Below are 56,689 nucleotides of genomic sequence, written 5' to 3' on the forward strand. Positions count from 1 at the left end.
GCATCGTAGAAGCGTGACAGGCCGGCGCGCAGCTTGGCTTCCAGCGGATGCGGATCGCCCCGCCAGCGGCCGTAATCAACGACTGCGGCGAGAACCGAGGCCTGCACCATCACGTCGGGATATTCCCCGTCGGGATAGGGCATGACGTAGAGATGGCCGTAATGCCGCCGCGTCGCCTGCGGCGCGGCCTCCAGATCCTTCAGCGTCCGTCCCGACCGGTCGACCCAGTCGCGATAGTCGGTGGGCGGCAGCGGCAGGGCCTTGTAGGCGATGCCGAGCATCTGGAGGAACTGGCGCGCCATCTCCAGCTCATCGTCCGCCGCCCAGTCGCGAAAGACGAGGATCGCGTCGGACATCATCACCGCCTCGCCCGCCGGCAGCGGGTTGACCGGCGGCGTGCCGCTCTGCGGCGGGGTGGGCGGCAGATAGCCCAGCTCCGGCCATTCGCCGCCCACCGCAGCGTCGGGCACGGTATCGGTGGCGCGGAAATAGGGGTTCAGCGTGGTAAGGTTCTGGACATAGAGCGTGCTGCCGAACGCAGGCTCGTCGAGCCGGAAATAGAGCAGCCCGCTATTCACCCCGCGCTGCGCCGCCTCGACCCGGCCGACCGCGCGGGCGGGATCGTCATCGGCGTCGAGGACATAGAGGTCGCGCGGGTGGAAGGGGATGAGGAGCGGCGCCCGCGGCGTCAGCCAGACCTGAAGCTGGAGGCGGTGGAGGTCCGCCTCGCTCGTCCGGATCGCGATCACGTGCCGGCCCAGCACGCTTTCCGCCTCCAGCCGCAGCACCTCGTCCGCTCCGGGCGGCAGGATGCGGACGTCGAAGCCGCCATCGGACACCCAGGCCGCGCGCAGCGCCAGCCCACCCCTGCCCGGCCGGCGGATGAACAGCCAGATCGAGTCCGATCCCTGCGCGACCTCCACGCCCAGGTCGCCGAGACCGAAGTCCTCGATCTTCTCCAGCTTCTTCCCCAGCAGTTCCGCCCGCAGACCCAGCACGAAAGCACTAAGTCCCGGCACCTCTTCTGCCATCTTGATCTTCGTCAATGTTTGGGAGGCCACCGCATCTACCTTCCTGCTCACCTGCGTTATTGATCGTTGTTTACCGCAAGCTTGTCTGTTCGACAGTTTTGCTGGAACACATCCGACGCGGTCGGGTTCAACCCGGGCGACGACTTTCGTCGCTGCATGGATCAAACAAGCGGGAGAAGAGGATCATGGCGACCGGCCACGACGCACTGCGCGAGATATTCGTCACCGGGCTGCGCAATGCCCATGCGGTGGAAAAGCAGGCGCTCTCGATAATGACGCCGCAGATTTCGCGGATCGAACACTATCCCGAGGTCGCCGACCGGCTGCGCCTGCATGTCGACGAGACCAACAGCCAGATCGCCCGCCTCGACGAGATCCTGGCCGGCTTCGACACCAGCGCCTCCGCGCTCAAGGATACGGCGCTCAGCATGACCGGCGGCATGGCGGCGATCACCCACAGCGTGGCCGGCGACGAGATCGTCAAGAACAGCTTCGCCAACTACGCCTTCGAGCATTTCGAGATCGCCAGCTACAAGTCGCTGATCGTGCTGGCCGAGGATGGCGGCTTCGCGCAGGCCGCGCCGCTGCTCAAACAGTCGCTGGACGAGGAAGTGTCGATGGCGCGCTGGATCGACGAGTCGCTGCCGCTCGTCACCCGCCGCTACGTCCAGCTCTATGCCGAGGCGGGCAGCATGGAGGCCAAGGTCTGATGACGACCCCCGCCGCGCGCAGCTCGCGCCACCCGGCCCTGACCGCGGCGGGGACGCTGGCGGTCGCGGCGGGGGCGGCATGGCTGTTCAGCCTGATCCGCCAGCCTTCGGTCGAGACGCGGACCCTTGACCGGCTGAACCCTCGGCCCCCGCGGCACGACCCGCCCAGCGCCGCCGACATCCGGGTGATCTGACATGCGCATCCATCATCTCAACTGCGGCACCTGCTGTCCGATGGGCGGACGCCTGTTCGACGGGCGGAGCGACGGAGCGCGCGGCCATCTGGTCTGCCACTGCCTGCTGATCGAGACCAATTACGGGCTGGTGCTGGTCGATACCGGCTTCGGGACCAAGGATGTCGAGCGGCCCCGCCCGCGCCTGTCGCCCTTCTTCCTGACGCTCAACAACATCCAGCTCCGCCGCGAGGAGACGGCGGCGGCGCAGGTCCGCCGGCTGGGCTTCGCGCCCGAGGACGTGCGGCACATCATCGTCTCGCATCTCGATTTCGACCATGCCGGCGGCCTGGAGGATTTCCCCAAGGCCACCGTCCATGTGACCGCGCGCGAAAAGGAGGTTGCCGACCAGCAGCGTGGCGGCGCGTTCGTCGGCACGCGGCGCTATCGCCCGATGCAGTGGGACGCAGTGGAGGATTGGCGGCTCTACCCGTTCGGCGGAGGCGAGCGGTGGTTCGGCTTCGACGCGGTGCGCGACCTCGACGGCCTGCCGCCCGAAATCCTGCTGATCCCGCTCCAGGGCCATACATGGGGCCATGCCGGGGTGGCGGTGAAGGAGAATGACGGCAACTGGCTGCTCTACGCGTCCGACGCCTATTTCTACCGCGGCGAGATCGGCGGCGCGCGGCACGAATGCACCCCGGCGCTGCGCGGCTACCAGACGATGATGGAGGTCGACCGCGCGGCGCGGCTGGCGAACCTCGAACGTCTGCGCGCGCTGGACCGGGAGCATGGCAGCGAGGTGCGGATTTTCTGCGCGCACGATGTGGCGGAGTTCGAGTTGCTGGCGGGTCAGAGTTGAAGCGGTTGCAGCCCCTCCCCTGAAGGGGGGGGAGAAGCCCGCCCTCACTCCGCCCCCTTATGCCCCGCGATCAAGAACTCCACATTCCCCTCAGGCCCGGTGATCGGACTCGCCACCATCCCCTCGACCCGCCAGCCCGCACCCGTCAGCCATGTTTCGACCTCCGCGCACACCCGCGCATGGACCGCCGGATCGCGCACCACGCCGCCCTTGCCGACCTCTTCGCGCCCCGCCTCGAACTGCGGCTTGATCAGCGCCAGCAGTCGCGCGCCGACCCGCGCGAAGGTCAGCGGCCGTTCCAGCACCTTGGCCAGCCCGATGAAGCTCGCGTCGCACACGATCAGGTCGACCGGCTCGGGAATATGCTCCGCCGTCAGGATGCGCGCGCTGGTCTGTTCGTGGACGATGACCCGCGGGTCCTGCCGCAGCTTCCACGCCAGCTGGTTGGTGCCGCTGTCGACCGCATAGACCCGCGCCGCGCCACGGGTCAGCAGCACGTCGGTGAAGCCGCCGGTCGAGGAGCCGACATCGATCGCCACCGCGCCGGTCACGTCCCAGCCCCAGTGATCGAGGCCATGGGCCAGCTTGATCCCGCCGCGCGACACCCAGGGATGGTCGCGCCCGCGCACGTCGAGCACCGTCTCGGCGGCGAGTTGCTGCCCCGGCTTCTCCACCTTGCGATCGCCGGCGAAGACCAGCCCCGCCATGATCAGCGCCTGCGCCCGCGCGCGCGATTCCGCCAGCCCGCGGTCGACGAGCATCTGGTCGGCCCGCTGTTTCGCCATCGTCGTCCCTGCCATGATTGCGCCGCCATATCGCTGTCAGGGGGGCGGGTTCGCAAGGGATCAGGCGGGATGCGGGGCTTGCCCGCCCGACGGGAGAGGCGATAACAGCCGGCCGATATGGAAGGACGCATGACCCTTCGCCCGCTCGCGGCGCTGATCGCTGCCGGTGCCGCGCTTGCCGCCCCCGTCGCGGCGCAGGTCGCGCCGTTCGACCTCACCGGCCCGCAGCTGACGGTGACGGTCGCGCGCGGCAAGACGGTGCTGCCGGTGGCTGAGGTTCCCAATCTGGCCGCGGGCGACCGGCTGACCGTGGCGGCAGACCTGCCGGCGGACCAGTCCGCCCGCTATCTGCTCGTCGTCGCCTTCCTGCGCGGCGCGACCAATCCGCCGCCCAAGAACTGGTTCTTCGAGGCAGAGACGTGGAAGCCGAAGAAGAACCGGCTGACCATTACCGTGCCGGCCGGTGCCGGACAGGCGATCGCCTTCCTCGCGCCTGCCACCGGCGGCGATTTCGGCACGCTGCTCGATGCGGTGCGCGGCCGGCCCGGGGCGTTCGTGCGCGCGTCGCAGGATCTCAACCAGGCCTCGCTCGACCGGGCGCGGCTCGACGCCTATGTCGCCGGGATCAACCGCCGCGATACGGAGGGGGGCGTGCGGCTCGAGCAGGTGTCGCCGCTGCTCGCGCGCAGCCTGTCGATCCGGCTGAAGGACGAGTGCCTCACCCGTCCGCCCGAATCACAGGCGGGCTGCCTGACCGGCGGCAGCGAGGCGCTGATCCTCAGCGACGGGCACAGCACGACGCTGGCCGAGGCGCTGACCGGCACGCCGACCGACCTCGCCTATCAGCTCAGCGCCACGCCGCAGGGTGGGTACGGCTATTACAGCCCCTATATCGGCGTGATCCGCGACGTCGCCCGGCTGCTCGGCGCGTTCCGCACCGCCAGCTTCCAGTATATCCCCGCGCTGGCGACGCATGAGGGCGACCGGCTGAAGCTGCTGCTCAACGCCGTGCCGTCGTTCAGCCGGCCCAAGTCGGTGCTGGTCGCCGCCCTGCCCCCGGTCAGCCCGCCGGTGCCGCCGCCGCTGCGCGCGACGCACCCCGACGCGCGGCTGTGCCTGACCCGGCCAGGGCTGGTGCTGCCGGTGGAGGGCGCGCCGCTGATCCACGCCACCCGCTACGCCCGCGACCTGTCCTTGCGCCTGACCGCGAAGGACGGGCGCGAGATCGACCTGCCCCTCGCCTCCGATGCGGAGCGAGGCGGACTGACGGTGGCGGTCGACACGCTCAGGCCCGACGATTTCGAGCCGGACCTGGTCGGCCGCATCCACGGCCGCTGGGGGTTCGAGCCGTTCGAGGGGCCGCGCCTCTCCTTCCAGATCCCCCGCGCCGCGGGCTGGCGTACGCCCGAGGGGGCGGATGCGCTGGTGGTCGGGCGCGACAATGTGCTGGCGCTGGCCGGGCCCGGTGCCGCCTGTGTCGAGGGGATGACGCTGACCGCCAAGGGCAGCGCGCCGCGGCCGGTCGCCTTCGAGGCGAAGGACGGGCTGGTCGCGACCCTGCCGCTCGCCGGAATGGCGCCGGGACCGATGACGCTGTCGGTGCGGCTCGCCGGGCTGGGCGAGCCGGTGACGATCCCGCTCACCGCCTATGCGGAAGCGGGTCGGGTCGACGGCTTCACGCTCCATGCCGGCGACGCCGCAGGCGTGCTGGCCGGCGGCCGGCTGGATACCGTCGCCGCGCTGACGGTCGAGGGCATGCGCTTCCGGCCCGGCGGGCTCAGCCGCGCGGGGGGCAGCGACCGGCTGGAGATGCAGGCCGAGACCGCGCCCGCGCTGGCGCCGGGCGAGCGGGCGGGACGCGTGTCGCTGGTCGACGGCCGCACGCTGCCGGTGCGCGTCACCGTCGCCCCGCCTCGCCCGGTCGCCGCCCTGATCGCGCGCACCGTGGCATCGGTGCCGGTGGCCGGCACGCTGCCCGTCGCACTGCCGGACGGCGCGCTTGCGCCCGGCGACCGGCTGACCTTCTCGCTCCGGACGGGCGCGACGACGCGTCTGTCGCCGGGCGACCGGGTCGAGGTGGCCAGCGATGCGACGCGGGCGCTGCTGCCGCTCCAGTTGCAGGACGCGGGCGTCGGGATCGCGACGCTGGTGCCCGGTGAGGCGCTGGGGCCGGCGGCGGCGGGGCCGCTGCGCTGGCGGCTGGTGCAGGGCGACGCGGCCGGCGACTGGCAGCCGCTGGCGACGCTCGTACGGCTGCCCCGCATCCGCGAAGCCGCCTGTGCGGACGGCCGTTGCGTGATCAAGGGTCGCGACCTGTTCCTGCTCGCGGCGCTGGGGCCGGTCAGCGTGCCGGACGGCTTCACGGGCGAGGCGCTATCGCTGCCGGCGACAGCGGACGGGCGGCTTGCGCTGCAACTGCGTGACGCGCCCGGCCTGGCGGCGAGCGTCGCGGTCGGCAGCTGATGCGACGGGCACAAAAAAAGGCCGGGACAAGCCCGGCCGTGCAAGTTTTTAGGAGAGGATGCCTGAAAGGCGTGTTTCTTTTGCAGCGCAGCACAGCCTTTCGCAAGTGTTAAAGTTAGCGGTATCAATGCAAAATTTGCAATCATGTCGCTAAGCGGTGGATTTTGGGACCGTTCGGTCCTCGACGTCGCGCGCGCGCTGATCGGCTGTCGGCTGCTGGTCGACGGCGTCGGCGGGATCATCGTGGAGACCGAGGCCTATCATGCCGGCGACCCGGCCTCGCACAGTTTCGTCGGCCCCCGTCCGCGCACCGCGGCGATGTTCGGCCCGGTGGGGCATGCCTATGTCTACCGCAGCTATGGCCTGCACTGGTGCATGAACATCGTCGGCGGCGCCGAGACCGCCGCGGCGGTGCTGCTCCGCGCGCTCGAGCCGACGGACGGGCTGAAGACGATGATCGCGCGTCGCGGCCTCGACGATCCGCGCCTGCTGTGCAGCGGCCCCGGCCGGATCTGCGCGGCGCTGGGGATCACCGGCGCGATGAACGGCCTGCCACTCGACATGCCACCCTTCGCGCTGTTGCCGGCGGAGGGTGTGGCGGAGGTGCTGGTAGGACCGCGGATCGGGATCACCAAGGCGGCGGCGGAGCCCTGGCGGTTCGGAATGAGGGGGTCGCGGTTTCTGAGCCGGCCTTTTCGATAGAGTGGTCGGGAGGCGTATGAACTCTCGCACAATAACTACCGTCATCCCCGCGAAGGCGGGGATCCAGACGCGCGGGAGCCTTCCGCATCACTCGCAAACGTCAGAGGCTATGGATCCCCGCCTTCGCGGGGATGACGATGGAGAGGGGCGAAGGTCTCACCAAGGCCGGGATAACAGCGGATAGAGCCCCACGCTCCAGCCCGTCACACGCTCAACCAGCCCGCCCCATCACCGCCCGCCGGGCGGGCAGTGCCGCCTTGATCGCGAGCTTTTCCGCCAGCGGGCGGGCGCCCCAGCCGGCGATCTCGTCGATCGTGCGGGTGCAGCCGCGGCACCAGCCGGTGACCGGGTCGATCTCGCAGATGTTGACGCAGGGGCTGCGCGCGTCGGCGGGCTCCGGCGGCAGATACTCGATCACGGGCGGGCGGCGATCCCGACATTGAGGAAGTCGGGCACCGGGCCGTTCCAGCCGCCCGCATCCGCCGGCTCCGCCTCATCGCGACGCACGTCGTCGCGGCGCGGTTCGCGATACTCGGCGCGCGGCGTCTCGCGGCGGGGCGCGGCGCGCTCCTCTCGACGGGCGCGGGGTGCCCGCTCTTCCACCGGGCGGCGATCGCGGCGCGCGCGGCGAGGTCGCCCTGACTCCTCGCCATCCGCAGCCGCGGGCACCGCGGTTGGCGCCGGCGCCTCCAACCGGGCGATCTTCTGCCCGGTCAGCTTCTCGATATTGTCGACATTCTCGGCATCGTCGGGCGCGACGAAGGTATAGGCCGTACCCGTCGCCCCGGCCCGGCCGGTGCGGCCGATACGGTGGACATAGTCGTCCGGATGCCAGGGCGCGTCGAAGTTGAAGACGTGGCTGACGCCCTTGATGTCGAGCCCGCGCGCCGCGACGTCGGAGGCGACGAGGATGTTGACCTCGCCCCGGCGGAACAGGTCGAGCTCGGCGAGGCGCTGGGGCTGTTCCATGTCGCCATGGATCTCGCCCGACCGGAAGCCGTGCCGCTTCAGCGACTTGTTCAGCTCGCGCACCGTCGTCTTGCGGTTGCAGAAGATCACCGCGCTCGACACTTCGGGCTGGGCGAGCAGCTGGCGGAGGCGCTCGCGCTTGTCGACCGCGGAGGCCTTCACCGGCACCAGCCACTGGGTGATGTTGGTGTTGGTCGAGGCGGGGCGCGCCACCTCGATCTGCTTGGGATTGTCGAGGAACTTGTCCGCCAGCTTCTTGATCGGCGGCGGCATCGTCGCCGAGAAGAGCAGGGTCTGGCGCTGCTTGGGCAGCTTGGAGCAGATCTCCTCGATATCGGGGATGAACCCCATGTCGAGCATGCGGTCCGCCTCGTCGATCACCAGCATCGAGCAGCCGGTCAGCAGCACGTTGCCGCGACCGAACAGGTCCATCAGCCGCCCCGGCGTCGCGATCAGCACGTCGACGCCCTTCTCCAGCGCCTTCACCTGGTCGCCCATCGAGACGCCGCCGATCAGCAGCGCCATCGACAGCTTGTGCTGGCGGCCATATTTCTCGAAATTCTCCGCGACCTGCGCGGCGAGTTCGCGCGTCGGCTCCAGGATCAGGCTGCGCGGCATGCGCGCGCGGGTGCGGCCGTGCGCCAGGATGTCGATCATCGGCAGCACGAAGCTGGCCGTCTTGCCGGTGCCCGTCTGCGCGATGCCGATAATGTCGCGCATCATCAGCACGGGCGGGATGGCGGCCGCCTGGATCGGCGTCGGCTCGGAATAGCCCGCCTCTGCGACCGCGCGCAGGAGTTCGTCGGAAAGGCCGAGATCGGCAAAGGGCATGCAAGCGTCCGGGAAAAGGGGTGCGCGCCCCCTTCGCGCGCGATGTTGCCGCGCTTGCCGAACACGGGCGAAATGTCAAGGTAAAGCGGTCTGGGAAGGGGTGAGTCTACGCGCTCACCGCGGCTGGAGGGTACGAAAGGCCTCGATCGCGCATTTCGCGCCGGATCGGATGCGGATGACGTCGCGCTTGGCGCAGATCTGGCCGTCGCTGCCCGGACGCAGGTACAGCCCCGAATAGAAGTCCGCCGAGCGGCAATCCCCGTCGAGTCGCGCGCGCATCCAGCGGCCATCGGCGAGAAGCAGGTCGATCGCGCTGGTCGAGGTGATCGCCGCCGCCGCCAGCTGGGTCATGCCCAGGCATTTGGGGCCCTTGCGCTCCTTCCAGTCGCGGCGCGGCGCGACGATGCGCTGGATCGGCGCGGCGACCATGCGCGGCACGCGGATCGTGATGCGCTCGTGGATCGTCACCTGCGCCGACGCGTCCGGCAGATCGGCGAACGCCATCGCCGTGGAGGCGAGCGACAGGATCGACAGGGGCAGGGCGGCGTGCAGCATGGGCAGGTTCTGCGCCTTGCCCGGAATCGTTGAACAACCGCTGAACCGGCCATGACAAAATCATGGCGCCACTTCCGATCCCTGCGGCAGGCGGCGCCGCTGCGTCATGGCCGGCGGCGTGACTTTCGCGCGCGCGCGCGGTAGCGGATCGGCGCATGACTCCAGCGCAAACGGCGATGGTCGCCGATCTGTCCCGCGTGCTCGATCCGGCCGGGATCGTCACCGACCCGGCGGCGATCGCGCCCTGGACCGTCGACTGGCGGCAGCGGTGGAAGGGCGTCACCCCCGCCATCCTCGCCCCGCGCAGCACCGCGGAGGTGGCAGAGGTGGTGCGGGCGGCGGCGCGCCACCGCGTCCCCCTCGTGCCGCAGGGAGGCAACAGCTCGATGGTCGGCGGCGCCACCCCGCCGGAGGACGGCAGCGCCCTGATCCTCTCCCTGCGGCGGATGACCGCGATCCGCAGCCTGTCGCCCTCGCTCGCGGTCGCGGAGGCGGGCGTGATCCTGCAGACGCTCAACGCGGCGGCGCTGACGATCGGCTCCCGCTTTCCGCTGACCCTGGGCGCGCGCGGCAGCGCGACGGTCGGCGGGCTCGTCTCGACCAATGCCGGCGGCACGCAGGTGCTGCGCTTCGGCACGATGCGCGGGCTGGTGGCGGGGGTGGAGGCGGTGCTGGCGGACGGCACCGTGCATGACGGCACCGGCGCGCTCGCCAAGGACAATCGCGGCTACAGCCTCGACCAGCTGCTGATCGGGGCGGAGGGAACGCTGGGCGTGGTCACGGCCGCCGCGCTCCGGCTCGTGCCCGCCGTGGTCGCGCGCGCGGTCGCCTGGGCCGGGGTCGCCGATCCGGCGGCGGCGCTGGCGCTGCTGCGCCGGTTCCAGGCGGCGGGCGACGCGGTCGAGAGCTTCGAGATCCTGCCCGCCGAGACGCTCGACGCCGCGCTCGCCCATCTGCCCGATGCGCGCGCGCCGCTGCACGGCCGGCATCCCTGGCACCTGCTGATCGAGGCGACCGCCGCCTCCGCCGAGGTCGAGCCGCCCGCCGCCTTCGTCGAGCGGGTGCTGGCGCAGGCCCTGTCCGACGGGCTGGTCGCCGATGCGACGATCGCCGCCAGCGAGGCGCAGGCGGAGGCGTTCTGGCGGCTGCGCGACTCGCTGTCGGATGCGGAGCGCGCGCAGGGCCCGGCGACCCAGCACGACATCGCCGTGCCCGTGGACGCCATGCCGCGCTTCATGGTCGAGGCGGCGGCGGCGTGCGAGGCGCGCTTTCCGGGCACGCGGGCGTCGGGCTTCGGCCATCTGGGCGACGGCAACATCCATTTCCACGTGCGCGCGCCGCGGGTGGTCGACCGCGACCGCTGGTTCGGCAAGGATGCGCCCGCGATCAGCCGCTTCGTCCACGATCTGGTGACGCAGGCGGGCGGCACGATCAGCGCCGAGCACGGCATCGGCCAGATGAAGCGCGAGGAACTGGCGCGGCTCGCCCCGCCGGGGCGGCTGGCGGCGCTCGCCGCGATCAAGGGTGCGCTCGACCCGCTCGGCATCCTCAACCCCGGCAAGCTGCTTGCACCCGCTTCCCCGCCGCAATAGTGCGGCGGGTCTTGGGCGTCGGGCGGGGGGCTCGCGCTGTCGATCGATCGGAGTGAGACCATGGCCAGCGCGCCGCAACTGCCGCTTTTCTACAACGGGCTGGAGCCGCTCTCCAGCAACACCCATGCCGACTGGCGCATCCGCCCGCAGGAAACCGCCCCCTTCCTGATCGGCCAGCACGCGATTCCGCTGACGGTCGAGGAATTCCCGTTGGCGCAGCGCAACTTCCCGATCGTCTTCTCGGTCGGCGAGGATGCGATCCCGCTCGGGCTGATGGGCCTGAACGAGGGCGTCAACGTCTTCGTCGATTCGACTGGCGCGGTGACCGAGAACATCTATGTCCCGGCCTATATCCGCCGCTACCCCTTCATGCTCGCGCGGCTGCGCCCGGATACCGAGGAGCTGTCGCTGTGCTTCGACCCGGCATCGCCGGCGCTGGGCGCGTTCGAGGATGGCGACAAGCTGTTCGACGGCGACCAGCCGAGCGAGGCGACCAAGCAGATCCTGGGCTTCAACGAGACGTTCGAGCAGGCCGGCCAGCGCACCCAGGCGTTCGTGCGCGAGCTGCGCGAGCTGGAGCTGCTGATGGACGGCGAGGTCACGATCGAGCTGACCGGGGCGCCCCAGCCCTTCGTCTATCGCGGCTTCCAGATGGTCAACGAGGAGAAGCTGGCGAACCTGCGCGGCGACCAGCTGCGCAAGATGAGCCAGTCGGGCATGCTGCCGCTGATCTATGCGCACCTCTTCTCGCTGTCGCTGATGCGCGACATCTTCGCGCGTCAGGCCCAGCAGAACGGCACGCCCCAGCCGGCGCCGGTGCCCACCTTCTGAAGGGACGGGGGGGGGGGGGCTGGTGCGCAGAGCGCGCCGCCGCCCTCCCCCTCCGACGGCCCTGACGGGCCGCCACCTCCCCCTGACAGGGGAGGATCGGCCGTAAATCCCTCCGCCCCGCCAGGGGGAGGTGGCACGTGCCAGCGTGACGGAGGGGGCGGATGGCGGCACTCTCGCCATCAGCACGCCCATTGCCTTACCAACAAACAAGCCTAGGCTGGCCGCTCCTGAGGGGAGTCACCGCCGCATGAGCATCCGCACCGATCCGGTCGTACGCTACTCGACCGTCGCGATCTGGTTCCACTGGACGATCGCGGTGCTCGTGATCCTGAACCTCGTCATCGGCATCGCGCACGACGCGATCGGCGGCATGGCGCTGCACAAGCCGATCGGCCTCACCGTGCTGGCGCTGACCGCGGCGCGGGTCGCCTGGCGGCTGACCCATCGCCCGCCGCCGCTGCCCGGCCATATCCGCGCGCACGAACGTGCGCTGGCCCATGGCGTCCACTGGGCGCTCTATGCGCTGATGATCGCGATGCCGGTGACGGGCTGGATGATGGTCTCCGGCGGCCCGGTGCGCCGGCCGCTGACCTGGTTCGGCCTGTTCGACGTGCCCTATCTGCCCGTCGGCGAGGCGGGCGGCGGCTTCGGGCATGAGGCGCACGAGCTGCTCGGCTGGCTGATGCTGGCGCTGGTCGTGCTCCACATCGCCGCGGCGCTCCGCCACCGCCTGCTGCTGCGCGACCGGGTGCTGGCGCGGATGGCGCCGGCGCTGGACCGGTAGGCCGGCGCATGAGGGGTTGAGCTTGCCCGACCTCTACCGTTCGCCCTGAGCGCAGTCGAAGGGCCTGAAAGCCACCTGTGCTTCGACCTCGCTCAGCACGAACGGATTCATGTGAAGTCATCCGGCTGTAGCGACTGAACGTCCCTCGTCGCCCCAGCGAAGGCTGGGGCCTCCCGCGGCTCCTGCAATGGCAGACCCCGAAGATCCCAGCCTTCGCTGGGATGACGATAGTGGCTGGGCAGATCAGGTCGGCAGCCGAACCGCCGACCGCCCCCTCAGGCCGAACCCTCGCTGATATCCGGCAGGCGCGCCTGATCCACCCCGTCGGCCGGCCCGCCGATCAGCACGAAACGGCGGTCGCAATAGCCGCAGTCGATATAGCCTTCCTCGTCGATCTGCAGCCAGACGCGCGGGTGGCCCAGCGCGGCGCCGCCGGGAATGTCGGCCGCACCGTCACAGGCGACGCGGGTCTGGGTGGTGCGAGTCACTTCGAGCGGCGGATGCATGCGCGCCCGATAGCAAAGCGCATTGTCGTCAGGCAAGCCACGGCCTATCGCGAGCGCCATGACTCCGGCCGATACGACCGCCGCGATCGCGATAAGCGATTTGTGCAAGACCTATGCGGGCGGCAAGCGCGCGCTCGACGGCGTCTCGTTCGAGGTACCGCGCGGCACCATCTTCGGGCTGCTCGGCCCCAATGGCGCGGGCAAGTCGACCTTGATCAACATCCTGGCCGGGCTGGTCAACAAGACCAGCGGCAGCGCCTCCATCTGGGGGTTCGACATCGACGCGCATCCGCGCAACGCCAAGGCGTCGATCGGGATCGTCAACCAGGAGATCCTGTTCGATCCCTTCTTCACCCCGGTCGAGACGCTGGAGATCCAGGCCGGCCTCTACGGCGTGCCCAAGGCGCAGCGCCGCTCGCTGGAGCTGCTGCGCGCCGTGCATCTGGAGGACAAGGCCAACGCCTATGCCCGCACCCTGTCGGGGGGCATGAAGCGGCGGCTGATGGTCGCCAAGGCGATGGTCCATTCGCCCCCCGTGCTGGTGCTCGACGAGCCTACCGCGGGCGTCGACATCCAGCTGCGCCAGCAATTGTGGGACTATGTGCGCGAGCTCAACGCGGGCGGGGTGACGGTGGTGCTGACCACCCATTATCTCGAAGAGGCCGAGGAGCTGTGCGACCGCATCGCAATCATCAACCATGGCCGCGTCGTCGCCAACGAGCCGACCCGCACGCTGGTCGGCCGCGCGCAGGAGAAGGTGGTGGAGGTGACGGTCGACCGCGACCTGACGACCGCTCCCGACGCGCCCTGTTTCCAGAAGGTCGAGGTGAAGGGCGAGCGCGTGCTGGCGGTCACCTATCGCAAGGACGTCGCCAATGCCGGCGACGTGCTGGGCGCGATCACCGCGCAGGGTCTGGGCATCGTCGACGTCACGACTCGCGAGGCGGACCTGGAGGACGTGTTCCTCAGCCTGGTCGGCGAACCGACCTGAACCGTACAAAGGCCGGATTTTGCGGGAGAAAGGGCGACAACTGCGCAAAGCCGATCCCACCAGTCCTAACGACGCGACCGCGCTAAACGAACCTTGAGCATGCGTTCGTCTAATTCCCTTTCACTCGAAGGGGTTGGATGAAGCGATGTCGAGGCACTGGAAGGATCGGCTGGAGCGGCAGAACCGGCTGTTCGACGCCGCGCTGTCGAACATGCTCCATGGCCTGTGCATGTTCGACCGCGACCACCGGCTGATCCTGTGCAACGTCGCCTATGCGCGGATGTACGACCTGCCCCCGGCGCTGGCGGAGGAAGGCACGTCGCGGGCCGCGATCCTCGACCATTGCGCCGCGCGCGGCTGCGGCCCGGCGGACATCGACGCCTATCTCGACATCGAGCGGGAGGCGCGCGCGAGCCACGCCCCCGCGGTGCGCAACATCCCCCTCGCCGACGGGCGGGTCATCAAGATCAGCCACTCGCCGCTCGATGGCGACACCTATGTCGCGACGCATCTCGACGTGACCGAGAAGGTGCGGGTAACGGAGGAGCTGGCCCGCGCCAACGATACGCTGGAGGCGCGGGTGCGCGAGCGCACCGTGCTGGTCTGGCGACAGGCCGAGGCGCTCGAACGGCTGCTCGCCCATGAGCGCGAGATCAACGACAACCAGCGCCAGTTCGTCACCATGGCGAGCCACGAGTTCCGCACCCCGCTGACCATCATCGACGGCGCGGCGCAGCGGCTGCTGCGCAACCGCGACCGCGCCGACGCGATCTTCGTCGAGGAGAAGGCGGTGGAGATCCGCGCCTCGGTCGCCCGGATCATCGATCTGATGGAGAGCATCCTCGTCACCGGCCGCCACGATGCCGGCGAGGGGCAGCTGAGCTACGACCGGATCGACCTCGCCGAGCTGATCCGCCTGTGCTGCGAGCGCCGCTCGGGGATCGAGGGCACCCATCGCTTCCATCTCGACCTCGCCCGGCTGCCCGACCGGATCGATGCGGACCGCTCGGCGCTTGAGCAGGTCTTCACCAATCTTCTGTCCAACGCCGTCAAATATGCACGCGACGCGCCCGATATCCATGTGCGCGCCTGGGCCGACGAAGACACCGTCGTGGTCGCGGTGGAGGATCGCGGCATCGGCATCGATGCCGAGGATCTGCCGCGGATGTTCCAGCGCTATTTCCGGGCGCGCACCTCCACCGGGATCGCGGGCACCGGCATCGGCCTCCACCTCGTCCGCCAGATCGTCGAGATGCACCAGGGCGTGGTCGAGGTCGCCAGCCAGCGCGGCCGCGGCTCGACCTTCACCGTGCGCCTGCCCCGCATCCGTCCCATCGCCGCGTCCGTACCTGCGACCGGCCCCCTTTCCGCCTGAGAGACGCCATCATGATCACCATCCTGTGCATCGAGGACGAGACCGCAATCCGCAAGTTCATCGTCGAGGAGCTGAAGGACGCCGGCTTCGCCACGCTGGAGGCGGCGAACGGCCGCGAGGGGCTCGACCTGATCGTCAGCGCCTGGCCCGACATCGTCATCTGCGACATCACAATGCCCGAGATGGACGGTTTCCAGCTGCTTGCGGCGATCCAGATGAACCATCCCGAGCTGACCAACATCCCCTTCATCTTCCTCACCGCGCTGACCGATCGCGACCATATGCTGGCCGGCCTGCGCGCTGGGGCGGCGGACTATCTGACCAAGCCAATCGATCTCGACCTGCTGCTCGCCAAGATCGAAGGCTGCATCCGCCAGCTGGAGAATGACAAGCGCACCGGCCGGGCGTTCTGAGCACGATCCTCCCCGTGGACGGGGAGGATCTGAGGGTTCCGCCTGCCTTCCTCCTCCAAATCCGTCACCCCAGCGAAGGCTGGGGTCTTCATGAGGCGAGTAAGGCACCTGCCCCGGAGAGACCCCAGCCTTCGCTGGGGTGACGATATCGGGATGGATAGCCCCGCCCCGCTATGGCAGAGCGTCGCGGATGAGGATCGTACCGTCTCCCGCCCCGCGCATGCCACGCGCCGCCGCATGACCGACAGCGACGTCCTGATCGTCGGCTCGGGCGCGGCGGGGCTGACCGCGGCGCTGAACCTGGCCGACCGGTACCGCGTGACGGTGCTCGCCAAGGGCGCGCTGAACGAGGGGTCGACCGCCTGGGCGCAGGGCGGGATCGCCGCGGTGCTGGAGCCGGGCGACACCTTCGCCAACCATGTCGAGGACACGATGGTCGCGGGCGCCGGCCTCAACGATCGCGGCGTGGTGGAGTTCGTGGTCGAGCGCGCGCCCGCCGCGATCGAGCGGCTGCGCGCGCTCGGCGTTCCCTTCGCCGAGGAGGACGGCGCGCTCCACCTGACCCGCGAGGGCGGCCATTCGCACCGCCGCATCGTCCATGTCGCCGACGCGACCGGCTGGGCGGTGCAGGTCGCGCTGCAACGCGCGGCGGAGGCGCATCCCAACATCACGCTCGTCCCCGATCAGGTCGCGATCGATCTGGCGACCGGTCGGCACGAGGAGCGCTATTCGGGCGCGGGCCGGGTCTGGGGCGTCTATGCGCTCGACCGCGGGACCGGCACGGTGCGCGTCCACACCGCGCGCGCGACGATCCTGGCGACCGGCGGCGCGGGCCGCACCTATCTCTTCTCCACCGCGCCGCGCGGCGCCACCGGGGACGGGATCGCGATGGCCTGGCGGGCGGGCGCCCGGATCTCCAACATGGAATTCATGCAGTTCCACCCGACCTGCCTCTACAATCTGGAGGTCAAGAACTTCCTGATCACCGAAGCGGTGCGCGGCGAGGGCGGTCGGCTGATCAATCCGGTCACCGGCAAGCGCTTCATGACCTATTACGATGCCGACCGGATGGAGCTGGCCCCGCGCGACGTGGTGGCGCGCGCGATCGACGCGGAGATCAAGCGCTATGGCCTCGACTATGTCCATCTCGACATCAGTCACCAGCCGCCCGATTTCGTGCGCGGCCATTTCCCCAACATCTACGAGAAGTTGATCGGCCTGGGCATCGACATGACGACCCAGCCGATCCCGGTCGTGCCCGCGCAGCATTATACCTGTGGCGGGATCGTCGTGGACCGGGACGGCCGCACCGACCTGCCCGGCCTCTATGCTGCGGGCGAATGCACCCAGTCGGGTCTGCACGGCGCGAACCGGCTGGCGTCCAACTCGCTGCTCGAATGCTTCGTCTATGGCGAGGCGGCGGCGGCGCATATCGCCGCGCACTGGGACGAGCTGCCCCCGCCCCCGCCGATCCGCGCCTGGGACGAGAGCCGCGTCACCGACTCCGACGAGGAGGTGGTGATCAAGCAGAACTGGACCGAGATCCGCCGCTTCATGTGGAACTATGTCGGCATCGTCCGCACCACCAAAAGGCTGGAGCGCGCGCGCCATCGCATCCGCATGCTCAACGAGGAAGTGTCCGACTATTACGGCCATTTCCGCGTGACGCCCGACCTGATCGAGCTGCGCAACCTGCTCCAGACGGCCGAACTGATCGTCCGTTCGGCGCTGCACCGGCACGAGAGCCGGGGGCTGCACTATACGCTCGACTATCCGCAGATGCTGGAGAAGGCGGAGGATACGGTTCTGGTGCCGTGAGGGAACGGGTGATCGAGAGGTCGCCCCAAGCGTCCGACTCACCTCATCGCGTTGCAGCATCGTCTCGTCGCACCCGCCGAAAACCGCCATTTCCCCCGCGTCCCCGCGCGATAAGGTCTCCAATCGGTGCGGGTGAAATCAATGCTTTTTCCACGGGCTGCGGCCCTCGGCCTGGTCATCGCGACGATCATGGGATGCAGCTCGGGCTCGCGGCCGGGTGCGACCGCCGCGGCCGCGCCCGCGCGGGAGGATGCGCCCGAAGTCTCGATCGCCATCCCGCCCCCCGCGCCGCGCCCGACCGCCAACGTGCCGGTCCGCCTGCAAGCCTCGATCGAGGCGCTCGCCCGCAATTTCGAGGGCCGGATGGGCATCGCGGTGCGGGCGGTCGACGAGGGCTGGACGGTCGAGGCCGGCGGCCGCCAGCGCCTGCCCCAGCAGTCGGTCTCCAAGCTCTGGGTGGCGATCACGCTGCTCGACCTGCGCGACCAGGGCAAGGCGCGGCTGGACGAGCCGATCACCGTCCGGCGCGAGGATCTGACGCTCTTCCACCAGCCGATCGCCTATCTGGTGAAGGGCGAGGAGGGGTTCCAGACCACGGTCGGCGGGCTCCTCACCCGCGCGCTCACCCAGTCGGACAACACCGCCAACGACCGGCTGCTGACCTATGTCGGCGGGCCGGAGGCGGTGCGGCGGATGATCGCGGCCAAGCGGCTGGGCGACATCCGCTTCGGTCCCGGCGAGCGGCTGCTCCAGGCGGGTACCGCCGGGCTGGTGTGGCAGCCCTCCTATGCGGTCGGCAACGGCTTCGAGATCGCGCGCTCGCGGCTGACCCTCGAACAGCGCACCGCCGCGCTCGACCGCTATGTCGCCGACCCGCCCGACGGCGCCGCGCCGCTGGCGATCGCCGACGCCCTCGCCCGGCTGGCGCGCGGCGAGCTGCTGTCGGAAACCTCGACGCGCATCCTGCTCGACACCATGGCCGCCTCCCGCACCGGCCATGCGCGGCTGCGCGCGGCGATGCCGGCGGGCTGGACGCTGGCGCACAAGACCGGCACCGGCCAGGATCTGGGCGGGCGCAATGCCGGGTTCAACGATGTCGGCCTGATCACCGCACCGGACGGCCGCCGCTATGCGCTCGCGGTCATGATCGGCGACACCCGCCGCCCGATCCGCGAGCGCCAGCAGCTGATCCAGAACGTCGCGGCGGCGGTGGCGGATTATTCGAGCAGCGCACCGGGTGCGGCGTTTACATTGGCGAATTGAGGCGGGCGGGGGCCAGCCCCCCCCCGCCGTCATTCCCGCGAAGGCGAGACATCTGCGAAATCATCCCGTCATGCCGGACCTGTTCCGGCATCCACGGCGCCGCAAACGCAGAAGCTCTTGGTTTTGTGGAACGGTGGATCCCGGAACAGGTCCGGGATGACGAGTGGAAAGGGTTGCCGTCCCGAATTTCGCAGCTGTCTTGCGAAGGCGGGGATCCAGACGCGCGGGAGGGTTCCGCATCGTTCGCCAACGTCGGAGAATATGGATCCCCGCCTGCGTGGGGATGGAGGGGGTTGGGTTAAGGGTCCGTGCAGGCTGGGGTCTCCCGGCGACGGAACGGTTGGGAGCAGCGGCGGGCCCCAGCCTGCGCCGGGGCGACGGATTGTGAAGCGGGTCGCCGGGTCGACAGAACGACACCGCCACCCCCCGCATCCCCTGTCCTCGCCCCCGCTTGTCCGCTAAACGGCGGACACCATGGCCCATCTCTATCTCGTCGACGGCTCCGGCTATATCTTCCGCGCCTATCACCGCCTGCCGCCGCTGACGAACCGGCTCGGCGAGCCGGTGGGCGCGGTCTATGGCTATACGACGATGCTGTGGAAGCTCGCCGACGCGCTCCATGCGGCGGAGGGACCGACGCATATGGCGGTGATCCTCGACAAATCGTCCAAGACCTTCCGCAACGAGCTGTACGACCAGTACAAGGCGCACCGGCCGCCGCCGCCCGAGGATCTCGTCCCGCAATTCCCGATGATCCGCGACGCCACCCGCGCCTTCTCGCTGCCGTGCATCGAGGAAGAGGGGCTGGAGGCGGACGACATCATCGCCTGCTATGCCAAGGCGGCGCTGGCGCAGGGCTGGCAGGTGACGATCGTGTCGGGCGACAAGGACCTGATGCAGCTGATCGAGCCGGGGCTCGACATGCTCGACACGATGAACAACCGCCGGCTGGGGCCGGAATATGTCGTCGAGAAGTTCGGCGTTCCGCCCGAGAAGCTGGGCGACGTGCTGGCGCTGATGGGCGATTCGGTCGACAATGTCCCCGGCGTCCCCGGCATCGGGCCGAAGACCGCGGCGAAGCTGATCCAGGAGCATGGCGACCTCGAAAGCGTGCTGGCGGCGGCGCAGGGGCCGGACTTCAAAAAGGGCAAGCTGCGCGACAATCTGATCGAACATGCCGAGGCGGCGCGGCTCAGCCGCGTGCTGGTGACGCTTGCCTGCGACCGCCCGCTGCCGGAGCCGCTCGAGGAGCTGGAGCTGAAGGGGATTCCCGACGCGCCGCTGCGCGCCTTTCTCGAGCATCACGGCTTCCGCTCGCTGCTGACCAAGCTCGGCCAGGTCGCCGAGGCCCCCGTCCCCGCTCCCGCCGCGGTGCCGATGGAGGAAGACCCGGCCTGCGATCACGACTCGTACGAGACGGTGCAGGACGAGAGCGCGCTCGACCGCTGGATCATCGCCGCGCGGCATCAGGGCTGGGTCGCGATCGACACCGAGACGACCGGGACGGACGCGACCCAGGCCGATCTGGTCGGCGTCTCGCTGGCGCTGCACCCGAACCTCGCCTGCTACATCCCGCTCGGCCATGGCGGCAGCGACCTGCTCGCCGAGACGCCGGTGCAGATCGACCGGACGGTCGCGCTGACCAAGTTGAAGGAGTTGTTCGAAGACCCTTCGGTCCTCAAGATCGGCCACAACCTCAAATACGACATGATCGTGCTGGGCCTGTGTGGCATCGCCGTTGCGCCGCATGACGACACGATCGTGATGAGCTTCGACCTCGACGCGGGCCTGCACGGGCACGGCATGGACGAACTGGCGGCGACGCATCTGTCGCACAGCTGCATCGCGTTCAAGGACGTGGTCGGCACCGGCAAGACCCAGCGCGGCTTCCACGAGGTCGATCTGAAGGCCGCCACCCGCTACGCCGCCGAGGATGCGGACGTGACCTATCGGCTGTGGAAGCGCTTCAGGGCGCGGCTGCCGGCCGAACAGGCGACCCGCGTCTACGAGATGGTCGACCGCCCCCTGGTGCCGGTGATCGCGCGGATGGAGACGCACGGGATCAAGGTCGATCGCGACCGGCTGGCGGCGCTCTCCGCCCAGTTCGCGGAGCAGATCGCCGAACTGGAGACCGAGGTCCATGCGATGGCCGGCGGCCCCTTCACCATCGGCAGCCCCAAGCAGCTGGGCGACGTGCTGTTCGAGCGGCTGGGGCTGAAGGGCGGGCGCAAGGGCAAGTCGGGCGTCTATTCGACCGACGTCACCGAACTCGAACGGCTCGCGCGCGAAAAGGGACCGGGGCACGAGATCGTCGCCAAGGTGCTCGACTGGCGCCAGCTGACCAAGCTCAAGAACACCTATACCGATGCGCTTCAGGCGCAGATCAATCCGCGCACCGGCCGCGTCCATACCAGCTATTCGCTGACCGGCGCGCAGACCGGCCGTCTGTCCTCGACCGAGCCCAATCTCCAGAACATCCCGATCCGCACCGAGACCGGCCGCCAGATCCGCGAGGCGTTCGTGGCGGAGCCGGGCAACGTCCTGCTCGCGGCCGACTATTCGCAGATCGAGCTCCGGCTGGCGGCACATATGGCCGACGTGCCCGCGTTGCGCGACGCCTTCGCCAACGGCGACGACATCCACAGCCTGACCGCGACCGAGCTGTTCGGCGAGGTCAATCGTGACACCCGCGCCCGCGCCAAGACGATCAATTTCGCGATCCTCTACGGCATCAGCCGCTGGGGCCTGGCTGGCCGGCTCGACGTGTCGGCGGACGAGGCGCAGGCGATGATCGACCGCTATTTCGAGCGCTTCCCCGGCATCAACCGCTATATCGCCGAGACGCTGGAGAGCGTGCGCGCGAGCGGCTTCACCACCACCCTGTTCGGCCGCAAGACCTGGTTCCCACGCATCAAGTCGAAGAACCAGGGCGAGCGCCAGGGCGCCGAGCGCGCCGCGATCAACGCGCCGATCCAGGGGACCAGCGCCGACATCATCAAGCGCGCGATGGTCAGGATGGAGCCTGCGCTCGCCGCGGCTGGCCTCGGCCATGTGCGGATGCTGCTCCAGGTGCATGACGAACTGGTGTTCGAACTGCCCGAGGGCGACGTGGAAGCGGCGAGCGCGGTGATCCGCGGCGTGATGGAAGGCGCGGCGGAGCCGGCGGTGCAACTGTCGGTGCCGCTGGGGGTCGAGATCGGCACGGGGCCGAGCTGGGGAGCGGCGCATTGATCGCGCAGCGCGGCAGCCGGCCATGCCCGGATGACTCGCGCCAGCGCGGCCGGCGGGCAGCGCCCGTCCGACGGCGTGGCTTTGCCACGGCGTGCGCCCCCCTCCCCCGTCACCCCGGCGAAGGCCGGGGCCCAGTTTGGGGACCTTGCCGCATCTCGCGAGCCGCCCCCAACTGGACCCCGGCCTTCGCCGGGGTGACGGTTGGTGGTCGGGCGGGTGCACCGCAAAGCAATTACCCACCCTCACCCTTCCCACCCGGCTGCGCCGGGCGGGCCCCCTCCCTCTCCCGATGGGACAGGGTGGGAGGCGCGCCGCGCCGGAAGGGCGAGGGTGTCGCCGGACGCCGCCCCCGATGACCCAGCCGAAGGACATCGACGCCCTCGCCAAGGGTGGGCGGACCAATATCGCCGGCTTCATCCTGCGCCTTGCCGCGCGCATCCCGTTCCTGTTCATCGCCGGCCGCTATTACGGACCCGATCTGGTCGGCCGCTTCGCCATCGCCGTGGTGGTGGTGGAGCTCGCCGCGCTGCTCGCCACGCTCGGCATGAAGCGCGGCCTTGCCCAGGCGCTGTCCGGGGCGGAGCGCCCGCATGTCCATATCGTATGGGATGCGATGGCGCTGGCCCTGGTCGCCTCGCTGATCGCCAGCGCCGTCCTGTGCCTGTTCCCGCAGATCATGTATCCCAACACGCCGATCACCGGGCTGGACCGCTGGCTGCCGCTGATCGTCGTCGCGATCGCCTGGTCCGACGTCAGCCTCGCCGCGCTCGCCTATCGCCTCAACGTCAAGGCGGCCGTAACCGCGCGGGCGGTGGTGGAGCCGTGGACGATCTCCATCGCGGCCTATGTCTTCTCCTTCTTCACCATCCGCGACGGACTGGTCCTCTCCTATGTCGCGTCGATGACCGCGGCGCTGATCGCCAGCATCGTGCCCTTCCTGCGCAGCTACGGCCTGCCCTCGGGCTGGTCGCCGCAGCTCCGCGTGCTGACCCGTATGGCGCGCGCCAACGCTCCGCTCGCGGGGGCGGACGCGCTGGAATGGGGCAGCCGCAATGTCGACCGCTTCATCCTCGGCCTGCTGTTCACGCCGGGGATCGTCGGCATCTATTATATGGCGCAGCAGGTCTCCTCGCTGCCGCAGAAGCTCAAGACCAGCTTCGATCCCGTGCTGGGGCCCGTCATCACGCGCGCGCTGGCGGAGAACGACCGCGCCGCGGTGGCGCGGCAGGTGCGGCAGGTCGCCTTCTGGATCATCGCGGCGCAGGGTCTGCTCGCGCTGATGGGCTCGATCCCGGGCAAGGCGGTGATGGGCGTGGTCGGCCCGCAATTCGTCGCCGGCACCGCCGCGCTCGCCTTCCTGCTCGCGGGCGAGGTGCTCGCCTCGACCGGGGCGGTGTGCGAGTCGGCGCTGGTCTACACGGCGCGGCATCGGAACCTGCTGATCTCGATCGCGATGCTGGCGTTTCAAATCGGGCTGAGCTTCGCGCTGGTGCTGGGGATGCGCGCGCTGGGCTGGCCGGTGATGGCGCAGGCGGCGGGGGTCGCGGTGGCGCTGGCGGCGAGCCTCGGCCTCACCTCGATCATCAAGGCGCGCCTCCTGCGCCATATCCTGTCCGCGCCCGTCTCGCCGCTGCGCTGGCCGCTCCTCTGGGCGGCGCTCGCGGCACTGGCGGTGGGCGGCGGGTTCACGCTGCTGCCGCACCGGCTCGAATGGGCCGAGCTGTTGTTCGGCGAGCCGGCGATCGCGGCGACCTACCTCTATATCCTGTGGCGCTGGGCCTTCGGTCCGGCCGACCGCGCGCTGTTCGGGCAGATGCCGAAGACCGAGGAGGCGACCCTGCCCAATGTGGGGGCGCAGATTCGATAGGGCTCGCTCCTCCCCGCCATGCGGGGAGGGGGACCGCCCGGCGCAGCCGGGTGGTGGAGGGGCGTCGCCACGAGCGATCCGTACGCGGCAATGCCCCTCCACCACCGCCTTCGGCGGCGGTCCCCCTCCCCACTTCGTGGGGAGGATCTGGATCAATGCCGGAAGTGGCGCATCCCGGTGAAGACCATCGCCAGCCCGGCTTCGTCGGCCGCCGCGATCACCTCGTCGTCGCGGATCGAGCCGCCCGGCTGGATCACCGCGGTCGCGCCCGCCTCGACGGCGGCGAGCAGGCCGTCGGCGAAGGGGAAGAAGGCGTCCGAGGCGACCGCGCAGCCGATCGTTCGCGGCCGGTCCCAGCCCGCCTTCTCGGCCGCGTCCTTCGCCTTCCACGCGGCGATGCGCGCCGATTCGAGCCGGTTCATCTGCCCCGCGCCGATACCGGCGGTGCTACCGTCCCTGGCATAGACGATCGCGTTCGATTTCACATGCTTGGCGACCGTCCAGGCGAAGCGGCAATCGGCCAGCTCCTGCGGCGTCGGCGCGCGGCGGGTCACGACCTTCAGCATGTCCTCGCTCAGCCGGCCATTGTCGCGGCCCTGCACCAGCAGCCCGCCGGCGATCGACTTCACCATCAGGCCGGGCCGCGCCGGATCGGGCAGCGCGCCGGTCAGCATCAGCCGCAGGTTCTTCTTGCGCGCGAACACCGCCTTCGCCGGGTCATCGGCATCCGGCGCGACGACGACTTCGGTGAAGATCGCCGCGATCGCCTCTGCCGTTTCCTCGTCGAGCGGGCGGTTGACCGCGACGATGCCGCCGAACGCCGACACGGTGTCGCAGGCGAAGGCGGCCTTGTACGCCTCCAGCTGCGTTTTGCCGGTCGCGACGCCGCAAGGATTGGCGTGCTTGACGATGACCACGGCCGGCGGCCCGTCGCGGAATTCCGCCACCAATTCCAAAGCCGCATCGGCGTCGTTGAGGTTGTTGTAGCTCGGCGCCTTGCCCTGGATCAGCGCGGCCTGGGCGATGCCGTTCGCGTGCGGCCCACGCGGCAGGTAGAGCGACGCCGATTGGTGCGGGTTCTCGCCATAGCGCAGCGGCTCGCCGCCGCGGGCAAAGGCGAGCGGCAGCGTCGCGGGAAAGGTCTCGCCCTGATCGGCAAAGGCGAACCACTGCGCGATCGCCGAGTCATAGGCCGCCGTGGCCGCGAACGCCTTGGCGGCGAGGCGGCGGCGGGTGGCGAGTGTGGTGCCCCCCGCCGCGATCTCGTCCAGCACGATCTGGTAGTCGGCCGGGTCGGTCAGGATCGCGACATGCGCATGGTTCTTGGCGGCCGAGCGGACCATCGACGGGCCGCCGATATCGATATTCTCGATCACCTCGTCGCGGGCCGCGCCCTTCGCCACGGTCGCCTCGAACGGGTAGAGGTTGACGACGACGATATCGATCGCGCCGATGCCATGTTCCTGCATGGAGGCGACATGCGCCGGATCGTCGCGCACGGCGAGCAGCCCGCCATGGACGACCGGATGCAGCGTCTTGACCCGGCCGTCCATCATCTCCGGAAAGCCGGTGAGGTCGGACACGTCCTTCACCGCCAGCCCCGCCTCGCGCAGCGCGCGCGCGGTGCCGCCGGTGGAGACCAGCTCGACGCCGTGGCGCGACAGTGCGGTGGCGAGGTCGACGATGCCGGTCTTGTCGGACACCGACAGGAGGGCGCGGGTGGCGGGAACCACGGAGTCGGAGGATGCGGTCATGGCCGCGCCCCTTGGCCTGTCAGAGCGCGCGCTTCAAGGCCCAGCTGATGCTCGCGCCGCCCGCCGGCGCCTCGCCGGTGACGACGAGCTGGGCGGTGGCGCGCGGCCGCCCCTCTCCGTCGATCCACAGGCTTTCCTCGATCGACAGCGCGCCGCCGCGGCAGCGGAACTGCCAGAGCGCACCCTTGCCCTCCCCGCCCGGCAGACGCAGCAGTGCCGCCTGTCCGTCGGCGGTGGGCGACGCCTCGACCGAGGGCGCGAGATGGAAGCGGACCGCGAAGGGCGCCGCGCCGCGCCAGCGCGGCCGGCGGCCGGCGGGCAGCAGCGCATCCTCGCCGCGCAGCTCGCGCCCGTCGTTCGAGAGCATCAGCTGGCGGCGGTGGAGGAAGCCCCAGCGGCGCACATAGCCGTCGTGACTGCCCTCGATCCGGCTGCCCGCTTCCGATTCCTGCCGCGACAGCTCGACCGCGGAGACGCCGCGCCCCAGCATCCCGTCGGCATGGATGGCGGTGGAGTTGCTGTCGCTGATCACCAGCGTCGAATGCGCGGCGGTGGTGCGCAGCCCGTCGAGCAGCGCCATCGGCATGTTCGCCATGGCGGCCCGTGCCCCGCCGCAGCCGACGATCAACCGCTGGTCCCCGTCGGAAAATTCGAAGGCGAGGGTCGAGGCGCAGCCCCCCTCCACCAGCCGGGCGATCGGCGGCGGCGCGGCGTCGACGATCAGCACCGCGCTGCCCGCCGCCAGCCGCTGATAGCCCCATTCGCGCGACTGGCGCAGCGGCCGGGTGCGCACGCCGCTGGCGGCGATCACCGCCGCGACCTCGTCGACGGTCGACGGCCCGGCGCCCTGCCAGCTCGCCAGCGCGCCGTCGCCGTGCATCACGCCGAGCAGCGCGGAGACCATGCGGGGCAGCGCCGCCGCCGCCGCATCGGGCAGCGCCATGCGCCGCGCGGCATAGCATTCGCGCAGCATCGCCAGCAGCGTGATCGTGTCGAGCAGCATCGCCGGGCTCCGCGAGACCGAGCCGCCGTCCTCGAACACGCCGCCCGCCAGCGCGCGGGCCAGCCCCGCCTCGCCGAAGCTGCGCCGCGGGTCGCCGCCGGGGATCAGCAGCCCCGCCGCGATCACCCCGCACCAGGCCGCGATCCGCGGCGCGCCCGGTGCCGCGCGATCGGCCCCGCGATCGAGGTGCCGTGCGCCCCGCGCCAGCGTGTTGAGCACGCGCGAGCGATAGATGAGGTCGGTCGAGGAGAGGATCAGCGGCGCATGCGCGGTGCAGAACAGGAGCCGCCAGCCCCACAGATCGGGCGCCCAGGCGACGCCGTTCACCCGCTCGGCATGTACCGCCAGCCAGCGCGCCATCAGCGCCTCCGCCCGCGGCGCCGCCTGCCCGCGGGTGGCGACGGTCGACAGGTCGCGCAGCCAGGCGAAGCTGTGGAGATAGCGCGAGAAGCTGGGGCTCCAGTCCGGATTCTTCAGGTCGAGCGCATGGACCGGCCGCGCCTCGCCCCGGAAGTCGAGGGTGCCCGCGATCAGCGCGCGGCCGCGCTTCGCATCGCCGGGAATGGGATCGTCGGGCACCGCGATCAGCTTCAGCGGATAGCGGCCCTTCAGCCGCATCGCGTGGAGCGGGGTGCGCCAGGTCAGGCGATAAAGGCGTTCCGACAGGCGTTCGGCGAGCGACAGGCCCAGGTCGCCGCCCACGCGCACCAGCCGCTTGCCTTCCTCGATCCCGTCGGCTCCGGGAACGAGCGCCCCCTCGTCCCTCACCCCAGGCGGGCCGGGTCGCCGCGCAGCGCGGCGATGTTAGCGGCATAGGCTTCGGGGCCGCCGCGGAAGACCGCCGTCCCCGCGACCAGCGCATCGGCCCCCGCCTCGATACAGCGGCGGGCATGGACCGGATCGATCCCGCCATCCACCTCCAGATCGATGGCGCGTCCGGTCATGTCGATCATCTTGCGGATCGCCGCGATCTTCTTGAGCTGGCTGTCGATGAAGTGCTGCCCGCCGAAACCGGGATTGACGCTCATCACCAGCACCAGATCGACCGTATCGATCAGATAGTCGAGCATCTTGGCGGGCGTGGCGGGATTGAGCACCACGCCCGCGCGCTTGCCGAGCGACTTCACGTGCTGGACGGTGCGATGGACGTGCGGCCCCGCCTCCGGATGGACGGTGATGCAGTCCGCCCCCGCCTCCGCAAAGGCATCGAGATAGGCGTCGACGGGCGAGATCATCAGATGGACGTCGAAGGGCTTGGCGGTGTGCGGGCGCAGCGCCTTCACCACCGCCGGGCCGATCGTGATGTTGGGCACGAAATGCCCGTCCATCACGTCGATATGGATCCAGTCCGCCCCCGCCGCATCGATCGCCCGCACTTCCTCGCCCAGCTTGGCGAAGTCGGCGGACAGGATCGACGGGGCGATACGGACAGGCTGCATGATCCGTCTCTAACAGGGACAATGGAACCGGCAAGCGTCCGCGTCAGTTAGGGCAGGTCAATTTTTGCGGGCAAGGCTCGCGATAAAGAATCCGTCGTTCCCGCCTGCGATATGGCCCGGCAAAATGCGGCCGGGCGTATCGTCCTTCAGGACGAAGTTGTCCCGGTCGCGCAGCAATGCCTCGATCTGCGCCTCCCCTTCTGCCGGCTCGAGCGAACAGGTCGCATAGACCAGCGTTCCGCCCGGCTTCACCCAGTCGGCGGCTCTCAGCAGGATGCGCGCCTGCAGCTCGGCCAGCTCTGCGACCAGCGTGGGGTGGACGCGATGCAGCACGTCGGGATGGCGACGGAAAATGCCGGTGGCGCTGCACGGCGCATCGATCAGCACCGCGTCGGCCGGTGCCGCCGGCGCCCAGTCGAGCAGGTTGACCTGCACCACCTGCGCCTTCAGCCGGGTGCGATGGAGGTTCTCGCGCAACCGCTTCAGCCGGTTGTTCGACTGGTCGACCGCGGTGACCTGCCAGCCGGCGGCGGCGAGCTGCATCGTCTTGCCGCCCGGTGCGGCGCACAGGTCGAGCGCATGGCCGCGCCCTGCGCCGATCGCGCGCGCAGGCAGCGAGGCGGCGACGTCCTGCACCCACCATGCCCCCTCGGCGAAGCCGGGCAGTTCGGTGACCGGGGCATGGTCGCCAGTCAGCCGGACATGGCCCGGCATCAGGCTCGTGCCGCCCAGCGTCGCGGACCATTGCTCGGTCGCGGACGGATCGGCCAGCGTCAGGTCGAGCGGCGGCGGCGCTGCGATCGCCGCCTGCGCGGCCTCCACCATCGTCTCGCCCCACGCCGCACGCCAGCGCTCCGCGACCGCTTCCGGCAGGGCCGGCAATGTCGGCAGCGTCGCCCCGCCACGCATCAGCGTGCCGAACACGCCATGGACCAGCCGCCGCGGCCCACCCTCGACCAGCGGCAGCACCGTGGCGATCGCGGCATGCGGCGGGGTGCCGAGCACCAGCGCCTGCACCAGCGCGATGCGCAGCGCGGTGCGCGCCTTGGCATCGGGGGGCAGCGGCCGCGCCGTCGCGCCGTCGATCAGCGCGTCGAGATCGGGCAGGCGCCGCAAGGTCTCCGCCGCGATCGCATGGGCAAGGCCGCGGTCCGGACCGTGCACCATGCGGGTGGCCGCCGGCAGCGCCGCCTCGATCGACTCGCCGCGGCGGAGGACCGCATCGATCAGCCGGATCGCGGCGCGGCGCGTGGGCACGCCGAGCGGCTCGGGCGCGTGGCTGTATTCGGTCAAGCGCGCAGCGTCCCGCGGATCATGTCGGTCGTCGATCGGTTCACTTCAGTTCGGTCCTCCGCCATCCTAGATGGAGGCGAACCGCCGATCCCGCAACGATGGAGCCGAGCCATGGGCCAGCGCCCCCCGCATGTGAAGCCCCCCGCCTATCTCTCCCCCAACCCGCCCGTGCCCGCGCCGGAAGCGGTGGAACGGCACGAGGAGAAGGACCCGCTGGGCCGCGACCCTGTGCGGTACGGGGACTGGGAGCTGAAGGGGATAGCGGTGGATTTCTGAGGGGCTTTCTTCGGAGGGCGCATGCCTCCACTCCGTTCGTGCTGAGCCCGTCGAGGCACTGACCTGCTCGCCGCTCGACTGATCACTCCAAACTTAATCTGGCGTATTCCCAGCAAAAGCTGGGATCTTCCATCTAGAGCGCAGAGCAAGAGCCGCAGGAGGCCCCAGCCTGCGCTGGGGCGACGGTTCCAACAGCTCAGGGGGAACGGAAGGGGTTGGTGGTGAGCGTGCCTTCCAGCTCTACCGTCAACCCGGACCTGTTCCGGGATCCACCCCGCCACGCGCGCTCGATCTGTTGCACGACGTAAAGCGTGGATGCCGGGAGAAGCCCGGCATGACGAAAGACCGAGACCTACTCCTCCCCGCTCCCCGGCTCCGCCATCTTGCGATGCTGCGCCGCCAGCACCGAGGCCGGCAGCACGTTCGCCATCACGCCCTGCACCTTGGTGCTCAGTCCCGAGAAGATCGACGCCTCGCCCTTGTTCATCGCGTCCCAGCCGTCCTTCGCGACCTTGGCGGGATCGCTCTTCGATTCGGACTGGCCGACCGAGGTGTCGAGCATGTCGGCGCTGGCGAAGAATTCGGTGTCGACCGGCCCCGGCTTCAGCGTCGTCAGCGTCACCCCGTCCGCCTCGCGCAATTCGTCGCGCAGCGCGTCGGTGAAATAGTCGATGAACGACTTGGTCGAATTGTACACCGCCTGGAACGAGCCGGGGATGTAGCCGGCGATCGATCCGGTCACCAGCACCTTGCCCGCGTTGCGCGCGACCATCTGCGGCAGCACCTTGTGCAGCAGATAGATGGTTCCGGTGATGTTGGTGTCGACCACCCGGCGCCAATCCTCGACCGACTGGTCGAGAAAGGCATGGCCGAGCCCCTTGCCGGCATTGGCGCAGAGCACGTCGACCTGCCGGCCGTTCGTGGCGGCGAGCAGCGTGTCCACGCCCTCGAGCGTCGACAGGTCCGCCACGACCGAGCGGACCTCGGTGCCGAACTGGCGGAAATCCTCGGCCGCCGCCTCGATCAGCGGCTCGTCCGCAACGACGAGGATGTCGTATCCGTCCTTCGCCGCCAGCGTCGCCAGCTCGAAGCCGATGCCGGTCGAGGCACCGGTGATGATCGCGAATGTGTTGGCCATGATCTTGCTCCCGATCGGGTCATCCCGGCGCAGGCCGGGATCTTCTGCTTGGCGGACGGAACGCCCGCCCCGTGGAGACCCCGGCCTTCGCCGGGGTGACGATTATGCAGTCCTCACGCCGCCGCCCGGTCCATCCCCGGCTTCAGCACGATCTTGGTCACCTCGTTCTGCTTGTCCTTGAACATCCGGTATCCTTCCGGCGCCTCCGACAGCGGCATGCGATGCGAGATGAGGAATTCGGTATCGATCTTGTCCTCCATGATCGCGTTGAGCAGCCCCGGCATGTAATGCTGGACATGGGTCTGGCCGGTCTTGAGCGTCAGCCCCTTCTCCATGAACGCGCCGAGCGGGAACTTGTCGACGAAGCCGCCATAGACCGCCGGCATCGAGACGCGACCGCCCTTGCGGCAGGCGATGATCGCCTGGCGGATCGAATGCGGGCGATCGGTGCCGAGGAAGGTCGATGCCTTGATCTGGTCGATGACGTTGTCGACGAACAGGCCGTGCGCCTCCAGCCCGACCGCGTCGATCACCGCATCGGGGCCGATCCCGCCGGTCATCTCCATCAGCGCCTCGTAGGTGGCGGTCTCCTCGAAGTTGATCGTCTCCGCGCCGAACCGCTTGGCGAGTTCCAGCCGGTGCGGGAAGTGATCGATTGCGATCACCCGCTCGGCGCCCATCAGGAAGGCCGACTGGACCGCGAACAGACCGACCGGGCCGCAGCCCCAGACCGCCACCGTGTCGCCCGGCTCGATCTGCGCATATTCCGCCGCCTGCCAGCCGGTCGGCAGGATGTCGGACAGGAACAGCACCTTGTCGTCGTCCACCCCGTCCGGGATCACGATCGGGCCGACATCGCTGAACGGCACGCGGACATATTCCGCCTGTCCGCCCGCATAGCCGCCGGTCATGTGGCTGTAGCCGAACAGCCCCGACATCTCGGTGCCGTAGAGCTCGCGCGCGATATCCTGATTGTCCGCCGGCAGGCCGTTGGGGCAGGCCGAATATTGATGCTTGCCGCAATGGAAGCATTCGCCGCACGCGATGGTGAAGGGCACGACGACGCGCTGACCCTTCTTCAGCGTCGACTTCGCACCGACCTCGACCACCTCGCCCATGAATTCATGGCCCAGCACGTCGCCCGCCTTCAGCGTCGGGATATAGGCGTCGTAGAGGTGCAGGTCCGATCCGCAGATCGCGGTCGAGGTGACCTTGATGATCGCGTCGCGGGGATTGACGATCTCCGGATCGTCGACGGTGTCGATGCGCACGTCGTGCTTGCCGTGCCAGGCCAGTGCTTTCACAGCCCCATCTCCTCGAACTGTTTGGGGTTCATCGCGGGGGTGGCGATCTCGCCCGTCTCCAGCAGCTGCTTGAAGCGGCGCAGGTCGCGGCGGGCCTGGATGGCGGGTTCGCGCTGGAACATCTTGGCGACCACCCGGCCGATAAAGCCGCCGGGCGGATCGTAGAGGATCACCGCGCTCACCACCGTGCCGCGCGCGCCGGCATCGCGGAAGCTGATCCGGCCCGAATTGGGCACGTCCGCTCCCTCCTCGCTGGTCCAGGCGATCAGCCGCTCCGGCTCTTCCTCGGTGATCCGCGCATCCCATTCGACCGTGCCGCCGCCGGGCGCCTTGACCACCCAGTGCGAGCGGCTGTCGTCGAGCACGTCGATCCGCTCGACATTCTCCATGAAGCTCGGCAGCTTCGCGAAGTCGCGGAAATAGGCATAGACCTCCGCGACGGGGCGGTTGATCGTGACGGCATTGCCGACCAGCGCATCACCCTGCGCTTCGGGCAATTGTCCGGCGGCGTCCGCGCCGGCCTCCTTGCGTTTCGAGGCGATCAGCGGCGCGTCGTCCGCCTGCGGATTGGCGAGATCGGTCATGGGAACCTCCGAAGTCCGGTCGGAAGTCCCAAGCGCGAGAGCCGATGATCTGTTCCGGATTTTCGCAAGACTTGATGAAGATCAAATCTTTACTTGAAAGCTGCGCCTTTCTTCTAAGATCCTCCCCACAACGTGGGGAGGGGGACCATCGCGCAGCGATGGTGGAGGGGGCGGCCACGAGCGCTGCGCCCGCGGCCCTCCCCCTCCACCCCGCCCTTCGGGCGCGGTCCCCCTCCCCGCGGAGCGGGGAGGATCGCATCAGTCCACCCGCCTCAAGTTCCTCGCATAATCCCGCCCCCGCGCGGCATAATGCGCCGCCGACAGCCGCAATCCCGCCAGCGCCTCCTCCGGCAACGCTCGCACCGCCCGCGCGGGACTCCCCACGATCAGCGTGCCCGGCGGGAAGCTCTTCCCCTCCGTCACCAGCGCCCCGGCACCGACCAGGCAGCCCGCCCCGATCGTCGCGCCGTTCAGCACGATCGCGCCCATCCCCACCAGCACGTCGTCGCCGATCGTGCAGCCGTGCAGAATCGCGTGATGCCCCACGGTCACGCCCGCACCGATCGTCAGCGGGCTGCCCGGATCGGAATGGAGCATCGCTCCCTCCTGCACATTGGTCCGCGCGCCGACCAGGATCGGGGTATTGTCCGCGCGGATCACCGCGCCGAACCAGATGCTCGCCCCCTCGTCCAGCCGCGCGTCGCCGATCACCTCGGCCGACGGCGCGATCCAGACCCCCTCGGCCAGGGTCGGCTGCGCCTCGCCGATCGCATAGCATGGCATGTCACGCCTTCTCCCGCTGCTTCGCCCGCGCACGATAGGCGTGGAGCAGCGGCTCGGTATAGCCATTGGGCTGCGCCGTCCCCTCGAAGATCAGCGCCCGCGCCGCCTGCATCGCCAGATGGTCGGGATCGCCCGCCATCGGCCGGTAGAGCGGATCGCCCGCATTCTGCGCATCGACCGTCACCGCCATCCGCGCCAGCGCCGCCTCCACCTCGTCTGCCGTGACGACGCCGTGGAGCAGCCAGTTGGCGATATGCTGCGAGGAGATGCGCAGCGTCGCGCGATCCTCCATCAGCCCGACATCGTGGATGTCCGGCACCTTGGAACAGCCGACGCCCTGGTCGATCCAGCGCACGACATAGCCGAGCAGCCCCTGCGCATTATTGTCCAGTTCCTCGCGGATGTCGGCCGCGCTCCAGTTACGTCCGATGGCCAGCGGCGGGGTGAGCAGTGCATCCAGCTCCGGCACCGTGGCTAGCGCTTCCTCCGCCTGCCGCGCGGCGACGTCGATCCGGTGATAATGGGTCGCGTGGAGCGTCGCGGCGGTCGGGCTCGGTACCCAGGCGGTGGAGGCGCCGCTGGCGGGATGCGCGCCCTTCTGCGCCAGCATGTCCGCCATCCGGTCGGGCGCGGCCCACATGCCCTTGCCGATCTGCGCCCGCCCGCCGAGACCGCAGGCGAGGCCGATCCGCACGTTGCGCTGCTCATAGGCGGCGATCCAGCCGGCCTGTTTCATCTCCCCCTTGCGGACCATCGGCCCGGCCCGCATCGCGGTGTGGATCTCGTCCCCCGTCCGGTCGAGAAAGCCGGTGTTGATGAAGACGATCCGGTGCCGCACCGCATGGATGCAGGCGGCCAGATTGGCGGAGGTGCGCCGCTCCTCGTCCATCACGCCGACCTTGATCGTGTGCCGCGGCAGGGCGAGCAGATCCTCGACCGCATCGAACAGATCGTTCGTGAAGGCCGCCTCCTCCGGCCCGTGCATCTTCGGCTTGACGATATAGAGGCTCCCCGCCCGGCTGTTCGCGCGCGCGCCGTGGAGGTCGTGGAGCGCGATCAGGCTGGTGACGATCGCGTCGAGGATGCCCTCGGGCGCCTCCTCGCCACCGGGCAGGCGAAGAGCGGGCGTGGTCATCAGATGGCCGACATTGCGCACGAACATCAGGCTGCGCCCCGGCAGGCTGAAGGGCGTGCGGTCGGGCGCGACATACGCGCGGTCCGCGGCCAGCCGGCGGGTGATGGTGCGGCCGCCCTTCGCGAAGGTCTCGGTCAGGTCGCCCCGCATCAGCCCCAGCCAGTTGGCATAGGCGGCGACCTTGTCCGCCGCATCGACCGCCGCGACCGAGTCCTCCAGATCGGCGATCGTGGTCAGCGCCGCCTCCAGGACCACATCGGCAAGGCCCGCGGGGTCGTCGCGGCCGATCGGATGCGTGCGGTCGATCACCAGTTCGATATGCAGGCCATGGTGGCGCAGCAGCCAGGAGTCGCCCGCGCGGCCGGCGAGTTGCGAGGGGTCGGCGAGTGGCGGCTGGCCTCCGTCCCAGTCGCGCCAGCTTCCGGTCGCCAGCGGCACCACCGCGTCGAGAAAGCCGCGCGCCCAGGCGATCACCGCTCCTCCGCGCTCCGCGTCATAGCCCTCGGTTCGCGGCGCACCCGGCAGCGCATCGGTGCCGTAGAGCGCATCGTAGAGGCTCCCCCAGCGCGCATTGGCCGCATTGAGCAGGAAGCGCGCGTTGAGGATCGGCACGACCAGCTGCGGCCCCGCCAGCGTCGCGACCTCCGGGTCGACCCCATGCGTGTCGATCGCGAAGGGCGCGGGCGCGTCCACCAGATAGCCGATGCGGCGCAGGAACGCCTGATGCGCGTCGGCATCGAAGGGTCGTCCGCTCCGTACCGCGTACCAGCCGTCGATCGCCGCCTGCAACCGGTCGCGCTCGGCGAGCAGAGCGGCGTTGCGCGGGGCGAAGCGGGCGAAGATCGCGGCGGTGCCGGCCCAGAAGGCGGCGGGGTCGATCCCGGTTTCGGACAGCGCCCGCTCCTCGAGGAAGCGCGCCAACGGCGCCGCGACGAGAAGGTCGGCCCGGTCGGTCATGGCAGTCATCGCATCGCTCCTTCTTGCCTGCTCCACCCGTTAGCCAGACCTGCGTAAGACTCTCCCTATTCCGTCATCCCCGCGAAGGCGGGGATCCAGACGTACGGGGGGGTTCCGCATGACTCGCAAAGGTCAGAGAATATGGATCCCCGCCTGCGCGGGGATGACGGACAATCGTGCATCATTCTCGCTCTACAACCTGTAGCCGACCCGCGATCTCCGCACTAGAAGAACAACACGCACGACATTCGATCATCACAGGAACAGATGGACCCCGATATCCCCCTCTTCGTGGAGGTCCTCCGCGCCGGCAGCCTCAGCGCCGCCGCGCGGCATGTCGGCCTGTCGCCCGCCATGGTGTCGAAGCGGATCGCGCGGCTGGAGGCGCGGCTCGGGACGCGGCTGATCACCCGCACCACCCGCCGGCTGGAGCCGACGGCGGCGGGTGAGCAGTTCCATCGCGACGCCGCCGCGATCCTCGAAGCCCTCGCCGCCGCCGAAGCGCGGGTGGCGGGACGGCAGGCGTCGCCGGCGGGGCCGCTGCGGGTGAGCGCGCCGACCTCGTTCGGGCGGATGCACCTCGCGCCGCGGCTCAAGCCCTTTCTCGACGCGCATCCCGGCATCGCGCTCGAATTGAACCTCTCCGACGCCTTCACCGATCTGGTCGCCGAGCGCATCGATCTGGCGATCCGCATCACCGCCGCCGTCCCGCCCTCGCTGGTCGCGCACCGACTAGCCTCGAGCCGGCGCATCCTCTGCGCCGCACCCGCTTATCTGGAAGCGGTCGGCGCGCCCGCGGAGCTGGCGGACCTCAAACGCCACCGTCTGCTCGCCGCGACCGGGCAGCTGCCCTGGCGGCTGACCCGCCCCGGCGCTACGCGGCTGGTCGACGGACGCAGCCATGTCGTCACCAATTCCAGCGAGGTGGTGCGCGAACTGACCCTTGCGGGCGTCGGCGTCGCACTGCGTTCGCTGTGGGACGTCGCCGACGCGCTCGGCGACGGGCGGCTGGTCCGCCTGCTGCCCGACTGGCAGGGCTCGGCGGACGTCGGCGTCTACGCCGTTCACCCGCGCGGCGCGCCGGTGCCGGGCGTCGCCGCGCTAGTCGACTATCTGCGCGATCTCTGGGCGACGAGCCACTGGGCCTGACGCTAGCCCCGGAACGGCAGCGTCGGCAGGCCCTTCACCCCCGGCTCCACCTCGAACAGCGCGCCCGCATCCGGCTCGTCGTCGCGCCCGTCCGCGGCCGAGGTGACGAACATCCGGTCGAGCTCCGGCCCGGCAAAGGTGCAGCTGGTGATCTGAGAGGCGGGCATGGCGATGAAGCTGATCCGCTTGCCCGCCGGATCGAAGCGGCTGAGCTGCCCCGTCCCCCAATGGCCGACCCACAGACAGCCCTCCGCGTCGAAGGTCATGCCGTCGGGGCTGCCCCAGTCATCCTCGAAGCGGATGAATTCGGTGCGCGGCGACAGGCTGCCATCGTCGTGGATCGTGTAGCGATAGATGGTGCCCCGCGCCGTGTCGGTATGGAGCATGGTACGGCCGTCCGCCGCGATCGCCGGGCCGTTGGGAATGCAATAGGGGGCGTCCACCTTGGTCCAGCTGAGATCGGTGTCGAGCCGGTAGAAGGCGCCGACATCTCCCTCGCACGAATAGGGCATGGTGCCCGCCCAGATGCGGCCCGTCGGATCGGCCTTGGCATCGTTCATCCGGTTGAGCGGCAGGTCGGGCTCGGGATCGGCGATCGGGCGGATCGCGAAGGGGTCGAGGTCCAGCTCGACGAAGCCGGTGTCGAAGCCCGCGATGAAACCGGGACGATCGGCCCGCTCGACCACCCAGCCGATATTGCGCGGCATGTCCCATCCGGTAACCGCGCCATCGGCGAGCGACAGGCGGTTGAGCCGCTTGCCGAGGATGTCGACCCAGAAGACGGCGTTCTCGCGCGCCGACCAGCTCGGCCCCTCGCCCAGAACCGACCGGCCGCTGCCGGGCACCTTGATCGCGGTCATCCTCTCCATCCTCCCTCGGGGGTCACGTGCGACCCGCGTCATAGCCCGGCGGGAGGGAAAGCAAATACTCTTGTCCGACCATTGGCGGGATGAGGGGCATCGGTGGACGCTTTGGAGACGCTCGATCTTGCATCTCTTCCGTCATTCCCGCGAAGGCGGAAATCCATATTCTCCGACGTTGGCGAGTGATGCGGCAGGCTCCCGCGCGTCTGGATCCCCGCCTGCGCGGAGATGACGGCGTGTGGGAGAGGTCATCGGCCCTTGCAGACGCCCCGCAAAGGCCGGATCGGCGCACCCTGTTCGGGGCGCCCCGTCAGCGGGTCCGCCAGGCCTGCACGGCGGCAAAGACGCAGAGCACCATCAGCACCAGCAGCGCGCTCTGCAATTCCAGCCAGTCGAGATCGAGGTCGAACTTCCATTCCACGGCGCACACTCCCTGTCGTCAGAGGGAGGATGTAGCGGCGCCGTTTTGCCGCAGCGCAGCGGATTCGTGACAAAGTGTTTCCGGCAGCGGCAGCGTCACGGTGGCGACCAGGCCCCCCTCCGCCCGGTTGGACAGCGCCACCCGCCCGCCTTCCGCCGCCACCGCGCGGCGGACGATCGACAGGCCGAGACCGAAGCCGGTGGTATCGCGTCCGCGCGCGGGGTCCAGCCGGACGAAGGGATCGAAGACCGTCTCCAGCGCTTCCTCCGGGATGCCCGGACCGTCGTCGACGATGCGGATGACGATGCCCGCCGCCTCGCGCGCCAGGGTGATCTCCAGCCGGTCGCCATAGTGCAGCGCGTTTTCGACCAGATTGACCAGCGCGCGCTTGAACGCGACCGGGCGCACCCGCGCGTCGCAATGTTCGGGCCCGCGATAGGCCGCGATCCGTCCGCGATCCTCGGCATCGTCGGCCAGCGTCGCGCACAGCACCGCGAGATCGACCAGCTTGGGCGCCTCCCCCTCGCCGCCGCGCAGGAAGGCGAGAAGCGAGCCGACCATCACCTCCATTTCGGCCACCTCGGCGCGGATCTGGTCGCGCACCTCCGCCTCCTCGACCGCCTCGACGCGCAGCAAGAGCCGCGCGAGCGGAGTCCGCAGATCGTGGCCGACCGCGGCGAGCGCGCGGGTGCGCTCGTCGATCAGCCGAACGATGCGGCTCTGCATCCGGTTGAACGAGCGGGTCAGGCGCAGCACCTCGCCCGTCCCCCGCTCCGGCACCGGCTCGGGATGCGCGCGCCCGATCCGCTCGGCCGCGTCGGTCAGCTCGCGCAGGGGGCGGAGGGTGCGGCGGATCAGCAGCACGCCGATCGCGGTCAGCGCCAGCGCCGGCACCAGCGCGATCAGCATCCGCCCGATCGCGAGGTCGATCGTCCGCAGCGCCTCGCGCGTGCTGAAGCGCATCCAGCTGCCGTCGGTCAGCCGGATATGCCCCGCGATCACCGAGCGCCGCCCGGGCGAGGCGAAGCGCAGCCTGAGCCCCGATCCTTCCAGCGACGGCTCCCAGGCGACGATCTGGTCGCGCATCCCGTCCAGCGCCGGCGCGACCGGCGGCAGCAGCGGCGGTTCGGGCGACCAGCGGACGATATAGCGGTCGGTGGTCAACTCGTCGGCGATCGCCGGTCGTTCGGGCGGGCTATGCTCCTCCAGCACCCGCAACGCGACGACCAGATGCTCGGCCAGCCGCCGCGCCTCGTCGTCGCGCACGGCAAAGGCCCCGGCGCGCTCGTAGAGGAGCGTGCTGATACCGAACTCGATCGCGCTGGTGATGAGGAGGATGCCGGCGATCTGGCCGAGCAGGCTGGTCGGGAAATGCAGCCGCCGCCGCAGCCGCCCGCGCAGGTGGAGCGGCGTCACGCGCGCTCGACGGGGACGTTGAGCATATAGCCCACCCCCCGCACGGTGACGATCGGCGCGGCATGGCCGCTCCCAGACAGTTTCCGGCGCAGCCGGCTAACCAGCACGTCGACGCTGCGATCCGAGGCGTCGCCGATCCGCGCGCGCGACGCCTCGATCAGCCGCTCGCGCGCGATCACGCGCTGGGCATTGTCGAGAAAGGCGACGAGCAGGTCGAACTCCGCCCCCGTCAGCTCGACCACCGCACCGCTGGGCGAGGTCAGCTCGCGCCGCGGCAGGCTGGCGGTCCAGCCGTCGAACCGGCGCAGCCCCGCCTCGCGGCTTTCCGCCATCAGGTCGCCCGAGCTGCGGCGCAGGACGGCGCGGATGCGGGCGATCAGCTCGTGCGTGCCGAAGGGCTTGGCGAGATAATCGTCCGCGCCCAGCTCCAGCCCGACCACACGGTCGGTCTCGCTGCCGCGCGCGCTGACGAAGATGATCGGCACCTGGCTCTTCTGCCGCACCTGGCGGCACAGATCGATGCCGCTGGTGCCGGGCAGCATGATGTCGAGCAGGATCAGATCGACTCCGCCCGCCTCCAGCCCCTGCCACATTTCCGGCGCGGCGCTGGCGAGGCGCACGGCGAAACCGTTCTGCTGGAGCGTGCGCGCGGTCAGCGTGCGCAGCGCGGGATCGTCTTCGACGACAAGAATCGTGGGGGCGGTCATCCGTCTCGCGCGGCTGTGTCGGGAAGGAGACGGTAGCTAGGGAGAGTGGGCGGCGGGGTCAACGCGGGGGGTGGGGGCGGCTGTGCGTGCCTCCTTCCAAGCGTCGCGCGTCATCCCGGCGAAGGCTGCGATCTTCTGCTTGGTTGGCCGGGGGCCACCACGGGGAGATCCCAGCCTTCGCTGGGATGACGGCATCGATTACCCGACCGGAATGTTCCACGTGGAACATTCCGCGAACACCCCCCGCGCCTCAGGCCCCCTTCGGCGCGGCGACCCGACCGCTGCGTTCCAGCTTGCCCCAGCCGACCACCCAGCCGCCGATCGCCGAGGCGATCGCGCGCAGGACGACCCAGTACATGATCTGGCGATAGACCAGCCGCTGCGCGACGAGCAGATGCGCCGGGTAGCGGACGCGGTGGCCGTCGAAGCGATAGGCGAACCAGCCGCAGATCACGTCGATCGCGGTGAAGGCGAGCCAATAGACCGCCATCAGCCCGACATCGCCGCGCGTCTGCGCCCAGCCATGCTGCGCCACCCGCGTCGCGGTGCCGATGATCGACAGGACCAGCGCCAGATCGATCAGCGGCGAGATCGCGGCGAAGACGATCTGGAACAGCCAGGCCTGCGGCATGCCGACCAGCGCCAGGCCCGAGGGCTTGCGGGTGCGCAGCACGCCACGATGCTTCCACAGGCATTGCAGCGTGCCGAACGCCCAGCGATAGCGCTGCTTGGCCAGCGCCTTGAAGCTCTCGGGCGCCTCGGTCCAGGCGGTCGCGCGCGGATCATAGGTGACGCGCCAGCCGGCGCGCTGGATCGCGATCGTCAGATCCTGATCCTCGGCCAGCGTATCCTCCGGATAGCCGCCGACCTGATCGAGCGCGGCACGCCGCCATGCGCCGACCGCGCCGGGCACCACCGTCATCGCGTCGAAGCCGGCCAGCGCGCGCCGCTCCAGATTCTGGGCGGTGATATATTCGACCGCCTGCCAGCGGGTGACGAGGTTCACGCGATTGCCGACCCGCGCATCGCCCGCCACCGCGCCGATCCGGGGATCGGCGAACCAGCGGGACAGCCGCCGGATCGTCTCCGGCTCGAACTGGGTATCGGCGTCGAGCGCGATGATCACCTCGCCCGTCGCCTCCTGGAGCGCGCGGTTGAGCGCCGCCGCCTTGCCGCCGTTGATCAGGGTCAGCAGCGTCACGCGCGGATCGGCCGCGAACGCCTCGCGCACGATCGCGCTCGTGCGGTCGGCCGAACCGTCGTCGGCGACGATCACCTGCAGCGCCGGATAGTCGCTCGCCAGGACGCGGGCGACCGAGACGGCGATCACCCGCTCCTCGTTATAGGCGGGGATGATCACCGAGACGCTGGGCGTATGGACCGGCGGTTCCGGCCGGCGACGGCGGTTCTGCCACCAGGCGAGCGCCGCCATCAGCACCGCCCGCGCGATGCCGAGCGCGATCGCGACATAGAAGAGCCAGGTGACGATCATCACGAAGGTCGCCACCATGACGAAGGCGGCGACGTCGATCCGCACCGCCAGCAGGTCGCTGCCGGTCACCGGCGGCATGGCGACGTCGCGCGGCACGCCGATCAGCTGCGAGGCGGTGACGAACTGATAGCCTTCCGCCCTCAGGGCCGCGATGATCCGCGGCAGCGCCGCCACCGTCTCCGCCCGGTCGCCGCCGCCGTCATGGAGCAGGATGACGTTGCCCGAATTGTCGGGGGTGGCATTGTGCACCTGGTCGAGCGTCTGCTGCACGATCGAATCGGCACCCGGCCGCTGCCAGTCGTTCGGATCGACGTGCAGGCCGACGACCGTATAGCCCAGCCGCTGCGCGGTCAGCGCGGGCAGCAGTTCGTCGTCGGTGGTCGGCTCCGCGTCGCCGAAATAGGGCGCGCGGAACAGGGTCATGCGGCGGCCCGTATAGGCCTCCACCATGCGCTGGGTCGCGTTCAGCTCCAGCTCGGTCGCGCCGGCCGAGCTGTTGGCGAGATTGGGGTGGGTATAGGTGTGGTTGCCGAGTTCGCTGCCGCCCGCGACGATGCGGTTGAGGATCTGCGGATGCTCGAGCGCATTGCCGCCGATCACGAAGAAGGTGGCGGGGACATGCGCCGCCTCCAGCACGTCGAGGATGCGCGGGGTCCAGGTGCCGTCGGGCCCGTCGTCGAAGGTCAATGCGATCTTCTTGGGATCGGCCGCGCCGGCGCGATGCACGACATAGGGGGTCGGCAGCGCCGCGTAGCGCTCGGCCCGGGTCAGCCCCTGCTTGTCGAAGCTGATGCGCCGCTGGCCGTCGACGGGGGTGGCGGTGATCCGGAGCAGCTCGCCATTGCCCTCCACATCGGTGTTGAGCTGGGTGTGGACGGTCGAGAGGTCTGGCAGGCCGCCGGTGCGATAGGCGCCGAGCGCGGTCCAGAAGCCGCCATCCTCGCTGCCCAGCCGCCACAAGGCGACGCCGCCGATGCCGAAGCGGCGCAGCGCGGCGAGCTGGTTCCAGCTGGTCGCCGCGTCGAGCATCCAGATCGTATGGTGCTGGCCATTCTCCTCATAGGCGAAGCCCGCATTGCCGCTGGCGGGATCGAAACTGACCTGCGCGCTGCTGTCGTGCGCGGCCAGCCACGCCTCCTCGACGGTCAGCGCGTCGGTATCGTCGCCGTGCCAGTCATAGGCGTAGCTGCCCAGCGCCACGACCAGCTTGTCGCGGCCGACGCGGCGGATCGCGTCCGCCACCTGATGGACGAACCAGTCTTGCGCCGCGATCGGGCCCGGCTCGCCGCCCTCCCAATGCTGGTCATAGGCCATGAAGATCAGCCGGTCCGACGCCGCCGCGATCGGGCCGAGCGGCCAGCGCTCGTCATCGGCCGGTGCGGTCACCGCGATCTGCGAACCCGCCGGCAGCTCGGCGCGGAGCAGGTGGAGGAAGGCGATATAGGGCCGCATGGCGGAGGCGGGCAGCGCCTCGAAGTCCATCACCACGCCGGCCGCACGCTGCTGGCGCACCATCGCGCCGAGCTGCTGCGCGAAGCCGCGCGCGGCGACCCGGTCGGACAGCAGCTGGGCCGCGCCGGTCCCGTCCCATTCGGCCTGGCCGAAATTCTGGACCATCGGCAGGATGCGCGGCGGCGCCTTCATAGCCGCGATCATCCGGGTGAAGCGCGGGTCGCTGTCGACCTGTACCTTGTGGTCCGGGCCGGCGACGCTGACGGTCGCGGGCACCACCCAGTCGAGCGAGGCGATGTGCCGGCGCAGCGAGGCTATGCTGGCGTCGTTGCCGGGCAGGTAGAAGCCGATCGACAGGGGCGCGTGCAGCCCGCTGACCGCGGGCGCCTTGTGCGGCAGCCAGGCGTTGAGGCCATGCCGGCGCGGCGGGATGCCGCGCAGCGCCGCCGCCCTGGGCTGGGAGATGGGCAGCACCAGGTCGCGACCGCGCGGGACATGGATCACCGTCGTCGCAAACGCGATGGCGGCGAGCACGATCAGCCCGATCGCCACGGCCACCGCGCGCTTGGACCAGCGCCCGCGCCGCCCGGTGGGATCGAAGAAAATCGGTGCCTTCATTGTGCCGTACCGCCCGTCATCACCCGCCCGCCCTAGGCCCGGGGCGATAAGCGGGCGCTGTTCGGTCGATTAAACTTTTGTCATTCCCCGCGCCACCTTGGGCCTGCGGATCAGCGCAAAAGTCCCGGATCGATCGCCTGCAGCGACTGAACGATGGCGGCGATCAGCCGGTCGTCGTCATGCTTCAGATAGTGGCCGCCGGGCAGCGCGATCACCCGGGCCGGGGTGCCGGCCAGATGCGGACACAGGCTGTCCTTCTCCTCCTGTCCCTGGACGCAGACGACCGGCGCATAGCGCAGCGCGCGCATGCCCTCGGCCGGCTCCGCATCGGGCTTGCCGCGATAGGAGAAGCCGAGCGGGTCGGCGCGGAAGAAGGCGGTCTCGCCCGGCACCACCACGACGATCGCCGCGATGTGGCGGCGCAGATCCTCGGGCAGGTCGGGCGCGGCAACCGAGACCATGTCGGCGCCGTAGGACTGGCCCATCAGGATGATCCTGTCGGCGCCGGTCGTGTCAATCGCGCGGCGGATCGCGGCGGCGACGATCGCATCCACCTCCGCCCGGGTGCGCCGCGTGCCGAAGGCGGCGGGCGAACTCACTGCGAGGAGCGGCAGTCCGCGTGCGGCCAGCGCATGGGTGACGGGCTTGCCCATGCCGAACTTCAGCCCGGCATCGCCCGACACGAAGACCGCGGCGACGCCCTTGTGCGCGGCGTCGCCCGCGCTGAGCATCTGGAAGGCATTGCCGGCGATCACCGCGGGCACGCCGATCGCGGCGGTCATCGCCAGCGCGGCGAGCATCGGCAGCGCCATCGCCAGCATCTGCCAGCGGCGGGGCCAGGGCCGGCGCGGGGCGGCCGAACGCGGCCGGCGGTCGAACCCGGCGAACGGGATATTGGGGGCGAGCGACGCCATCAGAGCACCATCGCCAGCGTCTGCCGGGCCGGCGGGACGGGCCGTTCGGTCGGTGAGGGTGCGACGGGCCGTCCCTCGCGCGCGGGCCGCGCCCGCCCCCCGATGAGGCGCGACAGGTCGTGCAAGGCAGCGATCAGCCCCAGGCCGCGCGGCCCGGCGATATAGCGAGGTTCCCACACGGGCGCATATTTCTCCTTATAGGTGCGCAGGCCCTTGAAGCCGTAGATGCGCTCGCCGTTGCGAAAGACGAAGGCGCTGATCCGCGCCCAGGCAGGAGCCAGCCGGCGGTCGTCGATCCCCGAAAGCGGCGCCATGCCGAGCGAGAAGCGGCGATAGCCCCGCTCCTTCGCCCAGAGCATGACGCTGGTGAACAGGAAGTCCATCGTGCCCGGCGGCGTATCGGCGCGGTAGCGCATCAGGTCGACCGAGGCCTCGCGCCGGTTGGCGGTGAGCCACAGATTGGCGAAGGCGACGATCCGCTCGCCGACGGTGACGATCGCGACGTCGAATTGGCGGATATAGTCGCGGTCGAACCGGCCGAGGCTGAACCGCTTCTCGCTCGCGCCCTTGTCGGCCATCCACGCGTTCGAGATCGCCTCCAGCTCGTCGAGGATCACCGGCACCGCGTCGGCGGGGACGATGCGGAAGGCCGCACCCTTGTTGCGCGCGGCGTGCGAGGCGCGGCGGACGGCGCGCAGGCGCGGCGTGTCGAGCGTGAAGCCGGTCAGGTCGACGATCGCCTCCTCGCCGAACTTGATGATCTGCCGCCCCATGCCGATCGCCAGGTCGAGCGCGGCCGACGACATCTCGTAGAGCATCAGCCGCCCCTGCGCGCGGTCGGCCATCTCGCGCAGCCGCCACAGCAGTTCGGGCCAGGCCTCGCGCGGGCCCACCGGATCGCCCATCACGATCCAGCTCGCCCCGGCGATCTGGTACATGACGAACGCCTCGCCGCCTTCGGACCAGAGGAAGCGCTTGTCGCCGGTCAGCGCCAGCATCGCGTCGGTGCGGTCGGCATGGGCGAGCGCGGCCGCCAGCGCCTCGGGCGTCGTCACCGGGCAGACCGTCGCGGCCGGCTGGCGCGCGGGTGCGAACAGCCGCCAGGCGACGAGCGCGATCAGGGCGACGACGGTGGCGAGCATCGCGCGCAGGAAGCGCGGCGCATCGTCCTGCGCGCCGAAATTGAGCCATAGCGCGTCGGAATAGGGCACCCGGCGGAAGGCGAAGAAGCCCGCCCAGCATACCCCGCCCAGCACCAGCCCGACACAGACGACCCAGGCGGCGGAGATCGGCGTCTGGGTCAGCGCGGTGCGGCGGTAGAAGGCGCCGCGCGTCCAGTGGAGCAGCAGCGCGACGGTAAGGCAGACGATCGCCTCCTCGTAATCGATGCCCTTGGCGATCGAGAAGGCCGCGCCCGCGACCAGCAGCACGCGCGCGGCGATGTTCGCCCCGTCGAGCCGGCGATAGAGGCCCGGCGCGACCGACAGCAGCCCCGCGCCGACCAGACTGGCGGCGATATGGCTCGCCTCGATGAAGGGGAGCGGCAGGATCGCGTCGAGCATGCCCATGCGCCCGCGCAGCGCCGGCAGGGCGCCCGACAGGAGCAGCACCGCGCCGCCGCCGAAGGTCGCGGCGGCGAGCGCGAGCGGGGCGATGCTGGCGACCACCGGTCGCGCCCCGGCCAGCAAGCGCCCGGCCGCACGCTGGCGCCGCCCCTCGCTGAGCGCGAGGAGCAGGATGCCGAGCGCGAGGGGGAGGACGTAATAGATGACGCGATAGGCGACGAGCGCGGCGAGCAGCGTCGTGCGGTCGCCCGGCAGCACCGCCATCACCACCGCCTCGAACACCCCCACCCCGCCGGGGACATGGGTGATGACCGTCGCGACGATGCCGAGCGCATAGGCGAGGATGAAGGCGGGAAGCAGCGCCGGATCGGTGCCCGGGATCAGCACGAACAGCGCGGCGCTGGCACAGGCGAGGTCGACGACCGAGATGCCGAGCTGCGCGATCGCATGGCGCGGCCGCGGCAGCGGGATGGTGAAGCCGAACAGGCGGATCGGCTTCGTCACCACCGCGGTGGCGCCGAGCGCCGCCAGCGTCGTGGCGACGATCGCGACCCCGGCGATCCAGACGGCGTCCTCTCCCAGCGTCAGCCCCGGCAGGACCAGCGCGCCGGGATGCGCGAGCAGCGCGACCCCGGCGACGGCGATCACGCCGATCCAGAAGGTCGCTCCGGCGATACCGATCACCCGGGCGATGTCGGGCCCGTCGAGCCCCGCGGCGGTATAGACGCGGTAGCGTGCCGATCCGCCGGTGATGAGGCCGATGCCCAGATTGTGGCTGAGCGTGTAGCTGGAGAAGGAGGCGAGCGCGGCGGTGCGCCAGGGCAGCGGCCGGCCGATCACCCGCAGCGCCAGCACGTCGTAGATGGTCAGCGCCAGATAGCTCGCGGCGGTGAAGCCGAGTGCCAGCGCCAGCCGGCCGCCGGACAGGGCATGCATCGCCGCGCGCAGATCGGCGAAATGGACCTCGCGGGTCAGCGCGTCGAGCGCGGCGAAGCCCAGGCCGGCGAGCAGCAGCGCGACGCCGACCGCGATCGTCCGTCGATGCCGCGCGACCAGCCCGGGCAGGTCAGCCACGGGGCAGCTCCTCCACCCGGTTCCAGTGCTGCGACTTGCAGATGATGCCGCCCAGGATGCAGCCCTCTACCCGGATCTGGTTGGGGGTGACCTGCTCGATCTCCGACGAGAAGCGGCGGTGCATGTCGGGGACGAACAGCGTCCCCTTCCACGTCCCCTTGCCGCTCGGCCTGTAGTTCTCGAGCAGCATGGTGCCGACCAGCTTCTCGGTCCCGCCCTCGTGCGCGTCGGTCTGCGCCTCGCCGTTCGCCCAGGCGACCCAGCCGCACACCGCCTCGCCCCCGCACGGGCCGGTGCGCACCACCACGCTGTGCCGCGGATTCATCCACAGGCCCTCGACCCCGCCCGGCTGCGCCGCGGCGAGGGTCGGCACGGCGAGCGCGACGATCGATAGGATGACCGCCGGCCATTTCCTCGGTCCACGCGGCGCGACATGGCGCATGACGGGCGTATCTCCTCGCTGCATCGCGACCGCCGCTAAAGGGGGCGGACTTGCGACCGGCTCGCCGATGCATGAATATTGCTTCATGTTAATGTCAGCCGGCCGCGGGGCGGTCGATGAAGGCGCGCAGCAGCGTCGCGGCGACGAGCGGGCTGTCATAGTGGAGGAAGTGGTCGCCCGGCAGCGTCAGCGCGCGGACATTGGCCTGGTGCCAGAGCGGGCAGAGGCTCCCCGCCTCGTCGCGACCCCGGACGCAGATCACCGGGACGTCGGCCACCGCGCGCGCATAGGGCAGCGCCGGCCCGTCTCCCCACCAGGACATCAGCCCGCCGGGCGTCGCGCGGAGCAGCATCGTGTCCTCGGGCACCAGCAGCTGGACCATCGATACCTTGGCCCGCAGCGCGGGCGGCAGCCGCGGCTCGCCGAGCAGGATCACGTTCGCGCCGAAGGACTGGCCGACGAGCAGCACGTGCCGCACCCCCGGCAGCGCCGCCGCGCGCGCCACCGCCTGCGCGACCAGCGCGGCGGCCTCGTCTGGGCTGCGGCGGCGGGCGAAGGCGGTCAGCGAATTGACCCCGACAACCGGGATCCCCTGCTGCGCCAGCCGCCGCGCGATCGCCGGGCCCATGCCCGTGGTGAAGCCCATGTCGCCGGAGAAGAAGACCGCCGCCGTGCCCGATTCGGCGGCCGGCGCGGGGGCGGTGGCGGGCACTTCGGTGAACACCGGCCCGCCCCAATAGCCGAGCCGCCCCGCATACAGGGCCAGTCCGACGAACAGGGCGACGAGCAGCGCCGGCACGATCCGCCCCGTCCACCGCTTGCGCCCGACGGGACGCAATGAGCGCAGTCGCGCTCCAGCGGGAAGGATCCGGTCGACCATGGCACCGCTATGGCGCCCGCGACTCTGCCGCGCGCTGACGGAAAGATGACCGATCGGTAATGGTTTAGGCGCGCGCTCCCGAACGGAGGCGGAGCGTCGTGCCGCGCCGATTGCCCTCCCCCTCCGGCTCCGCCATGATCGGCCCTCCGTTCGAGGAGCCCCGTGTTTTGACCAAGATCCTGCTGGTCGAGGATGATCGAGCCACTGCCGACTTCATCGCCAAGAGCCTGTCGGAGGAGGGATTCGTCGTCGATCGCGCCGATAATGGCCGCGACGGGCTGTTCCACGCGACCGACGGGAGTTACGACTGCATCGTGCTCGACCGGATGCTGCCGGGGATCGACGGCATGGGCGTGCTGGCCGGGATGCGGGGCGCGGGGATCACGACCCCCGTCATCGTCCTGTCGGCGCTCGGTTCCGCGGAGGACCGGGTCAAGGGTCTGACCAGCGGCTCCGACGACTATCTGACCAAGCCCTTCGCCTTCGCCGAGCTGCTCGCGCGCATCCGCCTGCTGATCCGCCGCCACGAGGGCGCGACGGGCGCGGCGCCGCAGACGGTGCTGCGCTGCGACGACCTCGAAATGGATCTGCTCGCCCGCCGCGTGAAGCGCGCCGGCCAGGTCGTCGACCTGCAGCCGCGCGAGTTCCGGCTGCTCGAATTCCTGCTGCGCCATGCCGAACAGGTCGTCACCCGCACCATGTTGCTCGAAGGCGTGTGGGACTATCATTTCGACCCGGGCACCAATGTGATCGACGTCCATCTCAGCCGCCTGCGCAAGAAGGTGGACGAGGGCTTCGCACGCCCGCTGCTCCACACCGTACGCGGGGTCGGATACCGGCTCGGCATCGGCGGCTGAGGCCGGCGGCGATGCAGCGCGCCTCCACCACCCGCCGGCTGGCGGCGCTCGTCTTCGCCTTCCAGATCGCGGCGGCGGCGGTGCTGCTGGGCAGCATCGGCGTCTATGTCCGCTGGGAGATCGCCGGCGAGGCGACGCGCTCCGGCGCGCTACTGCGCGAGGACCTGCTCGCGGTCTACGGTCGCGGCGGACGCGAGGCGCTGCGGCGGACGATCTGGGAGCGGTCCACCCGGCTGCTCACGCCCGGCGCGGTGATGCTGCTCACCGATGCGGCCGGCAGCCGGCTGGCCGGCAATCTCGATACCCCGCCCGCCGGCATCGCCCCGGACGACGGCACGGTCGAGACGGTGCTGCTGCGGCGCCACCACCAGAAGCCGGAGGCGATGCGCATCCGCGCGACGGTGCTGCCCGACGGATCGCGGCTGGTGACGGGCATGGTCATCCAGCGCGAGCAGCGCGCACTCGGCGTCTTCGCCGATGCCAGCGTCGCGGCACTGGTACTGGCGATCGGCTTCGCCGCGGCGACGGCCTGGGCCGCGGCCCGGCTCTTCTCGTCGCGGCTGGAGGCGGTGGCGGCGACGCTTCACGCCGCGCGCGAGGGCGATCTTGCCCGGCGGGTGCCGCAGGACCACACCGGCGACGCCTTCGCCGCGCTGGGGCACGAGGTGAACGCGACGCTCGACCGGCTCAAGCGGCTGATGGACGAGCTGCGGCTGGCGACCGACGCGCTCGCCCACGACCTGAAATCGCCGATCACCCGGATGCGCTCTTCACTGGAACGCGCCCGCGCCGCGCTGGCCGACGCCGATCCCGCCGATCCCGCCCGCGACGCGGTCGAGCGCGCCAATGCGGAGGGCCAGCGGCTGCTCGGCATCGTCGAGACCGCGCTGAGCATCAGCCGCGCCGAGGCGGGGATCGGGCGCGCGAGCTTCCAGCCGGTCGACCTGCCCGACATGCTCGAGGCGCTGGCCGAGATCTACGGGCCGCTCGCCGAGGATCGCGGGCGACGGATCGACGTCGCGGTCGGAACCCCGCTGCCGCCGGTCGCGGTGCATCGCGAGCTGCTGGGGCAGGCGCTGGGGAACCTGATCGACAACGCGCTGAAATACGGCGCGGGGACGATCACGCTGAGCCTCGACCGGCGCGACGGCCAGGTGCTGCTCGGCGTGGCGGACGAGGGCCCGGGCATTCCGCAGGCGCAGCATGGCGACGCATTGCGCCGGTTCGGCCGGCTCGATGCGGCACGCACCAGCGAGGGGGCGGGGCTCGGCCTGTCGCTGGTCCATGCGGTCGCGCAGCTGCACGACGGACGCCTGCGGCTCGGCGATGCGGCGCCGGGGCTGGCGGTGACGATCGCGTTGCCGGGTTAGGCAGCCGGCGAGAGTCCGCCGATCGGCGCGGACAGAGTCGACGGGCGACGCAGGCGGGCACGGGCTATCGCTTGAGGGTAGAGCTCGCCGAGCAACCGGTCGAAGGTCGCCGTCCAGCTGAACTGCGCCTCGACATGCGCGCGCGCCGCGGCGGCCATGGCGCCCCGCTCGTCGCCGGTCAGCACCGCGACGACGTTCCGCGCCATCGCGGCGACGTCGTCGACCGGGCCGAGCAGGCCGAGCCCGGGCGGCACGCGGGCCGGCATCGCGCCGCTCGCCACCCCGACCACCGGCAGGCCCGAGGCCTGCGCCTCCAGCACCGAGATGCCGAAGGTCTCGTCCGCCATCGCCGACACATAGAGGTCGGCGCTGGCGAGCGCGCGGGCGAGGCGGGCTCGGTCGGCCTCGAAGCCCGGGAAGACGATCGGCAGTCCGGCGGCCGCCTCGATCAGCGCCGGGCGCAGCTTGCCGTCACCGATCAGCACCATGCTGGCGCCCAGCTCTGCCGGCAGATGGCGGAACATCGCGACCAGCCGGTCGGCGCGCTTCTCGTTGTCCAGCCGACCGGCATAGACCAGCACCGGGCCGGTCGCAGGCAATCCCAGCTCCGCGCGCCATGCCGGGTCGCGCCGATCGGGGCGGAAGGTGTCGAGATCGACGCCGAGCGCGAGCAGGTCGACCCGGTCGATCCCGCGCGAGCGCAGCGCGGCGCGCGCCGGCTCGTCGAGCGTGTAGACATGGTCGAACTCGCGGAACGTCACCTCGGTATAGCCGTAACTGAGCCAGCGGAAGAAGCGGCCCGCCCACTCCCCCATCGTCGCCCGCGCGACGCGATAGACATGCGCCTCCGGAAAGTCGGTGCTGTAGCCGGCGACCAGCGCCGTCGCGGGAAAGGCGCGGCGATGGTGGATCGCCGCCCAGGGCAAGACCCAGGGGCAGAGGCACTCGATCACGTCCGGGCGATAGTGCGCGAGGAGGCCGCGGACGTGCGCCGGGCGCAGCGCGAATCGGTAGTTGGGACTGCCCCGCACCGGATCGGCCGCCACCTCGGCGAAGATATGCCGGCCGTCCACGACGACGCGGTCGGCGGGGCCCGGCACGATCTGGAGCAGGCTGTGCGGCGTCCGCGCGAGGATATGATCGCGCTTCTCGCGCAGATAGGTGCTGATCCCGCCGCCGCCGGCGGGAGAATAGCTTTGGGTCAGGTCGCAGATCAGCAGCGGCCGGGACGTGTCGATCACAAGGGAGCGCTTTTTTCCGTCAGCACCGGCATCGTCCGCTGCATGGGTTGGCGGCGTCCGGCGGCGCGGATCATATCCGCACAGGCGGCGAACGGCCAGAGCAACATAGCGATGCCGCCGATCGTCGCCGCGACCGGGGCCCCGCCCGAAGCGGGCGCGTTGCCGATGGCGCGAAGCGCTTGACCGGACGGGACAAAGGCCGCCCCGCAGGTTTTTCCACCTGCCCCCAAATGGTCACAAACCGGCGCTAGCGGGTCCTCACCGGACCGGTCCATGCGCATGTCGGGAGTATGTTGCAGGGAGCGGGCCAATGTCGACACTCGATTGGAAAACGGATGCCTTTTAGCGCGTCTGTGTTACAGAACGATGCTCCCGAAGCTGACAAAAACGACACCTTCGCGCCGCCCGGCCTTTCCGGCCGCGGGCGGCTGCGGATCCTGTCCTTCGCCCACGCGCTGAACCGCGGCGGGGCCGAGCGCGCCGCCGTCCGGCTGTGGCGACAATGGGCGCAGGACGCCGATATGGTCCTCGCGATCGGCGAGGGGCATGACGAGGGACTGGCCGGGGCCGGCGTGCGCGTGCGGCGCGCGCCGCCGCGGCTTGCCGGCCTGTCGCCCAATGCCCGGATGCTCGCCTGGCTGCCCGGGGTGATCCGCGCGGAACGGCCCGACATCCTGTTCTGCCCCGGAAATACCTATGCGATCGTCGCGGCGGCGATGCGGCTGCTGGCGGGCGGCGCCTGCCCGCCGATCGTCGCCAAGGTGAGCAACCCGATGGGGCGCGAGGACCTGCCGCCGCCGCGCCGCCGGGCGGCGCTCTGGTGGGCGCGGACGCAGGGGCGGATGATCGATCGCTTCGTCGCGACCAGCGCCGCGATGGCGGACGAGATCGCCGCCGTCGCGCAGGTGCCGGCGAGCCGGATCGACACCATCCCCAATCCCGCCTTCGACGCGGCGGTCTTCGCCAGGCTGACGGACGCGCCGGGGCCGGCCGCGGACGCACCCGGCCGGCTGTTCGTCGGGGTCGGCCGCCTCGTCGCGCAGAAGAACTTCGCGCTGATGGTCGCGGCCTTCGCGCGCGGCGCGATGCCGGCGGACCGGCTGGTCATCCTGGGCGAGGGACCCGAACGGCCGATGCTGGAGGGGCTGATCGCCGCGGCCGGGCTGGGCGACCGGGTGACGCTGGCCGGTTTTAATCGCGATGCGGGCGCGTGGATCGGCCGGGCCGACGCGCTGATCCTGTCCTCGCGCTACGAGGGACTGCCGGCCGTCGTGCTGGAAGCGATGGCGGCGGGGCGGCCGGTGATCGCCACCGACTGCTGCGTGGCGATGGCGCCGCTGCTCGCGGGCGGCGCGGGGGTTTTGGTGCCGCCCGGCGACGCGGCGGCGATGGCGGCGGCGATCGCGACGCTCGACCCCGCTGCCTTCGATCCGGCGCATGCACGCGCGGTGGCGGCACGGCACGTGACGGAGCGGGTCGCGCAGGCCTATTGGCCGGTGTTCCTCGCCGCGATCGCCGCGCCTGGCCCGCGAACGCAAGCCCTTGTTCCCGGCTGACACAAAGCCGCAACAGGTCCGTAACGGTCACGTCTTCGAAGCGCGTCATGGGCGCCAGAAACCATAAAGGGGAATCCGACGTGACCGTGAAGTTCGCGCTGCTCGCCAGCGCCGCCATGCTGCTGCCCGCCGTCCCGGCCGCCGCGCAGGACGCGCCGCCGCCGACCAGCGCCGCCGCGATCGACCAGGCCGCGCCCGCCGAACCGGTCCCCGCCGACGGCAGCGACATCGTCGTGCTCGGCTTCGGCCAGAGCCGCCAGGTCCAGACCGTCGCGGCCGCCGACATGGAGCGGCTGACCCCCGGCACCTCGCCGCTCAAGGCGGTGGCCAAGCTGCCCGGCGTCAACTTCCAGTCGGCGGACGCCTTCGGCGCCTATGAATGGTCGACGCGCATCTCGCTGCGCGGCTTCAACCAGAACCAGCTCGGCTTCACGCTGGACGGCGTGCCGCTCGGCGACATGAGCTACGGGAACGTCAACGGCCTGCACATCAGCCGTGCCGCCATCTCCGAAAATCTCGCCTCGACCACCGTCGCGCAGGGCGCGGGTGCGCTCGGCACCGCCTCGACCAGCAATCTGGGCGGCACGCTCCAGTTCGTCAGCCGCAAGCCGGCGGACGCGGCCGATCTGGTCGCCAGCGGCACCTATGGCAGCAACGACACCGTCCGCGCCTTCGTCCGCGCCGACAGCGGCGATCTGGGCGGCGGGCTGAAGGGCTATGTCAGCTACGCCTATCTGACCACCGACAAGTGGAAGGGCGACGGCAGCCAGCGCCAGCATCAGGCGAGCGTGCGGCTGATGGAGGATCTGGGCGAGCACGGCAGCATCACCGGCTTCGTCAACTTCTCCGACCGGCGCGAGAACGACTATCAGGACCTCAGCCTCGATATCCTGTCGCGGCGCGGCTATTTCGCCGACAACATCACCAACGATTACGCGACCGCGCTGCAGATCGGCCGCGTCTACCAGAACCTGGCCGCCCGAAGCGCCTATGCGACCGCCAACAACGGCTCGACCGTCGGCTTCGTCGCGCCCTGGGCCGGGGCGGGCTATAGCTATCCGACCGGCTTCGGCACGGTCGACGATGCCTATTACGACGCCGCCGGCCTGCGCCGCGACTGGCTGGGCGGCGTGACCTTCGACATGCACCTGACCCCGGCGCTGTCGCTCGTCTCGACCAGCTATTACCACAAGAACAAGGGCCAGGGCTCGTGGATCACGCCCTATAGCCCGACCCCCGCAGGCGCGGCGGACGGCAATGGGGGCACGCTGCCCGCCGCCTCCACCTCGGTCGCCGGCCTCGCCTCGCCGCTCGGCTTCCGCACCACCGAATATGCGATCGACCGGGCGGGCAACCTGACCCATGTCGCGCTGGAGACGGGGATCAACCGGTTCGAGCTGGGCGGCTGGTACGAGACCAACAGCTTCGACCAGGCGCGGCGCTTCTACGGCATGGGCAGCGGCACGACGCCGAACCGCGATGCCCGCGACTTCCAGTCCAACCCCTATTTCACCCAGTGGGACGGCAAGTACGATACCGAGACGCTGCAATATTACGTCTCGGACACGCTGAGCCTCGGCCAGCTGACGCTGAACGGCGGATGGAAGGGGATGCGCGTGCGCAACCGCGCCAATCTACGCACCGGATCGCTGGTCGCCGGCAGCATCGAGGCGCGCGACTGGTTCCTGCCGCAGGTCGGCGCCGTCTACAGCCTCGGCCAGGCCGAGCTGTTCGCCAGCTATACCGAGAACATGCGCGCCTTCGTGTCGTCGGCGACGACCGGGCCGTTCGCGACCACCCAGGTCGGGTTCAACGCGATCCGGAACACGCTGAAGCCCGAGACCTCGCGCACCGTGGAGGGCGGCGTCCGCCTGCGGGCCGGCGGGCTCCAGCTGTCGGCGGCGGCCTATTATATCGACTTCTCGAACCGGCTACTCACCTTCGCCAACGGCTCGGGCATCCAGGGCAACCCGCCGACGCTCAACAATGCCGGCGACGTCGAGAGCTACGGCGCGGAGGTCTCCGCCTTCTACCGCATCGTCGGGCCGCTGACCGCCTTCGCCAGCTATTCCTACAATCGCGCGACCTATCAGGACGATGTGAAGAACGCCGCCGGCACCGTGCTGGTCGCCACCGCCGGCAAGACGGTGGTCGACACGCCCGAGCACATGGCCAAGGGCGAGCTGGTCTATGACGACAGCCGCTTCTTCGCCCGCGCGGGCGCCGACTATATGTCGAAGCGCTACTTCAACTATCTCAACGACCGGTCGGTCGGCGGCCGGCTGGTGGTGGATGCGAGCCTGGGCTATCGCTTCGGCGAAGGCTTCGGGCCGTTCCGCGGGATCGCGATCGAGGGCAGCGTCACCAACCTGACCAACAAGCGCTACATCTCGACGATCGGCACCAACGGCTACACCGCGAGCGGCGACAACCAGACCTTCCTGACCGCCGCGCCGCGCCAGTGGTTCGTCACGCTGCGCCGGGGGTTCTGAGCGATGCGTGCGCTGGTCCGGCTGCTCGCCGCCGCCCTGTGCCTTGCCGGTGCGGCGCCGGCGGCGGCCGGGCCGGTGCTGCTCGTCTCCCTCGACGGGCTGCGCCCCGGTGACGTCGCCGAGGCGACGGCGCGCGGGATGACCCTGCCCAACCTCTCCGCGCTGGCGGCGGAGGGAGCGAGCGCCCAGGGCGTGGTGGGCGTGCTGCCCACCCTCACCTATCCCAGCCACACCACGCTGGTGACGGGCGTCGCCCCCGCCGAGCACGGCGTGGGCAACAACCTGACCTTCGATCCGCTCCAGACGAACCAGACCGGCTGGTACTGGTACGCCAGCGACGTGCGGGTGCCGACGCTCTGGCAGGCGGCGAAGGCCGCGGGGCTGACCACCGCCAACGTGCACTGGCCGGTGACCGTCGGCGCGCCGGGCATCGACCGCAACCTGCCGCAGATCTGGCGGACGGGCAGCGAGGACGATCGCAAGCTGCTTGCCGCGCTCGCCACGCCGGGACTGGTCGCGCGACTGGAAGCGACGGTCGGCGAGCGCTACGCCCAGGGGATCGACGAGACGGTGGAGGGCGACGCCAACCGCGTCCGCTTCGCCGCGGCGCTGCTGGCCGCTGACAAGCCGCAGTTCATGACCGTCTATCTCGCCGGGATCGATCATGCCGAGCATCAGGCGGGCCCCGGATCGGCCGGCGCCAAGGCGGCGATCGCGGCGACCAATGCGCTGGTCGGCCAGCTCGTCCGCGCGGCGCGCGCG

Annotated in this window: 47 protein-coding genes (2 of these 47 running past the window's edge); 22 read left to right on the top strand and 25 right to left on the bottom strand. The window is 70.4% G+C overall.

Annotated features, from left to right (window positions below; translation table 11 throughout):
- Nucleotides 1-1,031, bottom strand: the start of a protein-coding gene (locus IEX18_RS04695; RefSeq protein ID WP_188657841.1) for a hypothetical protein. It extends 1,183 nt beyond the left edge of the window; only the first 1,031 of its 2,214 coding nucleotides appear in the window; it begins with the start codon at nt 1,029-1,031; its stop codon lies off the left edge, out of view.
- A 185-nt stretch (nt 1,032-1,216) separates the two neighbouring features.
- On the opposite strand from IEX18_RS04695, the gene IEX18_RS04700 reads away from it, so the two are divergent.
- The 3 genes from IEX18_RS04700 to IEX18_RS04710 are packed head-to-tail and all read left to right on the top strand — an operon-like array spanning nt 1,217 to nt 2,776.
- Nucleotides 1,217-1,741 carry a ferritin-like domain-containing protein gene (locus IEX18_RS04700; protein WP_188657520.1) on the top strand — a complete coding sequence of 175 codons (525 nt, stop codon included), beginning with the start codon at nt 1,217-1,219 and terminating at the stop codon, nt 1,739-1,741.
- Entirely contained in the window at nt 1,741-1,935 is a 195-nt protein-coding gene (locus IEX18_RS04705; protein ID WP_188657521.1) for a hypothetical protein, read from the top strand. The genes IEX18_RS04700 and IEX18_RS04705 overlap by 1 nt, the downstream gene beginning before the upstream one ends.
- Nucleotide 1,936: 1 nt before the next feature.
- Entirely contained in the window at nt 1,937-2,776 is an 840-nt protein-coding gene (locus IEX18_RS04710) for an MBL fold metallo-hydrolase (RefSeq protein WP_188657522.1), read from the top strand.
- A 44-nt stretch (nt 2,777-2,820) separates the two neighbouring features.
- Here IEX18_RS04710 and IEX18_RS04715 read toward each other — a convergent pair whose 3' ends face one another.
- Complete coding sequence (locus tag IEX18_RS04715; protein WP_188657842.1) at nt 2,821-3,561, bottom strand: TlyA family RNA methyltransferase; 741 nt, start codon at nt 3,559-3,561, stop codon at nt 2,821-2,823.
- Nucleotides 3,562-3,690: 129 nt separating this feature from the next.
- On the opposite strand from IEX18_RS04715, the gene IEX18_RS04720 reads away from it, so the two are divergent.
- Nucleotides 3,691-6,024, top strand: coding sequence for a hypothetical protein (locus tag IEX18_RS04720; RefSeq protein ID WP_188657523.1), 2,334 nt, complete (start codon nt 3,691-3,693; stop codon nt 6,022-6,024).
- Between the two features lie 144 nt (nt 6,025-6,168).
- Nucleotides 6,169-6,726, top strand: a complete 558-nt coding sequence (locus IEX18_RS04725) for a DNA-3-methyladenine glycosylase (protein WP_188657524.1) — start codon at nt 6,169-6,171, stop codon at nt 6,724-6,726.
- A gap of 211 nt (nt 6,727-6,937) precedes the next feature.
- On the opposite strand, the gene IEX18_RS04730 is transcribed toward IEX18_RS04725, so the two are convergent.
- The 3 genes from IEX18_RS04730 to IEX18_RS04740 all read right to left on the bottom strand — a co-directional run bounded on the left by IEX18_RS04730 (nt 6,938) and on the right by IEX18_RS04740 (nt 9,081).
- The gene (locus tag IEX18_RS04730; RefSeq protein WP_188657525.1) at nt 6,938-7,144 is read right to left on the bottom strand and encodes a DUF1289 domain-containing protein; all 207 of its coding nucleotides are present in this window, start codon (nt 7,142-7,144) and stop codon (nt 6,938-6,940) included.
- Nucleotides 7,141-8,526, bottom strand: coding sequence for a DEAD/DEAH box helicase (locus tag IEX18_RS04735; protein WP_188657526.1), 1,386 nt, complete (start codon nt 8,524-8,526; stop codon nt 7,141-7,143). The genes IEX18_RS04730 and IEX18_RS04735 overlap by 4 nt, the downstream gene beginning before the upstream one ends.
- A 114-nt stretch (nt 8,527-8,640) precedes the next feature.
- Nucleotides 8,641-9,081, bottom strand: a complete 441-nt coding sequence (locus IEX18_RS04740) for a hypothetical protein (protein ID WP_229664360.1) — start codon at nt 9,079-9,081, stop codon at nt 8,641-8,643.
- Nucleotides 9,082-9,236: 155 nt separating this feature from the next.
- On the opposite strand from IEX18_RS04740, the gene IEX18_RS04745 reads away from it, so the two are divergent.
- The 3 genes from IEX18_RS04745 to IEX18_RS04755 all read left to right on the top strand — a co-directional run bounded on the left by IEX18_RS04745 (nt 9,237) and on the right by IEX18_RS04755 (nt 12,288).
- A complete protein-coding gene (locus IEX18_RS04745; protein WP_188657527.1) occupies nt 9,237-10,673 on the top strand; it encodes an FAD-binding oxidoreductase in 1,437 nt (478 codons plus the stop codon).
- 60 nt (nt 10,674-10,733) lie between these two features.
- Nucleotides 10,734-11,504 (top strand): SapC family protein, encoded by a 771-nt coding sequence (locus IEX18_RS04750; RefSeq protein ID WP_188657528.1) that lies wholly within the window; start codon nt 10,734-10,736, stop codon nt 11,502-11,504.
- A gap of 247 nt (nt 11,505-11,751) precedes the next feature.
- Nucleotides 11,752-12,288: a cytochrome b gene (locus IEX18_RS04755; RefSeq protein WP_188657529.1), complete on the top strand. Its 537-nt coding sequence runs from the start codon at nt 11,752-11,754 to the stop codon at nt 12,286-12,288.
- 275 nt (nt 12,289-12,563) lie between these two features.
- Here the strand turns inward: IEX18_RS04755 and IEX18_RS04760 are convergent, their stop codons facing one another.
- Nucleotides 12,564-12,794, bottom strand: coding sequence for a zinc-finger domain-containing protein (locus IEX18_RS04760; protein WP_188657530.1), 231 nt, complete (start codon nt 12,792-12,794; stop codon nt 12,564-12,566).
- A 58-nt stretch (nt 12,795-12,852) separates the two neighbouring features.
- On the opposite strand from IEX18_RS04760, the gene IEX18_RS04765 reads away from it, so the two are divergent.
- The 7 genes from IEX18_RS04765 (at nt 12,853) to IEX18_RS04795 (ending at nt 23,752) form a co-directional block, all read left to right on the top strand.
- On the top strand, nt 12,853-13,785 hold the full coding sequence (locus tag IEX18_RS04765) for an ABC transporter ATP-binding protein (RefSeq protein WP_188657531.1): 933 nt from the start codon (nt 12,853-12,855) through the stop codon (nt 13,783-13,785).
- A 145-nt stretch (nt 13,786-13,930) separates the two neighbouring features.
- Entirely contained in the window at nt 13,931-15,160 is a 1,230-nt protein-coding gene (locus tag IEX18_RS04770; protein WP_188657532.1) for a sensor histidine kinase, read from the top strand.
- Nucleotides 15,161-15,171: 11 nt separating this feature from the next.
- Nucleotides 15,172-15,573: a response regulator transcription factor gene (locus IEX18_RS04775; RefSeq protein ID WP_188657533.1), complete on the top strand. Its 402-nt coding sequence runs from the start codon at nt 15,172-15,174 to the stop codon at nt 15,571-15,573.
- A gap of 237 nt (nt 15,574-15,810) precedes the next feature.
- Nucleotides 15,811-17,391, top strand: coding sequence for an L-aspartate oxidase (nadB, locus tag IEX18_RS04780; RefSeq protein ID WP_188657844.1), 1,581 nt, complete (start codon nt 15,811-15,813; stop codon nt 17,389-17,391).
- A gap of 141 nt (nt 17,392-17,532) precedes the next feature.
- Nucleotides 17,533-18,654: a serine hydrolase gene (locus IEX18_RS04785; RefSeq protein WP_188657534.1), complete on the top strand. Its 1,122-nt coding sequence runs from the start codon at nt 17,533-17,535 to the stop codon at nt 18,652-18,654.
- A 474-nt stretch (nt 18,655-19,128) separates the two neighbouring features.
- Nucleotides 19,129-21,885, top strand: a complete 2,757-nt coding sequence (polA, locus tag IEX18_RS04790) for a DNA polymerase I (RefSeq protein ID WP_188657535.1) — start codon at nt 19,129-19,131, stop codon at nt 21,883-21,885.
- Nucleotides 21,886-22,237: 352 nt separating this feature from the next.
- Nucleotides 22,238-23,752, top strand: coding sequence for a lipopolysaccharide biosynthesis protein (locus IEX18_RS04795; RefSeq protein WP_188657536.1), 1,515 nt, complete (start codon nt 22,238-22,240; stop codon nt 23,750-23,752).
- Nucleotides 23,753-23,904: 152 nt separating this feature from the next.
- Here IEX18_RS04795 and purH read toward each other — a convergent pair whose 3' ends face one another.
- From purH to IEX18_RS04815, 4 genes are read right to left on the bottom strand one after another with little or no spacing between them, the layout of a single operon-like run.
- The gene (purH, locus tag IEX18_RS04800) at nt 23,905-25,506 is read right to left on the bottom strand and encodes a bifunctional phosphoribosylaminoimidazolecarboxamide formyltransferase/IMP cyclohydrolase (protein WP_188657537.1); all 1,602 of its coding nucleotides are present in this window, start codon (nt 25,504-25,506) and stop codon (nt 23,905-23,907) included.
- Between the two features lie 19 nt (nt 25,507-25,525).
- Complete coding sequence (locus IEX18_RS04805; protein ID WP_229664361.1) at nt 25,526-27,277, bottom strand: heparinase II/III family protein; 1,752 nt, start codon at nt 27,275-27,277, stop codon at nt 25,526-25,528.
- A complete protein-coding gene (gene rpe, locus IEX18_RS04810) occupies nt 27,274-27,948 on the bottom strand; it encodes a ribulose-phosphate 3-epimerase (RefSeq protein ID WP_188657538.1) in 675 nt (224 codons plus the stop codon). The genes IEX18_RS04805 and rpe overlap by 4 nt, the downstream gene beginning before the upstream one ends.
- Before the next feature lie 57 nt (nt 27,949-28,005).
- Complete coding sequence (locus IEX18_RS04815) at nt 28,006-29,241, bottom strand: RsmB/NOP family class I SAM-dependent RNA methyltransferase (RefSeq protein ID WP_229664362.1); 1,236 nt, start codon at nt 29,239-29,241, stop codon at nt 28,006-28,008.
- A gap of 111 nt (nt 29,242-29,352) precedes the next feature.
- Between IEX18_RS04815 and IEX18_RS04820 the strand changes: the two genes are divergently transcribed.
- Nucleotides 29,353-29,517 carry a DUF1674 domain-containing protein gene (locus tag IEX18_RS04820; RefSeq protein ID WP_188657539.1) on the top strand — a complete coding sequence of 55 codons (165 nt, stop codon included), beginning with the start codon at nt 29,353-29,355 and terminating at the stop codon, nt 29,515-29,517.
- Nucleotides 29,518-29,869: 352 nt separating this feature from the next.
- Here the strand turns inward: IEX18_RS04820 and IEX18_RS04825 are convergent, their stop codons facing one another.
- The 5 genes from IEX18_RS04825 to IEX18_RS04845 form a co-directional block, all read right to left on the bottom strand.
- Complete coding sequence (locus tag IEX18_RS04825) at nt 29,870-30,655, bottom strand: SDR family NAD(P)-dependent oxidoreductase (RefSeq protein WP_188657540.1); 786 nt, start codon at nt 30,653-30,655, stop codon at nt 29,870-29,872.
- Between the two features lie 113 nt (nt 30,656-30,768).
- Nucleotides 30,769-31,959, bottom strand: a complete 1,191-nt coding sequence (locus IEX18_RS04830; RefSeq protein WP_188657541.1) for a zinc-dependent alcohol dehydrogenase — start codon at nt 31,957-31,959, stop codon at nt 30,769-30,771.
- Entirely contained in the window at nt 31,956-32,543 is a 588-nt protein-coding gene (locus IEX18_RS04835) for an SRPBCC family protein (protein WP_188657542.1), read from the bottom strand. The genes IEX18_RS04830 and IEX18_RS04835 overlap by 4 nt, the downstream gene beginning before the upstream one ends.
- Before the next feature lie 258 nt (nt 32,544-32,801).
- Entirely contained in the window at nt 32,802-33,326 is a 525-nt protein-coding gene (locus IEX18_RS04840; protein ID WP_188657543.1) for a gamma carbonic anhydrase family protein, read from the bottom strand.
- Between the two features lies 1 nt (nt 33,327).
- Complete coding sequence (locus tag IEX18_RS04845; protein ID WP_373284525.1) at nt 33,328-35,418, bottom strand: malate synthase G; 2,091 nt, start codon at nt 35,416-35,418, stop codon at nt 33,328-33,330.
- A 267-nt stretch (nt 35,419-35,685) separates the two neighbouring features.
- On the opposite strand from IEX18_RS04845, the gene IEX18_RS04850 reads away from it, so the two are divergent.
- Nucleotides 35,686-36,567 (top strand): LysR family transcriptional regulator, encoded by an 882-nt coding sequence (locus tag IEX18_RS04850; RefSeq protein WP_188657545.1) that lies wholly within the window; start codon nt 35,686-35,688, stop codon nt 36,565-36,567.
- 2 nt (nt 36,568-36,569) lie between these two features.
- Here IEX18_RS04850 and IEX18_RS04855 read toward each other — a convergent pair whose 3' ends face one another.
- From IEX18_RS04855 to IEX18_RS04890, 8 genes are all read right to left on the bottom strand, one after another.
- On the bottom strand, nt 36,570-37,427 hold the full coding sequence (locus IEX18_RS04855) for an SMP-30/gluconolactonase/LRE family protein (protein ID WP_188657546.1): 858 nt from the start codon (nt 37,425-37,427) through the stop codon (nt 36,570-36,572).
- Nucleotides 37,428-37,869: 442 nt separating this feature from the next.
- Complete coding sequence (locus tag IEX18_RS04860) at nt 37,870-39,267, bottom strand: ATP-binding protein (RefSeq protein ID WP_229664363.1); 1,398 nt, start codon at nt 39,265-39,267, stop codon at nt 37,870-37,872.
- Nucleotides 39,264-39,974 (bottom strand): response regulator transcription factor, encoded by a 711-nt coding sequence (locus tag IEX18_RS04865; protein ID WP_188657547.1) that lies wholly within the window; start codon nt 39,972-39,974, stop codon nt 39,264-39,266. The genes IEX18_RS04860 and IEX18_RS04865 overlap by 4 nt, the downstream gene beginning before the upstream one ends.
- Nucleotides 39,975-40,224: 250 nt before the next feature.
- The gene (locus IEX18_RS04870) at nt 40,225-43,536 is read right to left on the bottom strand and encodes a trifunctional glycoside hydrolase family 18/polysaccharide deacetylase/glycosyltransferase family 2 protein (protein WP_188657548.1); all 3,312 of its coding nucleotides are present in this window, start codon (nt 43,534-43,536) and stop codon (nt 40,225-40,227) included.
- A 110-nt stretch (nt 43,537-43,646) separates the two neighbouring features.
- The gene (locus IEX18_RS04875; protein WP_229664364.1) at nt 43,647-44,450 is read right to left on the bottom strand and encodes an AcvB/VirJ family lysyl-phosphatidylglycerol hydrolase; all 804 of its coding nucleotides are present in this window, start codon (nt 44,448-44,450) and stop codon (nt 43,647-43,649) included.
- Complete coding sequence (gene mprF, locus IEX18_RS04880) at nt 44,450-47,089, bottom strand: bifunctional lysylphosphatidylglycerol flippase/synthetase MprF (protein WP_188657549.1); 2,640 nt, start codon at nt 47,087-47,089, stop codon at nt 44,450-44,452. Before mprF ends, IEX18_RS04875 begins: the two co-directional genes overlap by 1 nt.
- Nucleotides 47,082-47,531, bottom strand: a complete 450-nt coding sequence (locus tag IEX18_RS04885; RefSeq protein ID WP_188657550.1) for a DUF2147 domain-containing protein — start codon at nt 47,529-47,531, stop codon at nt 47,082-47,084. The genes mprF and IEX18_RS04885 overlap by 8 nt, the downstream gene beginning before the upstream one ends.
- A gap of 94 nt (nt 47,532-47,625) precedes the next feature.
- The gene (locus IEX18_RS04890) at nt 47,626-48,411 is read right to left on the bottom strand and encodes an AcvB/VirJ family lysyl-phosphatidylglycerol hydrolase (RefSeq protein WP_188657551.1); all 786 of its coding nucleotides are present in this window, start codon (nt 48,409-48,411) and stop codon (nt 47,626-47,628) included.
- 134 nt (nt 48,412-48,545) lie between these two features.
- On the opposite strand from IEX18_RS04890, the gene IEX18_RS04895 reads away from it, so the two are divergent.
- Both IEX18_RS04895 and IEX18_RS04900 read left to right on the top strand, forming a co-directional pair.
- The gene (locus tag IEX18_RS04895; RefSeq protein ID WP_188657552.1) at nt 48,546-49,268 is read left to right on the top strand and encodes a winged helix-turn-helix domain-containing protein; all 723 of its coding nucleotides are present in this window, start codon (nt 48,546-48,548) and stop codon (nt 49,266-49,268) included.
- An 11-nt stretch (nt 49,269-49,279) separates the two neighbouring features.
- Entirely contained in the window at nt 49,280-50,638 is a 1,359-nt protein-coding gene (locus tag IEX18_RS04900) for a HAMP domain-containing sensor histidine kinase (RefSeq protein ID WP_188657553.1), read from the top strand.
- On the opposite strand, the gene IEX18_RS04905 is transcribed toward IEX18_RS04900, so the two are convergent.
- Nucleotides 50,635-51,879 carry a glycosyltransferase gene (locus IEX18_RS04905; protein ID WP_188657554.1) on the bottom strand — a complete coding sequence of 415 codons (1,245 nt, stop codon included), beginning with the start codon at nt 51,877-51,879 and terminating at the stop codon, nt 50,635-50,637. The genes IEX18_RS04900 and IEX18_RS04905 overlap by 4 nt on opposite strands.
- Nucleotides 51,876-52,160 (bottom strand): hypothetical protein, encoded by a 285-nt coding sequence (locus IEX18_RS04910; protein WP_188657555.1) that lies wholly within the window; start codon nt 52,158-52,160, stop codon nt 51,876-51,878. The genes IEX18_RS04905 and IEX18_RS04910 overlap by 4 nt, the downstream gene beginning before the upstream one ends.
- A 72-nt stretch (nt 52,161-52,232) precedes the next feature.
- Here IEX18_RS04910 and IEX18_RS04915 point away from each other — a divergent pair, with 72 nt between their 5' ends.
- The 3 genes from IEX18_RS04915 to IEX18_RS04925 form a co-directional block, all read left to right on the top strand.
- Nucleotides 52,233-53,435, top strand: coding sequence for a glycosyltransferase (locus IEX18_RS04915; protein ID WP_188657556.1), 1,203 nt, complete (start codon nt 52,233-52,235; stop codon nt 53,433-53,435).
- 116 nt (nt 53,436-53,551) lie between these two features.
- Entirely contained in the window at nt 53,552-55,927 is a 2,376-nt protein-coding gene (locus tag IEX18_RS04920; RefSeq protein WP_188657849.1) for a TonB-dependent receptor domain-containing protein, read from the top strand.
- A 3-nt stretch (nt 55,928-55,930) separates the two neighbouring features.
- Nucleotides 55,931-56,689, top strand: the 5' portion of a protein-coding gene (locus IEX18_RS04925; RefSeq protein ID WP_188657557.1) for an alkaline phosphatase family protein. The gene runs 570 nt beyond the window's last position; the window shows 759 of its 1,329 coding nt (coding positions 1-759); its start codon is at nt 55,931-55,933; the stop codon falls past the right edge of the window.

The sequence above is a fragment of the Sphingomonas metalli genome, from assembly GCF_014641735.1.
In the GTDB taxonomy this organism is placed as follows: Bacteria; Pseudomonadota; Alphaproteobacteria; order Sphingomonadales; family Sphingomonadaceae; genus Sphingomonas; species Sphingomonas metalli.

What these genes read in the sequence shown, in the direction of transcription:
- IEX18_RS04700 (WP_188657520.1), top strand. Translation starts at nt 1,217, where the DNA reads ATGGCGACCGGCCACGACGCACTGCGCGAGATATTCGTCACCGGGCTG.
- IEX18_RS04705 (WP_188657521.1), top strand. Translation starts at nt 1,741, where the DNA reads ATGACGACCCCCGCCGCGCGCAGCTCGCGCCACCCGGCCCTGACCGCG.
- IEX18_RS04710 (WP_188657522.1), top strand. Translation starts at nt 1,937, where the DNA reads ATGCGCATCCATCATCTCAACTGCGGCACCTGCTGTCCGATGGGCGGA.
- IEX18_RS04715 (WP_188657842.1), bottom strand. Translation starts at nt 3,561, where the DNA reads ATGGCGAAACAGCGGGCCGACCAGATGCTCGTCGACCGCGGGCTGGCG.
- IEX18_RS04720 (WP_188657523.1), top strand. Translation starts at nt 3,691, where the DNA reads ATGACCCTTCGCCCGCTCGCGGCGCTGATCGCTGCCGGTGCCGCGCTT.
- IEX18_RS04725 (WP_188657524.1), top strand. Translation starts at nt 6,169, where the DNA reads ATGTCGCTAAGCGGTGGATTTTGGGACCGTTCGGTCCTCGACGTCGCG.
- IEX18_RS04735 (WP_188657526.1), bottom strand. Translation starts at nt 8,526, where the DNA reads ATGCCCTTTGCCGATCTCGGCCTTTCCGACGAACTCCTGCGCGCGGTC.
- IEX18_RS04740 (WP_229664360.1), bottom strand. Translation starts at nt 9,081, where the DNA reads ATGCTGCACGCCGCCCTGCCCCTGTCGATCCTGTCGCTCGCCTCCACG.
- IEX18_RS04745 (WP_188657527.1), top strand. Translation starts at nt 9,237, where the DNA reads ATGACTCCAGCGCAAACGGCGATGGTCGCCGATCTGTCCCGCGTGCTC.
- IEX18_RS04750 (WP_188657528.1), top strand. Translation starts at nt 10,734, where the DNA reads ATGGCCAGCGCGCCGCAACTGCCGCTTTTCTACAACGGGCTGGAGCCG.
- IEX18_RS04755 (WP_188657529.1), top strand. Translation starts at nt 11,752, where the DNA reads ATGAGCATCCGCACCGATCCGGTCGTACGCTACTCGACCGTCGCGATC.
- IEX18_RS04760 (WP_188657530.1), bottom strand. Translation starts at nt 12,794, where the DNA reads ATGCATCCGCCGCTCGAAGTGACTCGCACCACCCAGACCCGCGTCGCC.
- IEX18_RS04765 (WP_188657531.1), top strand. Translation starts at nt 12,853, where the DNA reads ATGACTCCGGCCGATACGACCGCCGCGATCGCGATAAGCGATTTGTGC.
- IEX18_RS04770 (WP_188657532.1), top strand. Translation starts at nt 13,931, where the DNA reads ATGTCGAGGCACTGGAAGGATCGGCTGGAGCGGCAGAACCGGCTGTTC.
- IEX18_RS04775 (WP_188657533.1), top strand. Translation starts at nt 15,172, where the DNA reads ATGATCACCATCCTGTGCATCGAGGACGAGACCGCAATCCGCAAGTTC.
- nadB (WP_188657844.1), top strand. Translation starts at nt 15,811, where the DNA reads ATGACCGACAGCGACGTCCTGATCGTCGGCTCGGGCGCGGCGGGGCTG.
- IEX18_RS04785 (WP_188657534.1), top strand. Translation starts at nt 17,533, where the DNA reads ATGCTTTTTCCACGGGCTGCGGCCCTCGGCCTGGTCATCGCGACGATC.
- polA (WP_188657535.1), top strand. Translation starts at nt 19,129, where the DNA reads ATGGCCCATCTCTATCTCGTCGACGGCTCCGGCTATATCTTCCGCGCC.
- IEX18_RS04795 (WP_188657536.1), top strand. Translation starts at nt 22,238, where the DNA reads ATGACCCAGCCGAAGGACATCGACGCCCTCGCCAAGGGTGGGCGGACC.
- purH (WP_188657537.1), bottom strand. Translation starts at nt 25,506, where the DNA reads ATGACCGCATCCTCCGACTCCGTGGTTCCCGCCACCCGCGCCCTCCTG.
- rpe (WP_188657538.1), bottom strand. Translation starts at nt 27,948, where the DNA reads ATGCAGCCTGTCCGTATCGCCCCGTCGATCCTGTCCGCCGACTTCGCC.
- IEX18_RS04820 (WP_188657539.1), top strand. Translation starts at nt 29,353, where the DNA reads ATGGGCCAGCGCCCCCCGCATGTGAAGCCCCCCGCCTATCTCTCCCCC.
- IEX18_RS04825 (WP_188657540.1), bottom strand. Translation starts at nt 30,655, where the DNA reads ATGGCCAACACATTCGCGATCATCACCGGTGCCTCGACCGGCATCGGC.
- IEX18_RS04835 (WP_188657542.1), bottom strand. Translation starts at nt 32,543, where the DNA reads ATGACCGATCTCGCCAATCCGCAGGCGGACGACGCGCCGCTGATCGCC.
- IEX18_RS04840 (WP_188657543.1), bottom strand. Translation starts at nt 33,326, where the DNA reads ATGCCATGCTATGCGATCGGCGAGGCGCAGCCGACCCTGGCCGAGGGG.
- IEX18_RS04845 (WP_373284525.1), bottom strand. Translation starts at nt 35,418, where the DNA reads ATGACCGACCGGGCCGACCTTCTCGTCGCGGCGCCGTTGGCGCGCTTC.
- IEX18_RS04850 (WP_188657545.1), top strand. Translation starts at nt 35,686, where the DNA reads ATGGACCCCGATATCCCCCTCTTCGTGGAGGTCCTCCGCGCCGGCAGC.
- IEX18_RS04855 (WP_188657546.1), bottom strand. Translation starts at nt 37,427, where the DNA reads ATGACCGCGATCAAGGTGCCCGGCAGCGGCCGGTCGGTTCTGGGCGAG.
- IEX18_RS04865 (WP_188657547.1), bottom strand. Translation starts at nt 39,974, where the DNA reads ATGACCGCCCCCACGATTCTTGTCGTCGAAGACGATCCCGCGCTGCGC.
- IEX18_RS04870 (WP_188657548.1), bottom strand. Translation starts at nt 43,536, where the DNA reads ATGAAGGCACCGATTTTCTTCGATCCCACCGGGCGGCGCGGGCGCTGG.
- IEX18_RS04875 (WP_229664364.1), bottom strand. Translation starts at nt 44,450, where the DNA reads ATGGCGTCGCTCGCCCCCAATATCCCGTTCGCCGGGTTCGACCGCCGG.
- IEX18_RS04885 (WP_188657550.1), bottom strand. Translation starts at nt 47,531, where the DNA reads ATGCGCCATGTCGCGCCGCGTGGACCGAGGAAATGGCCGGCGGTCATC.
- IEX18_RS04890 (WP_188657551.1), bottom strand. Translation starts at nt 48,411, where the DNA reads ATGGTCGACCGGATCCTTCCCGCTGGAGCGCGACTGCGCTCATTGCGT.
- IEX18_RS04895 (WP_188657552.1), top strand. Translation starts at nt 48,546, where the DNA reads ATGATCGGCCCTCCGTTCGAGGAGCCCCGTGTTTTGACCAAGATCCTG.
- IEX18_RS04900 (WP_188657553.1), top strand. Translation starts at nt 49,280, where the DNA reads ATGCAGCGCGCCTCCACCACCCGCCGGCTGGCGGCGCTCGTCTTCGCC.
- IEX18_RS04910 (WP_188657555.1), bottom strand. Translation starts at nt 52,160, where the DNA reads ATGCGCATGGACCGGTCCGGTGAGGACCCGCTAGCGCCGGTTTGTGAC.
- IEX18_RS04920 (WP_188657849.1), top strand. Translation starts at nt 53,552, where the DNA reads ATGCTGCTGCCCGCCGTCCCGGCCGCCGCGCAGGACGCGCCGCCGCCG.